This window comes from Alkalihalobacterium chitinilyticum (genome assembly GCF_029028005.1).
GTDB classification, from domain to species: domain Bacteria; phylum Bacillota; class Bacilli; order Bacillales; family Bacillaceae_F; genus Alkalihalobacterium; species Alkalihalobacterium chitinilyticum.
The window spans coordinates 1-57,671 of sequence record NZ_JAOTPO010000017.1; the positions used below are offsets into that span (position 1 = coordinate 1).

53 protein-coding genes (1 of these 53 running past the window's edge) are annotated in these 57,671 nt (G+C 36.8%); 38 read left to right on the forward strand and 15 right to left on the reverse strand.

Annotated elements, in window-relative coordinates; all coding sequences use genetic code 11:
- The first annotated feature begins 350 nt into the window (after positions 1–350).
- Positions 351–1,214: a CvfB family protein gene (locus N7Z68_RS19315; protein WP_275120107.1), complete on the forward strand. Its 864-nt coding sequence runs from the start codon at positions 351–353 to the stop codon at positions 1,212–1,214.
- Positions 1,215–1,338: 124 nt separating this feature from the next.
- On the opposite strand, the gene N7Z68_RS19320 is transcribed toward N7Z68_RS19315, so the two are convergent.
- Positions 1,339–2,565 carry an MFS transporter gene (locus N7Z68_RS19320; RefSeq protein WP_275120108.1) on the reverse strand — a complete coding sequence of 409 codons (1,227 nt, stop codon included), beginning with the start codon at positions 2,563–2,565 and terminating at the stop codon, positions 1,339–1,341.
- Between the two features lie 366 nt (positions 2,566–2,931).
- Here N7Z68_RS19320 and N7Z68_RS19325 point away from each other — a divergent pair, with 366 nt between their 5' ends.
- The 7 genes from N7Z68_RS19325 (at position 2,932) to N7Z68_RS19355 (ending at position 9,347) form a co-directional block, all read left to right on the forward strand.
- Entirely contained in the window at positions 2,932–3,516 is a 585-nt protein-coding gene (locus N7Z68_RS19325) for a LemA family protein (protein ID WP_275120109.1), read from the forward strand.
- Positions 3,517–3,525: 9 nt separating this feature from the next.
- Positions 3,526–4,479, forward strand: coding sequence for a M48 family metallopeptidase (locus N7Z68_RS19330; protein WP_275120110.1), 954 nt, complete (start codon positions 3,526–3,528; stop codon positions 4,477–4,479).
- 46 nt (positions 4,480–4,525) lie between these two features.
- Positions 4,526–5,197: a PspA/IM30 family protein gene (locus N7Z68_RS19335; RefSeq protein WP_275120111.1), complete on the forward strand. Its 672-nt coding sequence runs from the start codon at positions 4,526–4,528 to the stop codon at positions 5,195–5,197.
- A gap of 94 nt (positions 5,198–5,291) precedes the next feature.
- On the forward strand, positions 5,292–5,594 hold the full coding sequence (locus N7Z68_RS19340) for a hypothetical protein (protein ID WP_275120112.1): 303 nt from the start codon (positions 5,292–5,294) through the stop codon (positions 5,592–5,594).
- 112 nt (positions 5,595–5,706) lie between these two features.
- Complete coding sequence (locus N7Z68_RS19345) at positions 5,707–6,645, forward strand: hypothetical protein (RefSeq protein WP_275120113.1); 939 nt, start codon at positions 5,707–5,709, stop codon at positions 6,643–6,645.
- Positions 6,646–6,820: 175 nt separating this feature from the next.
- On the forward strand, positions 6,821–7,675 hold the full coding sequence (locus N7Z68_RS19350; protein WP_275120176.1) for a 5'-3' exonuclease: 855 nt from the start codon (positions 6,821–6,823) through the stop codon (positions 7,673–7,675).
- A 382-nt stretch (positions 7,676–8,057) separates the two neighbouring features.
- A complete protein-coding gene (locus N7Z68_RS19355) occupies positions 8,058–9,347 on the forward strand; it encodes a LysM peptidoglycan-binding domain-containing protein (RefSeq protein ID WP_275120114.1) in 1,290 nt (429 codons plus the stop codon).
- Positions 9,348–9,445: 98 nt separating this feature from the next.
- On the opposite strand, the gene N7Z68_RS19360 is transcribed toward N7Z68_RS19355, so the two are convergent.
- Together N7Z68_RS19360 and N7Z68_RS19365 are read right to left on the reverse strand one after the other, a co-directional pair.
- Positions 9,446–10,291, reverse strand: a complete 846-nt coding sequence (locus tag N7Z68_RS19360; RefSeq protein WP_275120115.1) for a DegV family protein — start codon at positions 10,289–10,291, stop codon at positions 9,446–9,448.
- Positions 10,292–10,483: 192 nt separating this feature from the next.
- Positions 10,484–11,005: a hypothetical protein gene (locus N7Z68_RS19365; RefSeq protein WP_275120116.1), complete on the reverse strand. Its 522-nt coding sequence runs from the start codon at positions 11,003–11,005 to the stop codon at positions 10,484–10,486.
- Positions 11,006–11,111: 106 nt separating this feature from the next.
- On the opposite strand from N7Z68_RS19365, the gene N7Z68_RS19370 reads away from it, so the two are divergent.
- From N7Z68_RS19370 to N7Z68_RS19385, 4 genes are all read left to right on the forward strand, one after another.
- A complete protein-coding gene (locus N7Z68_RS19370) occupies positions 11,112–11,960 on the forward strand; it encodes a patatin-like phospholipase family protein (RefSeq protein WP_275120117.1) in 849 nt (282 codons plus the stop codon).
- Between the two features lie 96 nt (positions 11,961–12,056).
- Positions 12,057–12,734 (forward strand): hypothetical protein, encoded by a 678-nt coding sequence (locus N7Z68_RS19375; RefSeq protein WP_275120118.1) that lies wholly within the window; start codon positions 12,057–12,059, stop codon positions 12,732–12,734.
- 100 nt (positions 12,735–12,834) lie between these two features.
- The gene (locus N7Z68_RS19380) at positions 12,835–13,212 is read left to right on the forward strand and encodes a hypothetical protein (protein ID WP_275120119.1); all 378 of its coding nucleotides are present in this window, start codon (positions 12,835–12,837) and stop codon (positions 13,210–13,212) included.
- A 124-nt stretch (positions 13,213–13,336) separates the two neighbouring features.
- Positions 13,337–13,984, forward strand: coding sequence for an HD domain-containing protein (locus tag N7Z68_RS19385; protein ID WP_275120120.1), 648 nt, complete (start codon positions 13,337–13,339; stop codon positions 13,982–13,984).
- On the opposite strand, the gene N7Z68_RS19390 is transcribed toward N7Z68_RS19385, so the two are convergent.
- The 7 genes from N7Z68_RS19390 to N7Z68_RS19420 all read right to left on the reverse strand — a co-directional run bounded on the left by N7Z68_RS19390 (position 13,981) and on the right by N7Z68_RS19420 (position 21,776).
- Entirely contained in the window at positions 13,981–14,982 is a 1,002-nt protein-coding gene (locus N7Z68_RS19390; protein ID WP_275120121.1) for an aromatic acid exporter family protein, read from the reverse strand. The genes N7Z68_RS19385 and N7Z68_RS19390 overlap by 4 nt on opposite strands.
- 46 nt (positions 14,983–15,028) lie before the next feature.
- On the reverse strand, positions 15,029–15,871 hold the full coding sequence (locus N7Z68_RS19395; protein WP_275120122.1) for a deoxyribonuclease IV: 843 nt from the start codon (positions 15,869–15,871) through the stop codon (positions 15,029–15,031).
- A 14-nt stretch (positions 15,872–15,885) separates the two neighbouring features.
- Positions 15,886–16,689 (reverse strand): DNA-formamidopyrimidine glycosylase, encoded by an 804-nt coding sequence (mutM, locus tag N7Z68_RS19400; protein ID WP_275120123.1) that lies wholly within the window; start codon positions 16,687–16,689, stop codon positions 15,886–15,888.
- 184 nt (positions 16,690–16,873) lie between these two features.
- Positions 16,874–17,836: an ABC transporter permease gene (locus tag N7Z68_RS19405; RefSeq protein WP_275120124.1), complete on the reverse strand. Its 963-nt coding sequence runs from the start codon at positions 17,834–17,836 to the stop codon at positions 16,874–16,876.
- The gene (locus N7Z68_RS19410; RefSeq protein WP_275120125.1) at positions 17,837–18,892 is read right to left on the reverse strand and encodes an ABC transporter permease; all 1,056 of its coding nucleotides are present in this window, start codon (positions 18,890–18,892) and stop codon (positions 17,837–17,839) included.
- A complete protein-coding gene (locus N7Z68_RS19415; RefSeq protein ID WP_275120126.1) occupies positions 18,889–20,418 on the reverse strand; it encodes an ABC transporter ATP-binding protein in 1,530 nt (509 codons plus the stop codon). The genes N7Z68_RS19410 and N7Z68_RS19415 overlap by 4 nt, the downstream gene beginning before the upstream one ends.
- A gap of 242 nt (positions 20,419–20,660) precedes the next feature.
- Positions 20,661–21,776, reverse strand: coding sequence for a BMP family lipoprotein (locus N7Z68_RS19420; RefSeq protein ID WP_275120127.1), 1,116 nt, complete (start codon positions 21,774–21,776; stop codon positions 20,661–20,663).
- Positions 21,777–22,236: 460 nt separating this feature from the next.
- On the opposite strand from N7Z68_RS19420, the gene N7Z68_RS19425 reads away from it, so the two are divergent.
- The 9 genes from N7Z68_RS19425 to N7Z68_RS19465 all read left to right on the forward strand — a co-directional run bounded on the left by N7Z68_RS19425 (position 22,237) and on the right by N7Z68_RS19465 (position 30,002).
- Positions 22,237–22,644, forward strand: a complete 408-nt coding sequence (locus N7Z68_RS19425) for a VWA-like domain-containing protein (RefSeq protein WP_275120128.1) — start codon at positions 22,237–22,239, stop codon at positions 22,642–22,644.
- 143 nt (positions 22,645–22,787) lie between these two features.
- Complete coding sequence (locus tag N7Z68_RS19430; RefSeq protein WP_275120129.1) at positions 22,788–23,027, forward strand: hypothetical protein; 240 nt, start codon at positions 22,788–22,790, stop codon at positions 23,025–23,027.
- Positions 23,024–24,136 carry a GerAB/ArcD/ProY family transporter gene (locus N7Z68_RS19435; protein ID WP_275120130.1) on the forward strand — a complete coding sequence of 371 codons (1,113 nt, stop codon included), beginning with the start codon at positions 23,024–23,026 and terminating at the stop codon, positions 24,134–24,136. Before N7Z68_RS19430 ends, N7Z68_RS19435 begins: the two co-directional genes overlap by 4 nt.
- Positions 24,133–25,707, forward strand: coding sequence for a spore germination protein (locus tag N7Z68_RS19440; RefSeq protein WP_275120131.1), 1,575 nt, complete (start codon positions 24,133–24,135; stop codon positions 25,705–25,707). Before N7Z68_RS19435 ends, N7Z68_RS19440 begins: the two co-directional genes overlap by 4 nt.
- 1 nt (position 25,708) lies before the next feature.
- A complete protein-coding gene (locus N7Z68_RS19445) occupies positions 25,709–26,911 on the forward strand; it encodes a Ger(x)C family spore germination protein (RefSeq protein WP_275120132.1) in 1,203 nt (400 codons plus the stop codon).
- A gap of 126 nt (positions 26,912–27,037) precedes the next feature.
- Positions 27,038–27,478, forward strand: a complete 441-nt coding sequence (locus tag N7Z68_RS19450; RefSeq protein WP_275120133.1) for a MarR family winged helix-turn-helix transcriptional regulator — start codon at positions 27,038–27,040, stop codon at positions 27,476–27,478.
- A 223-nt stretch (positions 27,479–27,701) separates the two neighbouring features.
- A complete protein-coding gene (gene wrbA / locus N7Z68_RS19455) occupies positions 27,702–28,313 on the forward strand; it encodes an NAD(P)H:quinone oxidoreductase (protein ID WP_275120134.1) in 612 nt (203 codons plus the stop codon).
- 156 nt (positions 28,314–28,469) lie between these two features.
- On the forward strand, positions 28,470–29,552 hold the full coding sequence (locus tag N7Z68_RS19460) for an acyltransferase family protein (RefSeq protein ID WP_275120135.1): 1,083 nt from the start codon (positions 28,470–28,472) through the stop codon (positions 29,550–29,552).
- 126 nt (positions 29,553–29,678) lie between these two features.
- Positions 29,679–30,002 (forward strand): DUF2680 domain-containing protein, encoded by a 324-nt coding sequence (locus tag N7Z68_RS19465; RefSeq protein ID WP_275120136.1) that lies wholly within the window; start codon positions 29,679–29,681, stop codon positions 30,000–30,002.
- A gap of 111 nt (positions 30,003–30,113) precedes the next feature.
- On the opposite strand, the gene N7Z68_RS19470 is transcribed toward N7Z68_RS19465, so the two are convergent.
- Entirely contained in the window at positions 30,114–30,920 is an 807-nt protein-coding gene (locus tag N7Z68_RS19470; RefSeq protein ID WP_275120137.1) for a LysM peptidoglycan-binding domain-containing protein, read from the reverse strand.
- A gap of 316 nt (positions 30,921–31,236) precedes the next feature.
- Here N7Z68_RS19470 and N7Z68_RS19475 point away from each other — a divergent pair, with 316 nt between their 5' ends.
- From N7Z68_RS19475 to N7Z68_RS19520, 10 genes are all read left to right on the forward strand, one after another.
- Complete coding sequence (locus tag N7Z68_RS19475; RefSeq protein ID WP_275120138.1) at positions 31,237–32,202, forward strand: glycoside hydrolase domain-containing protein; 966 nt, start codon at positions 31,237–31,239, stop codon at positions 32,200–32,202.
- Positions 32,203–32,512: 310 nt separating this feature from the next.
- Positions 32,513–34,318 carry a LuxR C-terminal-related transcriptional regulator gene (locus N7Z68_RS19480; protein ID WP_275120139.1) on the forward strand — a complete coding sequence of 602 codons (1,806 nt, stop codon included), beginning with the start codon at positions 32,513–32,515 and terminating at the stop codon, positions 34,316–34,318.
- 326 nt (positions 34,319–34,644) lie between these two features.
- Complete coding sequence (locus N7Z68_RS19485) at positions 34,645–35,076, forward strand: chemotaxis protein CheW (RefSeq protein ID WP_275120140.1); 432 nt, start codon at positions 34,645–34,647, stop codon at positions 35,074–35,076.
- Between the two features lie 11 nt (positions 35,077–35,087).
- Positions 35,088–37,736: a chemotaxis protein CheW gene (locus N7Z68_RS19490; RefSeq protein WP_275120141.1), complete on the forward strand. Its 2,649-nt coding sequence runs from the start codon at positions 35,088–35,090 to the stop codon at positions 37,734–37,736.
- Between the two features lie 24 nt (positions 37,737–37,760).
- Positions 37,761–40,805 (forward strand): methyl-accepting chemotaxis protein, encoded by a 3,045-nt coding sequence (locus tag N7Z68_RS19495; RefSeq protein ID WP_275120142.1) that lies wholly within the window; start codon positions 37,761–37,763, stop codon positions 40,803–40,805.
- A gap of 106 nt (positions 40,806–40,911) precedes the next feature.
- Complete coding sequence (locus N7Z68_RS19500) at positions 40,912–41,715, forward strand: CheR family methyltransferase (RefSeq protein ID WP_275120143.1); 804 nt, start codon at positions 40,912–40,914, stop codon at positions 41,713–41,715.
- Position 41,716: 1 nt separating this feature from the next.
- The gene (gene cheB / locus N7Z68_RS19505; protein ID WP_275120144.1) at positions 41,717–42,766 is read left to right on the forward strand and encodes a chemotaxis-specific protein-glutamate methyltransferase CheB; all 1,050 of its coding nucleotides are present in this window, start codon (positions 41,717–41,719) and stop codon (positions 42,764–42,766) included.
- Positions 42,767–42,776: 10 nt separating this feature from the next.
- Entirely contained in the window at positions 42,777–43,121 is a 345-nt protein-coding gene (locus N7Z68_RS19510; protein ID WP_275120145.1) for an STAS domain-containing protein, read from the forward strand.
- A 28-nt stretch (positions 43,122–43,149) separates the two neighbouring features.
- Positions 43,150–45,402: an EAL domain-containing protein gene (locus N7Z68_RS19515; RefSeq protein WP_275120146.1), complete on the forward strand. Its 2,253-nt coding sequence runs from the start codon at positions 43,150–43,152 to the stop codon at positions 45,400–45,402.
- A complete protein-coding gene (locus tag N7Z68_RS19520) occupies positions 45,392–45,802 on the forward strand; it encodes an ATP-binding protein (protein WP_275120147.1) in 411 nt (136 codons plus the stop codon). The genes N7Z68_RS19515 and N7Z68_RS19520 overlap by 11 nt, the downstream gene beginning before the upstream one ends.
- Before the next feature lie 104 nt (positions 45,803–45,906).
- On the opposite strand, the gene N7Z68_RS19525 is transcribed toward N7Z68_RS19520, so the two are convergent.
- Positions 45,907–46,374: a VOC family protein gene (locus N7Z68_RS19525; protein WP_275120148.1), complete on the reverse strand. Its 468-nt coding sequence runs from the start codon at positions 46,372–46,374 to the stop codon at positions 45,907–45,909.
- Positions 46,375–46,589: 215 nt separating this feature from the next.
- On the opposite strand from N7Z68_RS19525, the gene N7Z68_RS19530 reads away from it, so the two are divergent.
- The 4 genes from N7Z68_RS19530 to pgoN all read left to right on the forward strand — a co-directional run bounded on the left by N7Z68_RS19530 (position 46,590) and on the right by pgoN (position 51,680).
- Positions 46,590–46,982: a spore germination protein GerW family protein gene (locus N7Z68_RS19530; protein ID WP_275120149.1), complete on the forward strand. Its 393-nt coding sequence runs from the start codon at positions 46,590–46,592 to the stop codon at positions 46,980–46,982.
- A 241-nt stretch (positions 46,983–47,223) separates the two neighbouring features.
- The gene (locus N7Z68_RS19535) at positions 47,224–48,975 is read left to right on the forward strand and encodes an ABC transporter ATP-binding protein (protein ID WP_275120150.1); all 1,752 of its coding nucleotides are present in this window, start codon (positions 47,224–47,226) and stop codon (positions 48,973–48,975) included.
- Positions 48,956–50,782, forward strand: a complete 1,827-nt coding sequence (locus tag N7Z68_RS19540; RefSeq protein WP_275120151.1) for an ABC transporter ATP-binding protein — start codon at positions 48,956–48,958, stop codon at positions 50,780–50,782. Before N7Z68_RS19535 ends, N7Z68_RS19540 begins: the two co-directional genes overlap by 20 nt.
- Positions 50,783–50,849: 67 nt before the next feature.
- Complete coding sequence (pgoN, locus tag N7Z68_RS19545; protein ID WP_275120152.1) at positions 50,850–51,680, forward strand: glyoxal/methylglyoxal reductase; 831 nt, start codon at positions 50,850–50,852, stop codon at positions 51,678–51,680.
- A 29-nt stretch (positions 51,681–51,709) separates the two neighbouring features.
- Here pgoN and N7Z68_RS19550 read toward each other — a convergent pair whose 3' ends face one another.
- Positions 51,710–52,108 carry a hotdog fold thioesterase gene (locus tag N7Z68_RS19550; protein WP_275120153.1) on the reverse strand — a complete coding sequence of 133 codons (399 nt, stop codon included), beginning with the start codon at positions 52,106–52,108 and terminating at the stop codon, positions 51,710–51,712.
- Positions 52,109–52,321: 213 nt separating this feature from the next.
- Entirely contained in the window at positions 52,322–53,059 is a 738-nt protein-coding gene (locus N7Z68_RS19555; protein ID WP_275120154.1) for a metallophosphoesterase family protein, read from the reverse strand.
- A 170-nt stretch (positions 53,060–53,229) separates the two neighbouring features.
- Here N7Z68_RS19555 and N7Z68_RS19560 point away from each other — a divergent pair, with 170 nt between their 5' ends.
- Positions 53,230–55,332: a bifunctional diguanylate cyclase/phosphodiesterase gene (locus tag N7Z68_RS19560; RefSeq protein WP_275120155.1), complete on the forward strand. Its 2,103-nt coding sequence runs from the start codon at positions 53,230–53,232 to the stop codon at positions 55,330–55,332.
- Between the two features lie 65 nt (positions 55,333–55,397).
- On the opposite strand, the gene N7Z68_RS19565 is transcribed toward N7Z68_RS19560, so the two are convergent.
- Complete coding sequence (locus N7Z68_RS19565) at positions 55,398–56,264, reverse strand: dimethylarginine dimethylaminohydrolase family protein (protein WP_275120156.1); 867 nt, start codon at positions 56,262–56,264, stop codon at positions 55,398–55,400.
- Between the two features lie 258 nt (positions 56,265–56,522).
- On the opposite strand from N7Z68_RS19565, the gene N7Z68_RS19570 reads away from it, so the two are divergent.
- Together N7Z68_RS19570 and N7Z68_RS19575 are read left to right on the forward strand one after the other, a co-directional pair.
- A complete protein-coding gene (locus N7Z68_RS19570; protein ID WP_275120157.1) occupies positions 56,523–57,422 on the forward strand; it encodes an AEC family transporter in 900 nt (299 codons plus the stop codon).
- Positions 57,423–57,459: 37 nt separating this feature from the next.
- On the forward strand, positions 57,460–57,671 hold the start of the coding sequence (locus N7Z68_RS19575) for a uroporphyrinogen-III synthase (protein WP_275120158.1). It continues 607 nt past the right edge of the window; the window shows 212 of its 819 coding nt (coding positions 1–212); it begins with the start codon at positions 57,460–57,462; its stop codon lies beyond the right edge, outside the window.

The following is a 57,671-nucleotide window of genomic DNA, read 5'->3' on the forward strand; positions in this document are numbered from 1 at the left end:
TTTCATAAGCCAGTAAAACTTCATTTTTAAATTCTTTAGAATACTTACTATTAGGCATAGAAAAACTCCCCCAAGGTAAACAGATTTTTATTTTTTAATCTGTCTACCTATAGGGGAGCATATCACAAACCGAAAATTGTGTAAAACACAGCTTTTTTCTTAATTGTAAAGCACATCCTTACGCTAATTAGTACCTAACCTTCATTTTAGTAGCAATCTTACGTGAAATAAAGTGAAAACATCAACAATAGTATGCAAGCCCAATACTTTTGGTATAATAGGTAAGGCATTGGTCAAATATACCATTGGTTATTTTTCATGTGGATAAATAGAATAAGGGGTTTTTAAGAATGAATAAATTACAAGCAGGTTCAATTGCGGAATTACGTGTAGAGAGACAAGCTGAATTTGGTTATTTTTTAACGGATGGCGAACAAGACTTTCTATTACATACAAATGAAATGACAGGTGAAGTCAAAGAAGGCGACACCATTGAAGTTTTTTTATATAACGACAAAGAAGGTCGTCTCGCTGCTACGATGACGATTCCAAAAGTGAAGCTGGGAGAATACGACTGGGTTGAAGTTGTTGATATTAATCCACGCTTAGGGGTCTTTGTTAATATCGGTATTCAAAAAGATATTCTCGTTTCACTTGATGATTTACCCGCTTTTAAGTCGGTCTGGCCAAAAGTTGGAGATCAATTATTCGTTACACTCAAAATAGATTATAAAGGTCGATTACTTGGCCAGCTTGTAACTGAAGAAGTTGTTGAAGAAATAGAGAAAGAAGCTACGTTTGAGATGGATAAGCAGCAAATTTCAGGAAGAATTTATCGCGCATTAAAAGTAGGCTCTTTTATGTTGTCAGATGAAGGCTATCGTTGTTTTATTCACGAAAGTCAAAGACGACAAGAACCACGTCTTGGTGAACACGTGACGGGGCGCGTGATTGATGTAAAAGAAGATGGAAGTCTTAACGTTTCACTTCTTCCATTAAAACAAGAGAGTTTAGATGAAGATGCAGAGATGATTTATGCTTATCTAGAGCGAAACGGGGGCAAAATGCCGTACACGGATAAAAGTGAACCAGGTGATATTCGCTTAGATTTTGGAATGAGTAAAGCTGCATTTAAACGAGCGCTTGGGAGATTAATGAAAGAAAAGAAAGTCGAACAAAAAGGGGACTGGACGTTTATCATTAAAAGCGAGTAGGAATTAAATTTCAACTCTTAATGTCTAAGTCCTTTTCACAAAAACCATCAATTAGAACGCCTAGAAAAACCCTTCAAACTCGCATGTAAGTACGAGTTTAAAGGGTTTTTTTGAATTGAAAGCTCTATTCATGCATCTCTTCGATTTTACGATCGGACGGTAAGAAAAACGTCAAAACGCCGATCAACGGAAGGGCAACAGTGAATAGCATTGTGTTGGTTAAGCCGACAGCATCGGCAAGCCATCCGAGAGCGACAGAGCCAATTGCTCCCATACCGAAGGCAAGACCGACAATTAATCCAGAAACTGTACCGATTTTTCCTGGTACTAATACTTGTGCGTATACGACAGTTACCGAAAAACTTGATAAAATAATAAATCCAATAATACCTAATAAAAAGTAAGTGGCAGTTGGTCCTGCATACGGAAGGATCAATGCTAATGGAGCAGAAGCCAGCATCGACAGCATGATCATCGTTCTTTTTCCAAAGCGATCGGCAAGCGGTCCCCCAGCAAATGTTCCGATTGCACCAGCTAAAAGGAAGACAAATATGTAGCCCTGGGATTGAGCAATCGTTAAACCGAATTTTTCAATAATATAAAAAGCATAGAAGTTGGTGATCCCAGCATGGAACCACGATCTGGCAAAAACTAAAAAGATTAATAGACTTATAGCAAAAACGACCATCTTCTTATGTTTAGGACTCATCTTAGTTGAAACAGCTTTCTTTTTCGGCATTTTAGCTATCGCAATAATCTGGCTAGAATACCACCTCGCAATGTAAACGAGCAGTCCAATCGCCAATGCAGCGATAATTGTAAACCAAATCGCACCAAATTGGCCTAGAGGAACTAAGATTAGTGCAGTAATAAGCGGCGCCATCGCTTGACCTGCATTTCCTCCCACTTGATAAATAGACTGCGCAAATCCGCGACGCTTTCCAGCTGCCATATAAGCTACGCGTGATCCTTCAGGATGAAAAGTTGCTGATCCTAAACCGATAAAAATGACTGAAAGAACGACAAACCAAAACGACGGAGCAAAAGCGAGTCCGAGTACTCCAAAAAATGTAAAGCAAAGTCCAATCGGTAAAGCATACGGTGACGGCTTTTTATCTGTATATAATCCTACAACAGGTTGAATGAGTGATGAAGTTATATTCAATGCGAATGCAATGATACCGAGCTGAGTAAAGGTTAACCCCATAGACCGTTCGAGTATTGGAAACATAGCCGGTACGAGTGCTTGTATCGCATCATTCAGCAAATGAACAAATCCGATAATAAGTAAAATATTGTACATTGTTTTTTCTTGAGGCTGAGCTGTTTGTTGTTGAGCTTTTGCTTGCATAGAAGTACTCCTTTCGTAATACGAAATTATCATATCATTAAAAAGGTATAACGGCTAAGAAATTTTTTACTATGAAGCAGTACTCTAATGATGAACGAGTTACCATCTAGTTACTGTGGGGACGATATAAATTGTGAATAAAATACTAAATTATAAAAATATTGGAAAATGCAGTTGGATAGATTAAAATTAAAAAGGGAAAATTTAATTTTGTGGACCTCTAAAAAACTTTGTTATCAAATTCGTTGAGTTTAAATTTTTTTGAAACCAAATAACATCCCGTTCGTAAATAAAGTATCAGCCCCACTCAACGTTCACCTTTTTCAAAAGATCGACAACAAAATAAAAAATAAAGGAAGGTAGTTTATGACAACACTCATTGTAGTTCTTTTATTAATCGCAATACTCATTCCGGTTAGTGTCATCATTTATTTATGGTTGTCCTACAACAAACTCGTTCGTCATGAACAGTATGTAAAAACCGCTTGGTCCAATATTGACAATCAACTTGATGCTAAATACCGAATATTAACGAATGTGGTTCAAATGTTTGAACTCGGTTCAGACCGGGAGAAAGATTTTGTGGAATCCGCTTTACTGGCACGAAAAGGGTTAACAAGTAAAAGTGTTAAAGAAAAAGCAGTCGCTAACGAAAACGTCAATTCCTTATTACCACAAATGTCTATGCTAATGGAGGCATACCCAAATTCAAATGTTGCTCACTCCTTGAAAGATGCTATGGCTTCTATCAAACAAGCAGAAGAAAAAATTACGTATGCACGCACGGGCTACAACGGAGGCGTTGAGAACTATAACATTCTCATTCGTTCATTCCCGACGAACTTAATAGCTAGTAAGTTTGGTCATACACCTAAAGAGTCTTTTTCAATTACGGAAGAAGAAAGAAAGGTATACAATCATTTATCAGTGAATGACGTTCGGTCTAAATAGGTGATGGAAATGACAAAAACTCGTGAAAAAGATTTACGGTATTTAATGTCCGGAGAAGAGATTCGGAAGAATAAGTTTAATTCAATCCTTCTACTCATCGTTTTTTTCTCCCTTATTGTCGGTGCAGGTGCACTTTATGGGTATCTTGAAGGAGATGTCATTACGTTTACGTTCATTACAATGGCTATTACCGGGGCTTACTTATTATTCAATTTCGTAACATTCAAGTTCATGATCAAAAAAAGCATTAACGGCAGATTAGTGACGAAGGATACTCAGGATGAAAAGTTACGGACTCTTTACTATATTGTTGAGAGATTATCGGTAGGATGCAACATCAAAATGCCGGAAATCTACGTAATTCCTACAAACATCCCTAATGCCTTTGCCACTGGATTTAACCATAATAATGCAATTGTAGGTGTAACAGAAGGCCTGTTACATATGCTAGATGAGGAAGAGCTTGAAGGGGTTATGGCCCATGAATTCGCCCATATTATGAATTACGATATTAGGTTAAAGGCTGTAACTATCGCACTAACATCGTCTTTTGTTCTTTTAGCTGAAATTATTTACCGAAACATGCGGGTGAAAGGAAGATCAAGGAACAATAATAATGACAGTAAAAATACAGCCCTGTTATTTGTAGTAGTACTCATCATTCTAGTATTTTCTCGAGTCATATCTGCATTACTTTCTTCAGCAATCTCAAGACAACGCGAATACATGGCAGATACGAAAGCCGTTAGAATTACATCCAATAATCGAGGATTAATTAATGCATTAGCGAAAATTGGCGGTTACCGACCGCGCTACAGTAAATCAGAATATGAAGCACAGCTTGGAGGAAATAATCTTAAGTCATCCTACATTTATAACCATTTTTCCAAGAAATCTGCATCGCTTTTTTCGACTCATCCTCCCATTGAGGACAGAATTCAAAAATTAGAAAGAACTATCTAGGCGAGGCACTATACAAAAAAATATATTTAAAAGGAGTTTTGTTTATATGTCTATTTTCGGAAGATTAGTTACGTTAATAAAAGGAAACGCTCATGCTGCCATTGATTCGATGGAAAATGTGGAAAATGTCTTAAATCAAAAGATCAGAGATTTAGAAGGTGCCTATACAGAGGCTCGAGATGGAGTAGCAGGAGCTATGGCAGAACAAAAACGGTTAGAAGGTTTAGCCAATCAAGCAGAAAAAGAAGCTGAAAAATGGTTAAATCGAGTGAACAACGCATTAGACTCAGGTGACGAAGCAGCTGCAGAAGAAATGGCGGTCCAGTATGAAAAGCACCTAGGTGAAAAAGAGAATTTCCACGCCCTAGCCGAAGAGCAGGCCGATACAGTATCGGTTTTACGAGATCAGTTGGAATCGCTTCAGGAGTCGATTGCTGAAGTTAAATCACAAAAAGCATCGATTGTTGCTAAACATAAAATGGCAGATGCTAATGAAAGTATCAATAAAGTATTTGAAAAAGTAAACAAAAATAGTTCACTTAATACTTTAAATCGCTATGAAGAACGTGCAAATGAGCGGTTAAATAAATCAAAAGCTGTTAAGCAGTTAAACTCAACGACTTCTGTAGAAGATCAGTTTAAGAAGTATGATAAACCAAATGGCTCTTCCGCGTTAGAACGTATTAAACAACAACTAGAAAATAACACTCAACAATAAGGTAATTAATTACGAAAAGGATGAAACGTACTTTGCTGTGATTGTCTAGTAAGGTACGTTCATTTTTATCCTTAGAGAGAAGGTGGTGCTTCACATGTTAAATGAAAATAAAGAAGATATGGCTCATCATTTTATCCAATTGCACTTGAAAAGCTTTCCTATTACGAATGAAACGATTGAAAAAATAATCGATGGAACTGCTATTCGCATTATAACGAATAGGACACCGTTAAGACGAGAAGCGGATGTTCAGGTGAAATTAGACGATACATATGAAACACTGCGGTTCTTAAGTCCGAATTTACACATCACTCCCGCATTTAAAAAGGCTCAATTAGCTAATTTTGTTTATCATAATAAAACTGAATTAGAAGAAATATTTAATAATATTATTTGATCGTACGGTTGCGGTAACTAATATTTTTTATATGTAAACTAGTAATCTAAAAAAGCGATGACGTTGAAACATTTTTACAGAGGTAACGTATGAATAAGTTGAGGTGATGATGATGTTCACAGAACTAAATGAGAGGCTGTTTGAAGCTAAAGAAAAGAAGCGGAAAAAAGTTAAATACGAAGAACATATTGCTCGAAGCGACGCTTACTTAGAAGAAGAAAAAGATAAAGCTAATCACTTGTATCTACAATTGAAAAAGGAAAAGAAAGACGTTTCCCGGCTAGAAAAGATTTCATTAACGAATATCTTTTTTACGATTATGGGTAAAAAATTAGAGAGGCTTGATAAAGAACAACAAGAAGTCATTGCAGCAGAATTAAAATATAAAGAAGCAGCAGAGACGATTATAGACTTGGAAAATGAATTAAAAGAGTTACGTACGATGCTGCAAACGGTTGTGAACGCTGAGGTTGAATATAAAAGTCTTTTAGATGAAAAAGAACGGTTAATCCACGATAAACATTCCGCTTTAAGTAGAGAGTTATATGATCTTTCAGAACAAGAAACGAGTATACGATCGTATGTAAAAGAATATGAAGAAGCTATTCAAGCAGGTCTTGCTTCTCTATCAGCACTACAACGAGCCATTCATTCACTTGATAAAGCAAAAGGTTGGTCGACGTGGGATATGTTCGGTGGCGGGATGCTGACAACAGCTATTAAACATAGTCACTTAGATGATGCGAGAAAACAGATCCATTATGCACAAAATCAACTTCGCCTGTTTCAAGAAGAACTACTCGATATTGAAAATCATTTTGAAATCAAAATGGAGATTGGCAATTTTCTTACCTTTGCAGATTACTTTTTTGATGGCATTATTGTCGATTGGGTCGTTCACGGAAAGATCAATGATTCGTTAAGTCAAGCAGAAGAAACAACTGCTAAGGTGAGGGAAATATTATCTGTGTTAGATGAACATAAAAATCAATTGATTGATGATTATGATGAGATCGTTAGAAAAAGGAAAGAAAGATTAGAAAGTGCTTGATTGTTTATAGTGAGGATCCGCATATGATCTTGACTATTAATCTATTTCCTGAAGAGGGAGTGGCAATAAATGGTCACTTCCTCTTTTTACTATTCAATTCAGTAATAGTTTGTTAGGATAGATAGGTACGTCTTAAAAATCAGGAGTGAGTTTCTTGGAAAATAATAATAAATTAATGCTAGTTGATGGCATGGCTCTATTATTTAGAGGCTACTACGCAACAGCATATAGAGGTTATATAATGAAAACGAGCGCAGGCGTTCCTACGAATGCGATCTATGGGTTTGTAAAATATATGTGGGATGCTATTCAAACATTTGAGCCGAGTCACGTCATTTGTTGCTGGGATATGGGCAGCAAAACGTTTCGTACCGAGCTTTACGATCAATATAAAGCCAATCGAGGAGCGCCGCCTGAAGAGTTAGTTCCTCAATTTGATCTCGTTAAAGAAGTCGTTTCGAGCTTCGATATTCCAAATATAGGGATCGAACAATTCGAGGCAGATGACTGTATTGGTTCATTAGCTAAAAGATATAGTGCTGAGATGCACGTACAAATTTTAACGGGAGATCACGATAGCTTACAACTTGTTACCGACCGGGTTCACTCAATTATTATGAAAAAAGGGATGTCAAACTACGAAGTATATACACCTGAGAAATTACTCGAAGAAAAAGGGTTAACTCCTGCTCAAATGATTGATTTAAAAGGATTAATGGGAGATACAAGCGACAATTTCCCTGGGGTTAAAGGAATTGGCGAGAAAACCGCGATTAAGTTATTAAAAGAGTATGCAACGATTGAAGCTATCATTGAAAACCTCGAGAAATTACCAAAGGGAATGAGAACAAAGATTGAAAGTGAATTGGACATGCTCCACCTTTCACGCCAACTAGCGGAAATTCGCTGCGATGTTCCGATTGAGTGTGTCGTTGAAGATGCTTTATTAACCATTGACGCAGGAAAAGTAAGAAAACAATTTGAAACGCTTGAGTTTAATAAGCTATTAAAAGAAATGGGGATTCATTAAGTAACTGAAGATAGCAGGGAGAACAAGCCTAGCTTACTTTCAGTTTTGCATCCGTAATGGATCGTTATAACAAACACACCTTTCTTCATGGAAAGGTGTGTTTGTTTTTCTATGAGGTGCCTTTATTAGGAATAAGTCTAAGTTGAAAGTTATTTAGAAAGAATTTTTTCCATAAAACGGTATATTTCTGCTCTAAAATGAAACATAGATAAGGATATTACCAGTATAAGGGACTTTTTAATTCTAAAGAGCAACATAGATCATTTTGATACATAAGTGCTCCCAAAAAAGCTTCCTTTGAAAACTTCTAATGGCCATGCATTTAATTCACTAAAGTGAATACAGTGATAGGGTAAATATTGGGCATTAGGGAGGAAAAGCTGTGCAAATACATGTGGTTTCACCAGGGCAAACGCTGTTTGGAATTGCTCAAGCATACAATACAACGGCAAATGCGATTGCTCAAGCCAATCAACTGCCAAATCCTGATCAGCTCGTCACGGGGCAAGCGTTAATTATTCCAATTGTCGGCAGATTCCATTTTATTCAACCTGGAGAAAGTTTATGGCAGATTAGTCAACGTTATCAAATTCCAGTGGAAACGATTCTTGAAGTAAACCAAATTCAGGACCCGCAAAACTTACCTGTTGGCTTTAGGCTATACATTCCAACTCAGTTTCTGGAAAAGCCAACCGTTGATGTAGGGGCGTATGTGGATTTGCAAATTACGGGGGAGGAATCTCCTGAAGTTGTTGATGCGGTAGGTGAGTACTTAACGTTTGTTCAAATTTTTAGTTATGAGTTAAACGCAGACGGGACACTAACGCCAATCGATGATCAAGCAATTATCAATGTTTCATATGAAAATGGCATAGTTCCCTTAATGGTGATAACAAATATTCAAGACGGTGCTTTTGATACAGAGCTTGTAACGACTGTGTTGCAAAGCGAAGAATTACAAAACCGGTTATTGGATGAAGCAATAGCAATAATGGATCAAAAGGGTTATCTAGGACTAGACTTTGATTTGGAATATCTCGGTGCTGAAAACCGTGAGCCATACAATGAACTGATGCGTAAGGCAAAAGTGCGTTTAGATGAAAGAGGTTATTTTCTATCGAGTGCACTCGCACCACAAGTAGAGCCAGGCATGGTTGGTGTTCTGTATGAAGGGCATGACTATGCAGCCCATGGGGAATATGCCGATTTCGTATTCTTAATGACGTACGAGTGGGGCTGGACAGGTGGACCACCGATGGCTGTTGCACCGATTGATCAAGTTAGAAGAGTCATTGAATATGCAGCGTCAGAAATGCCGAATGATAAAATTATGATGGGTATCCCACTGTATGGTTATGACTGGACGTTACCTTTTGTCGCAGGAGAAACGAGAGCTCGGGCAATTGATCATCAGGAAGCGATTCGACTAGCGGCCACGTATAACGCGGACATCGAATACGACCCAGTCGCACAGTCTCCATTTTTTAATTATGTTGATGAAGAGGGCCTAGAGCATGAAGTGTGGTTTGAAGATGCGAGAAGCATGCAAGCTAAGTTTGATCTAGTCAAAGAGCTTGAATTACGAGGTTTTTATTATTGGGTATTAGGGTGGGATTTCCCGCAAAACTGGTTACTTATTGATGAGAATTTTAATGTAAGAAAACGTGTATAAAGAGCAGAGGCCGCCTAAATGCGATTGTACTTTAAGATGAAAAAGTGCATTCCATTTAAGTCAGCCTCTTTATTTTTTGGGAATGTAAACTCCTATGTTTATTTATTCTGCCAAATAATTGCTACTGTTCCTTCACCAGCATGAGCGGCAATCGTCGAACTAATCTCACCGATAACGACGTTCATATGTGGATATTTACTCTTTATGTCTTTTTCTAGTGAAATTGCTTTTTCCAACACATTTCCGTGCATGATCTGGACTTCACTTATGGAATGTTTTTCGTACGCATTTTGTATAAGCTCTAACAAACGACGAACGGCTTTTTTCTCTGAACGAACTTTCTCAAACACTTCGAACTCGCCGTTTTGATTAATACGGATGATCGGTTTGATCTGTAAAAGATTTCCTATTAAGAATTGGGTTCCTGACATTCTTCCACCTTTATAAAACTGTTCAAGACTTCCTAAAAGAATGTAGTTTTCACCTTTATCTGCTTCTTCACGAAGTTTTTGTGCAATTGTATTTGCTTCTAATCCTTCTTCTGATAATTTCATTCCTGTTTGAATTAATGAAGTAATGGCATAAGACATTGATTTGGAATCAACAACTTCAACAGGAAATTCAGCCATTTCACTTGCTGAACGGCTGCTTTCAAGTGTTCCGCTTAATTTGCTTGATATGTGCACAGCAATCGCTTGTTCGTAATCTTCTTTCAGTTTTTCATATAGCTCAACAAATTTACCAACGGCTGGTTGTGAGGTTTTCGGAACTTCTTTAGATTGCTTAATTTTTTCGTATAGTTGTTCTGTAGTTAAGCTAATCCCATCTTCATAGACCGTTTCACCAAAAATAATGGCAAGAGGCATGACATAAACATCAGGATGGTTTTTTAATTCTTCCGTTATATAAGCCGTACTATCGGTCACAAAAGCTATCTTTTTCATATGTATCAACCCTTTTCGTTATCAAAAGTTTAGTATTTGTAATTAGTAATTTCTAACATTCATCAGTAACTTGTCAGTAGAAGCCAACATGGTTTGTAGATGTTTATAGCATTTGTTTTTTCTTGTATTACATTCACGTTTTTAAGTAGTTTTAAACGAAATAGGGCAAAGTTGAAAGTGGAATTTTTCAAGTTAATTAAAGTAGTCTTCTAAAAACTGAAGCGATTGTAGGGTGTAGCTAAGCAGTTGTTCAAAGTCTTCAATTTGATCTTCATTTATCTTTCGGCCGAAGCGGATCGAAATTTTATCCGTTAAAATTTGTTCATTACCGTATGAAAATGAAATACTTTGTGAAATGATCGGTCGATTTTGCCAAATTTGCATTAGTTTTTTTTCGATCTTATCACAATCGTTTGTTACGTTCTGAATCGTAGTGAATAAAAAAATGTCAAAGAAACACCCTGCTACTTTTTCATCTTGTTCTATTTTTTCAGTCGCAAAGTCCTGAAGCGTTGAACGTAATCGGACTTCAGCAATAGGGCAATCATTGTTATCAGTTGTTGTTTTAAATTGCATTGAAAATTCTCTCGACATATTTGCTAAATCGATGGTGTCAGATCGATTGATCACATGGATTTCTTTTGCAAAGTCAAGATCATATATGGCGCCTTCTAAAACAACCTTCAAGTTTTCATAAATGGTCGGGTCGAACAAGTGGACCACTCCTTAGTAAATCGATTACTATTAGTGTAGCACTATCTATTCATAGGTGAAATTAGTAAGAATAGTAAGAATTAATACATACAATAGAGGTAATGTTATGAAAACAACTGGTTTAGTTTTAGAGGGCGGTGGGATGAGAGGGTTGTACACAGCTGGTGTTCTTGAGTTCTTTTTAGAGCAAAAGCTATTATTCCCATATGTTATAGGAGTGTCAGCAGGAGCTTGTATGGGCGCCTCTTATTTGTCTAGGCAAAAGGGGCGCAATAAAGAAGTGAATGTAGGTCTTGCTGGCGATCACCGATTTATTTCTTTTCGTAATTTGCTGTTTAAACGCCAATTGTTTGGGATGGACTTTCTGTTTGATGAAATTCCCAATAAGATCGTTCCTTTCGATCATCAGACGTTTCGAACGGGGAGCGAGCAATTTGTAATCGGGACGACGGACTGCGAGACAGGTAAACCCATTTATTATAATAAACATAATAATGGTGAAGATATCTTAACCATTATTCGAGCTTCTAGTTCTTTGCCTTTTGTTGCGCCAGCTGTATCATATGGTGGGAAAACATTGTTAGATGGAGGAATCATTGACCCTATTCCTATTCGGAAAGCCCAAAGCGATGGCTTTAAGAAAAATGTAGTTATTATGACGAAGGCTGAGGACTTTAGAAGACAGCCAACCAAAGCGGCAATGTTTGCAAAATTTATCTACCGGAAGCATCCTAAAATAGCAGAATTACTGGAAAAGCGACATCTCGTATATAATGATACATTAGCTTTACTTGAGGAGCAGGAAAACGCAGGTGAGGTCTTCGTAATTAAGCCTAGCATAGAAGTTCCTGTCAGTCGTATTGAACGTAATCAAGCGCGTCTCTTAGCCTTATATGAATTAGGTTATGAAGATGCTAAAAAACAATATTCAAAACTCCTTTCATGGTTAAGTTAAAAGACGAAAAAACGGATTGGGATAAAGTACCATGAACAAAAAAATGGCATGAAAGAAATAATAAGAAAGATAATTCACGAAGGGAAGTGTTTCTTCATGTCATTAGAGTGGTTTGATCGAGTTTGTGGAGAGTTACAGGACTATATGGAGTCCATTTGCGAAGAATATGATGAGATGGGGCATATTACTGTAGATCGAGCTGCTAAACATCCTAGAATTGAATGTTTTGTTGAGATGGAAGATAATGAACGAGAGTTTTTCTGCACGCTGTTTTTTGACCCGCATAACGAAGAATTTTACATGGAAGCGTTTGATTTAGAAACAGAGCAGACATCGAGAACGTTACTTCCTGATATTGAAGATATCATTGAAGCGGTTCACGAATCATTCCATGATTTCTTAGATGAATTTGAACTTGTCGATGAAATAGAAGTGGAAGAGGAAGATGAGGAAGATACGATTCTTCTCGAAGATGATGCAGATTTAATGGATGACTTAGAAGATGAAGATTATGAGGAAATCATAGTCGATGTCGAGTGGACAACTCCTGAAGTAATGGCTTATACGTATCTGGATGAAGTTGAAGTATCTTATCAATTCGGTGTAATCCATGATACAGGAGACGGAATTCTTCGCCGTGTCAACCGAATTAAAACAGAAGATAATGAATTGTTAGAGGATGAGAGTAACTTTATCTTTAGTAAAGAAGAAGCTGGAACGATTATTGAACTCATTGAAAATAACATGGAAACCATGGACGGGTTTGATATGTAAAGTTGTACATAGCACCTTCTCTAGTGACAATAGTCTAGAGGAGGTGTCTTTTAGTTACATGTAAAATAAATCATCTTTTAGGATATCGGGAGATGCTGTAATGGATAAAAAAATAATTGATCTAGTAAGTCCTGAATTAAAAGAACGAATTGATAATGAACTATCGGCTTTAACATTTACAAAAAATTTCCGTTCTGCTACCGCTGAAGAATGGTTTATTTTTCTAAAAGAATTTAAAGACCCTAAGACCGGAGGGGCTGCAGGGAAAGTGATCATTCACTACGATCTACAGGGAAATCGTGATATCTTTATTAATACAACGATCATTTTTGATGATCCTTCATTATATAAGGGGGATCTAGAACCTCTCGTATATGCAATTTGCGACGAATTAGTAAATCGGCTTGTCGGCTATGCCAATACATTATTAGCTGTCCATGCTGGGGAAAATTCGTATGAAGCTGAATATGTAAGGTAGGATGACAAAAAAACTTGAAAACAAATAACGAGAAGAAAAAGTCCTTTGGAGAGTCCAGTTAATATAACCAATATTGATGTATTGTGTTGGGAAAAATGGTAGATTAAACAGTGGGTGATGACAAATGACAAATGTTGAAAAAATAAAACAAACAGAAACATATGTACATAATGAATTAAGTGGTGAAGCAAGTGGACATGATTGGTGGCATATTTACCGTGTTACAAAGCTTGCTAAGACTATTGCGAGTGTTGAGGGAGCAGATGTATTTATTTGTGAAATGGCTGCCCTGCTTCATGATATAGCCGATGAAAAACTGAATGAGAGTGAAGAAGCAGGCTTGAAGAAAGTAGAATCGTGGTTACAAAGGATCGAAGTGGAAGACGCATCGATGAAACATATCATGGAAATTATTGCTTCGATGTCATTTAAAGGTGGTGGACAACCGCCGATGAAAACACTAGAAGGCCAGGTTGTTCAAGATGCGGACCGCCTCGATGCGCTAGGTTCAATTGGGATTGCGAGGACGTTTGCTTTCGGGGGAGCAAAAGGGAATATCATGTATGATCCTTCCATTAAGCCGAGAGAAAGTATGAGTAAAGAAGATTATCAAAAGCGAGATAATACCGCTATTAATCATTTCTATGAGAAGTTGTTAAAATTAAAGGATTTAATGAATACACCATACGGCAAACAGTTGGCAGAAGGCCGTCATCAGTACATGGAACAATTTCTTGATCAATTTTATAGAGAGTGGGAAGGTGAGCGTTAATTTTGACGCTCACGCCTCTCAATATACTCGATGAGTAAGTGATAGATAGCTAATAATTCGTAAGCGACTGTCGTACTCTTTGTTAAAATTTCTTTTTCATCTTGGTGATCGTAAATTAGAGAGTAAAGCATAGATCTTACTTTTTCTTCTGCTGTATGATCAATTTCCTTTTTCTCATAGGCATCTTTAATGTGTGTCCATGCGGTCTGCAGAACCGCTTTATCTTCTTTAGGAATGAATTGTTGCTCTGAAGCAGACAAGATATCCCCTATATGAAAAGAGACTTTATGTAGTAAATCAATTTGTCGTTCTAAATCATAAAGTTGCTTCGTGTTTGTCACATCTTTCTTACGATATCGGAAGTCTTCCCGTTGAAAACGGATCGTTTCGGTAGCACGTTCAATACCTTTACTTAAATGTTCAAATCGAAGTTTTAATACCTGACGACTTCGATTGCCCATTAATTGATATTCGAGAATATCTTCAACCAGTTCAATCGTTTCACTAAAGAGGGCATGACAGTCTGCATGTATTTCTTTCATAAAATTAGGCGGCCAAATAATAAGATTAACAAGTGTAGAAACGACAATACCTATTGTAGTCGTAGCAATTCGAATTAAGAATGCTAAGAAAAAGCTTTCCGAAGTCATTGGAATCATAGCTATGGCTGTTAAAGTTGCAACTAAAATAGCATCATCCCAGCGCAAACGATGACAAATATAAATAGTAAAAAAAGCAGACAAAGCAAAGGTAATCGGTACTTGCCCAAATAAAAAATCAAATGTCATTGCAATTCCGGCACCAATGGCAGCGGCTGGCAGTCGAATTTTTCCTTTTTGAATGGAAGCATGAACGGTCGGTTCAACGGTAACAATGGCTGCGATCACAGCAAATACTACAGGCCAGTTAAGCCATTGACATATTAATGCAGTAATAAATACTGCAAGCCCTGTTTTTAATAACCGTTTTCCAAGAAGAGATTGAATCCAATTATTCATAGCCCTACTCCAAAAGTATGTCTTTGCTATATTGTAAAAGGTTTTTTTACTTTTTAGTAGTAGCAATCCATTCTTTTATAATCTGAATTTCTTTTTCGTGTATGTCTGGCTCATCATTAGGTGTTTCAAGAATGATTGGAATGTCTTTGATAATATCCATATCTAAGAGAGTGAGCCATTGTTTTTTAGTGATATGTCCGCTTGTAATATTTGCATGGCGGTCTTTTCTTGCTCCGTATGAATACTTGGAGTTGTTAAAATGTATGGCTTTTAAATGAGTAAAGTATTCAAGTTCTTCACCTTTTGCTTTTAGTTCTGACCAGTTCTCCCCATTCCAAATTCCACTCGCGTAGGCATGGCATGTATCAAAACAAAAACCGATTTTTTCAGGGTAGTCAGACAGCTTACGAATTTGGATCATTTCTTCAAATGTAATCCCCATATCCATGCCAGCACCAGCATTATTTTCAATAAGAAGAAGGGTATCACCTTCCCAATCCAACAAAACACGATCTAACATTTCAATCATTTTTTGATAGCCTTCTAGTAGTTCAAGTTTCTTTGTCGTTCCAAAATGAACAACGATACCGATGGAACCGCAAGCTTCAGCTATTTCCAAATCATTTATAATAGATGCTACAATTTGCGCTTCATCTTTCGGATCTTCAGGAATGAGTTTTGTAGGATAGGGGGTGTGAGCAATCGTTTTGATGTTATGTTCTTTACAAAACGCACCACATTGCTTGGCATCTTCCACATCAAAATCTTTAACCTTCAAACTCCGTGGGTTTTTCGGAAAGTATTGAAAAGCTGAAGCGCCCATTCGATGAGCTGTTTTTGCCGCTTCATAATACCCATTTCGAATACTTATATGACTCCCAACATACATGTGCATCACCTGCTTTACTGTTGACAATTTGGACAGAAAAACGTTTTTCTTGAAGAAATATGCTCTAACTTTATTGTTCCATTACATCTTGGACAAGGTTGGCCTTCTCGGTCATAGACGAGTGTTTGGTACTTACCTGTTAATTGATCATCCTTTGTGAATGGTGAATCCATATAGCCCCCTTGTTGAATACCTGAATGAAATATAGTACCCATTGCATCAAACAGAGCTCTTACTTGTTGATCTGTTAGTTCGTTAAATTTTTTAGTAGGTTTTAACTGGGCTTGAAAGCATATTTCGTCTGAGTAACAATTACCGATGCCAGCAATAAATGATTGATTGACCAATGTTGTTTTGAGCATTCCTTTTCTTTTTTGCACTAATTCTAAAAATGTCTCATAAGTGAAATTAGGTTCTAATGGTTCTGGACCAAGTTCTTTAAATTCGTCTTGTAATTGCTGACCATTTAAAAGATGTAGAAACCCTAGTCGAAGTCCAATAAAAAATAGTTGTTCAGTACCAAATGAAAGAGTGACTTGTTTGGTTCGGTCTGGTTGGTCTTGTTCATTACCATAATACATCCAACCGCCTAACATTAAATGAAGGAGTAAGTTCATTCCCGAATCCAGTTCAAATATTAAATGCTTAGCACGACGTGAAACCTTTATAACTCTTTTATTCATAACACATTGTTTAAAGAGTTCAACGTTTGTATTAATCGTTTTTTCCCGAGTCACAATAACATTTGAAATTGTTTTTCCTTGAATTTTTTGATTAAGTAAATTTTTATAGTTTTCCATTTCCGGTAATTCAGGCATAAGAAAGCTCCTTTTAATGAATTACCGTTAGTATGGGAAACAGTGCCTCGTTTTATTATGGGGGAGTTTCTTTCATGATACCCTCCTCATTAAATAGATTGTTTATTATCATGCCACTATCTTATCTTTATATTTGGAAATGAAAAAAGCATTCGCAGGAATAACTCCTCGAATGCCCATTTTTTTATCTAGAACCTTTTTCATATGGTTTACCAATAGCTTTTGGCGCATCAGCCCTTCCGACAAGCCCTGCAAGAGCTAATATCGTTAATACATATGGTGCAATCAGTAAGAATACTTGCGGTATATCTTGCAATACTGGGATTTGTTGTCCGACTATACTTAACGATTGAGCGAGTCCGAAAAATAAAGCAGCACCTAAAGCTCCAAGTGGATGCCATTTTCCGAAGATTAACGCTGCTAATGCCATAAACCCTTGTCCAGCAATCGTTCCAGCTGCAAAGTTCCCTGAGATCGTTAAGGCATAAACTGCTCCGCCCATAGCTGCAAATGCGCCACTTAGCATTACACCAATATAACGCATTTTTATCACGTTAATTCCCATCGTATCAGCAGCCATCGGATGTTCACCAACGGAACGTAAGCGAAGACCAAATGGTGTATAGAAGACTACGTACCAGACAGCAAAAGCGACACCGATCGCAATATAAGAAGTCACGTATGCATTCGAGAAAAACAACCTTCCAATGATCGGTATTTCACTTAATACAGGTACATTAATCCGATAAATTAAATTTTGAACAAAGTCGGTTTGTCCTTTTTGATAAATATTTTTAACTAAGAACACGGCTAAACCAAGTGCTAGAAAGTTTAGTGCAACACCACTTACGATTTGGTCAGCTTTTAAGGTTATTGAGGCAACGGCATGAAATAACGAGAAAATCATCCCAGCCAAAATGGCAAAGATAAAGGCAAGCCAAGGTGATGCAGCTCCAAGGCCCATACTTTCTAGTGTAAGTGTTGCAACTATCCCGACAAAGGCACCAATAACCATTAAACCTTCAAGTCCAATGTTAACGACACCAGACCTTTCACTAAATAACCCGCCGATTGCTGTGAAAATAAGAGGGGCAGCTGAAAATATAGCAGCCGGGATGATTAAACCTAAGATTTGTAGAAAGTCCATTTAAATGCCCTCCTTTTTCAATCGGCTAATAATCCAACGAACTAAGTAACTCGATGCTACGAAAAAGATGATTAATGCAATGACAATATCAACTAATTCAGTTGGTATCCCTGCTTGAGATTGCATATTTAGTGCTCCAATTTTCAGTCCGCCAAATAAACCAGCAGCTAATACAACACCGATTGCAGTGTTTGCACCGAGAAGGGCAACGGCGATACCATCAAATCCAACGCCAGTAAACCCTGCCATTACGGTCATATATTGGTAAGTACCTAAACCTTCCATAGCGCCACCAACACCAGCGAAAGCACCTGAAATTACCATTGATAAAACGATATTTGTTTTTACATCCATTCCCGCATATTCGGAGGCATGTTGGTTAAATCCAACCGAACGCAGTTCAAAGCCTTTTGCTGTTTTCCATAGTACAAACCAGAGTACAAAACATGCTGCAATTGCGACGAGAAAACCATAGTGTAATCTCGAAAAGTCAGTAATGGACTGTAAAAATGGTGAAGCAAGGGATGCAGAAGGACTAATCGTTCCTGTGCGCTCACCGGGCTGTAATAAGAAAGTTCTAATGATATAATTGACTACATATAAGGCGATATAATTCATCATGATCGTTACAATGACTTCATGAACATGAAAGCGGGCTTTTAAAAGTCCAGGAACTAACCCCCAAATTGCACCTGCAAGAGCACCTGCTCCAATAGCGAGTGGAAGGTGAATGATTGCTGGTAAGTCGAAAGCAAGTCCTACATATACGGAAGCTAACCAGCCGACGATCAATTGTCCTTCGACACCGATATTAAAGAGACCTGTACGAAAAGCAAAGGCAACAGCTAAACCAGCTAAGATAAGTGGTGTCATCGTACGAAGCGTCTCACCGATAAAGTACATGTCTCCAAAAATCCCCCTGACTAACGCAGAGTAGCCAGTTATTGGATTATTACCACTAAGTAACATAATGATTGCACCGATAATAATACCGAACAAGACAGCAATGAGAGGGAAGAGAATATGAGATAACTTTGAATCTAGTGCTTTCTTCACGATGGATCACCTGCCTTTTTTGAGGAACCCCCAGCCATCAAAAGACCGAGTTCATTTTCATTCGTTTCGTTAGCATTAACGATGGCTACAATTTTTCCTTCATAGATAACGGCAATCCGGTCACTAACATTTAAGACTTCATCAAGTTCTAAGGAAACGAGTAACACAGCTTTTCCTTTATCTCTTTCTTTAATTAAACGCCGATGAATAGTCTCAATGGCTCCGACATCTAATCCGCGAGTCGGTTGGGCCGCAATGAGTAAGTCAGGAGAGCGATCGACCTCGCGAGCAATAATCGCTTTTTGTTGATTACCGCCAGATAAAGCACGAGCGAGTGTATGTTCACTCGGTGTTCTAACATCATAATCTGTAATTAATTCATTTGCTTTTTTATAGATCTCTTTGAAGTTAAGAACACCAGACTTTGAATAAGGGTGTTGATAATACGTTTGAAGAACGATATTTTCACCAATTGTAAAATCAAGAACTAGTCCGTGCTTGTGGCGGTCTTGTGGGATATGTCCAACACCCGACTCTGTTACTTTACGAGGGGGTAAATTCGTAATATCTTGACCATTCAAAGTTATTTTTCCGCTGGTCGGTTTTTTCAAGCCTGTAATCGCTTCAATTAATTCAGATTGGCCATTGCCATCGACTCCAGCAATTCCTAGAATTTCGCCAGCTTTCACCTCTAAATTTAAATCATTTACTGCACTGACATCTCGTACATCTTTAACGACTAATTGTTCTATGTTAAGTACGGTTTGTTTTGGTTCGGCAGGGTCTTTCTCAACTGAAAAGTTAACTTCACGACCGACCATCATCGCTGCTAAGCTGTCAGGTGTAGACTCAGAAACGTTTACGGTGCCTATACCTTTTCCACGACGAATAACTGTACACCGATCACACACTTCCATAATTTCTTTAAGCTTATGAGTAATTAAAATGATTGATTTGCCCTCTGATACTAACTTTTTCATAATTTGAATTAACTCCTTAATTTCTTGCGGAGTAAGTGCTGCTGTTGGCTCATCAAAAATTAAAATTTCTGCTCCTCGGTATAAGGTCTTTAAAATTTCTACACGTTGCTGCATTCCAACCGAGATATTTTCGATTTTGGCATGTGGGTCCACAGATAAACCGTATTGCTTGGAGATCGCTTCGACGTCTTTAGCTGCTTTCTTAATATTTATTTTTCCTCTTGATGTTGGCTCTTTTCCTAAAATTATATTTTCTGTTACAGTAAATTTCTCGACCAGCATAAAGTGTTGGTGAACCATGCCTATCCCAAGACGATTAGCGACGTTAGGATCAGTAATTTTCACAGGTTGGCCTTTTACAAGGATTTCACCTTGTTCAGGTTGGTATAGTCCAAACAAAACATTCATCAGTGTTGATTTACCAGCACCATTTTCACCTAGTAAAGCATGGATTTCTCCTTGTTTTAACTGAAGCGTTACATTATCATTTGCGACGATACCAGGAAACTCTTTACGAATGTTCTTCATTTCAATAACATAACTCAAATGTCACACCTCCGACAGAAATGTTTCCTATGACGAATAATTGCTTGCTATCAGGCCTTATCTTTATTTCGTAGGTAGTATAAATGAGACCATCAAAACAAAAGCCCAATAGAAAAAGAAATAAATTATGTAAATAAATAGGCGATCTCAGGAGTAGTCAAGCCCTTTAACCCCAGAGAGTGCACGCTGTTCGGGATGCAAGTTGCAAGACAAAATTGAGACCGCCTACCATTTAATGATGATTATAGATTTTTAAGGAATTCTTCGAACGCTTCATCTGTTTGAGGTACTTCAATTTCTCCAGATTGGATTTTTTGGATGTACTCTTCAACAGCAGCTTGTGCTTCTTCAGAAACATTATCAGTAGTAGGAGCGATACCAACCGCTTCTTCTTCTAATCCAAATTCTAATACTTCACCACCAGGGAATTGGCCATTCATTGTTTGTTCATTTACAAGATATAAAGCAGTATCTACACGCTTAATCATTGAAGTTAATGTTACGTTTTCAGGAAGTCCTTCTTCGTGTTGGTCACGGTCTACACCGATTGCCCAAACATTTTCATTGTTACGCTTACGGTTTTTAGCTTCAGTAAATAATCCATTACCAGTACCACCAGCTGCATGATAAATGATGTCAGCACCTTGGCTGTACATAGCGTTAGCAATTTGTTGCCCTTTTGATGCGTCATTAAAATCTTCAGCGTATTGAACAATAATTTCAGCATCAGGATTTACTGACTTCACACCAGCTTTAAATCCATTCTCAAACTTTTTAATAAGTGCTCCGTCAACCCCGCCAAGGAAACCTACTTTATTAGAGTCTGTGTGCATACCTGCAATGACTCCAACTAAAAATGAACCTTGATGCTCTTTAAATGTAATGTTAGCTACATTAGGAATTAGTTGATCATCATCGTCTGTGACAACCATATCAACAATTGCTAGTTGTGCTTCAGGACGCTGTGTTGCAATAGCTTTAATGTCACTCGCCATTAAGAAACCGATCCCCCATACAAGGTCATAGTTTTCACGAATTAGTGAGTTTAGGTTAGGACCATAATCTGCAGCAGCAGTTGACTGTAAGTATTTATAATCTGTTCCTTCAGTTAGACCAAAGTCATTACCGAATTGTGTCATTCCTTCCCAAGCCGACTGGTTAAAAGACTTATCGTCAATTCCACCAGTATCAGTTACCATCGCAACTGTAAAATCTTCAGCTACATCTTCTGTAGGTGCAGCGGCTTGTCCATCTGTTTCTGGAGCAGTTTCTGCCTCGTCACCACCTGTCCCACAAGCACCTAATAGTGTTCCGCCTGCGAGGATGATGGATAACAGTAATGATTTACTTTTTCTCATTGTTAAACCCCCTAAAATATATAGATGATGCAGTCGAAAAGAGAGGTCTATAAAACAGCGTTTTAAGTATGTAAATGCTTTCAAGTGAATACAAAAAAACATATCCATATAATGACATCAGTCTTCAGTCCTCAGTCTTCGACACTTTTCGACTAAATATAACATTAAATAAATTAAATAACAATCAAAAAAAATATAAATTTTTGATGTTTTTCGAACGTTAAATTTAAGTTTCTATCCTTAGGTTGTACAACTTTTTGGAAAGTATGAAGAAACTTTATGTAATCTCCTGCAGTAAATGTCTAAAGTTGATGAAAGGAGTTACAAGGAGTGATTACAGAAAATGAAAAAGGCAATTATTGAGTAAACTTAAAATATACACGCATTGATAAAATATTTCTCGAGTAAGTATAGTAAAATAAAAGGTGTTGAGCTTTACTTGAGAGAAGGAGATGAAGCGATGAGGTGGCAAAAGGACTTATTAATTATTCTTTCTAAACGTGAGGACAAAAAAATAGCGCTAGCAGTTGATACGTCTACTACAGATTATCCGACTGAAACCATTTCAAATATTGTTAAACTTTTTCATGAGTTAAAACCGGAAACACAGCTCGTTTTAGCAGATTATAAAATTCGTGAAATTACGACTGCTGAAAAAAATGATATTCAGTATTTCACCCATGGTAAATCGTCTTACACGGAAGTACTGGAATGGGCTAATGAAAATGAAATTGAAACATTATTTTACATAACCGATGTCACTGGTTATGTTACGGAGGATATGGAAATCAACTATGAGCTTTTTTGGATTATTCCTGGAGGCTTTTCACCGAAAGTGCCTTTTGGAAAGAAATTATTAATTAAATAAGCTAAGAGTTAGAAGCAACTTATGCGCAATAGAACGAATGAGCCCTCAGTAAATGGGGGCTTTTTTAATTTGATTAAGGTACATAAAAGAACTATACAAAGAAAATACTAGAAAAATAATGGTTTTGAATAGGTGAATGTATGGTGACGTTAGCTTTTTTTCTCGTTTTATTCGGAATGGTTTTATTAATGACGGTCTTTAACTTCCTAGTATACGACCATTTTTCTCTAATAGAAAGCTTTCTATTATTAGTATGGTTTGAGATGGGGTCGCGGAGAATGATTGTCGTTGCTGCAGCTGTTGTTGGCTTAATGGTAGCAATCTATCAAGACATTCAAAGGAAGAAAAATAAAAATCAACAGAAACAAGAGAGGCTGCAATGAAAGAAAGAATTTCACTTTGGCAATTATTTCTCGTTTTAATCATCTTTTTAGTAGGTAGTGCTGTTGTTGTTGGTGCTGGTGAGGAGGCTAAGCAAAATTATTGGTTAGCTGAACTCCTTGCAATGTCACTTGGAGTTATTATTGTAGTTGGCTATTTTTTTCTCTTGAGACGGAGCGCCGGAAAAAATTTTTTTGAACTTATTGAAACGGGATTTGGTAAATGGGTTGGAAAAGCTATTATATTCTTCTATATCATATACTTTATTTACATTGCAGGAAGGGTATTAAGAGATTTTGGAGAGTTGATTTTAACAACAATTCTCCCACTAACACCTGTTGAGGTTATTCCATTAGTCATGAGCTTGCTCCTAGCGTATGCTCTCTATCTTGGTATTGAAGTATTTGCAAGAATGACTGAAGTCCTAGGTCCGTTTATTCTCCTTGCATTATTTTTAGTAGGTGTTTTCTTGTTTATTGGTGGCGATCTTGAATTTCAATTTCTTCTGCCTGTGTTAGAAGATGGATTTGGACCTGTTATGGACGCTGTATTTCCGACAATGGTTACGTTTCCTTATGGCGAACTTATTGTATGTACAATATTAATGACACAAACAAATCACTTTCATTATGTTCCTAAGGTTGGTGTAGCCGCTGTTATTATAAGTGGCTTATTAATTACCTATTCCAATGTTATTCAAATTGTAACATTAGGGGTAGATATTAAAGTTCGTTCGAATTTTCCTCTATTAGTTGCAGCTCGAGAAATCGAAGTGTTCGATTTTTTTGAACGAGTGGATATTCTAGTCGTTTTTATCTTAATGTTTGGAATTATGGTTAAGGCAGGTATTTTTTTGTATGGGGGAGTAAAAGGCCTAGAACATTTGTTTAAACTTCCTTATCGTGCTTTTTTGTTTCCAACTTCAATGCTGTTAGCTTTCTTCTCGGTGATCATTGCTGACAACATTGTGGAGCATTATGAAGAAGGGTTAGCCCTTGTACCCTATTTTCTTCATTTGCCTTTTCAATTCGGAATTCCTATCGTACTTTGTCTCATTCTACTCATTAAACAGCGGATGAGTCAGTCAAGTGCAGGAGGTCTAGACGTATGAGTATATATAGAAAACTAGTAAAAAGTCGGATAAAAACAAGGTCAAAAAGCCAGCTTCAAACTTCCGATGAACTATTAGAAAGAGGGCACTCGCAAAAAGCCATTTCGAAATATTTAAAGCTAAATAAAAACCAAGTTCAAAGTGTATTCGAAGGAAATTTTGATTTTCTAATCGAAGAGATGAAAGTCGGTCAACAAGTCGCCGCTATCGTCTATTTAAGAACTATGGTCGATTTAAATATGGTTGCCAAACAAATTACGGAAACGTTAGCTGAAATAGAAGATGAAATGGTGCTGGAGACAAGAGGACAGTTAAATCAACTTTATAATAAATATTTTTCAAGTCATGAGTGTTATTTGATTGAGCATGAACATGAGGTCGTATGGTATGTACTTTTGGGGTATGCAGTGATCTTTTTAGAAGGGCTTCCTTGCGCTTTAGCTATTAATGTAGTGACTACACAGGAACGTGATATATCAATTTCGGAAACACAGACGATTGTTCGCGGACCGCAACATAGTTTTACAGAAGCAATTAATACTAACGTAAGCTTAATACGGCGGGCCGTTAAAAACCCTTCGCTTAAATTTGAAAGTTATACAGTCGGGACTGAAACGAAGACCACGGTTTTTTTAGGATATATTAAAAATATCGCTAACGCTGACCTTGTTAATGAAGCGCGCCGGAGAGTTTCAGAAGCTAACATTAATGCTATATACGATTCTGGGAATTTGGAAGAAATGATTAGTGATACAATCCTTACCCCATTCCCATTAACGTACCATACGGATCGCCCTGATACGATCTCATCTCATTTATTGGATGGAAAGTTTATTCTACTAGTAGATGGTAGTCCTTATGTAATTAGTGCACCTGTTGTATTTTTCGATTTTTTCCAAGTGAGTGAAGATTACTATCAAAAGTACATGATGACAACTTTTATTCGGTTGATACGATACATTTCTTTTTTCTTAGCTCTGTGTTTACCTGCGATCTATATAGCCCTTACAACCTTCCATCATGGACTCATTCCAACAGATCTATTAATAAGTATTCAAGCTCAGCGTGAAGGAGTTCCATTTCCAGCTGTATTAGAGTTATTAATGATGGAAATAACGTTTGAAATTTTAAGAGAAGCAGGAGTTCGAATGCCAAGAGTTGTCGGACAAACGGTTTCCATTGTTGGTGCACTCGTTATTGGACAAGCTGCTGTGGAAGCTGGTGTAGTATCTAACTTTTTAGTCATTATCGTCGCATTAACAGCGATGGCAGGCTTCGTATCTCCGATTTACAGTTTTGCAAATTCTATTCGTTTATTAAGGTTTGGACTTATTTTTATCACGGCAGCATTAGGTATGTTCGGAACGCTAGTCGGTCTCTTAGCAATACTGCTGCATTTAATTAGTTTACGTTCTTTCGGTGTGCCTTACTTCGCTCCGTTAGGCCCATTTATTATTGAGGATCAAAAAGATGTTTTTGTACGATTTCCATTCCAGAAGACAAATATCCGTCCGACATACTTGAAGACTAGTAGTAAAAATAAGTCTTCTAGTAAAGAAAGCGGGGGTTAGAATGAAGCGTTCCCTAAATTATTTGGTGCTTTTATGTTTCTCCTTTTTACTTATAGGAACGGGATGTTGGGACCGTTATGAGTTAAATGATGTTTCAGTAGTAAGTGGCATGGCTCTGCATAAAGGAACCGAAGGAAAGCTACGCATATCGATTGAAGCCATTAATGCTAAGCAAATCTATGAAGGGGAAAGTGATGGAGGAACACCAGCGATCGTTTATGGAATAGAAGGAAACACAGTAGCAGAGTTAGTAGACAAAATGAATGTAGGTTATACGAGAAAACTGATCTTTTCCCATATTCAAACGGTGGTCATTGACGAAGAATTGGCAAAAGAAGGTGTAGGTGAATTCTTTCAATACTTAGAACGAAATGGTGAATTTCGTAATGACTTTAAAATTATTATTGCCCATGGAGTAAGGGCTGAAGATATCATTAGTACAACATATCCTATTCAAAAAGTGCCTTCTCTAAAATTAACAATACAAATAGATACGATGGAAGAGGAGTGGGGTGGTGAACCAAAAGTTCGTTTGACGGACTTTATTCGCGCAATTACTACGAGTGGCAGGCATCCAGTAACAGCAGCAATGACAATCGACGGTGACCCTAATAAAGGACAGAATATTGGTCACATTAGAAATGTGCGACCTGAACCAATAGTCATTGTAGACGGAATTGCTGTATTTCATAATGACAAGTTAGTAGGCTTTTTAAATACTGAAGATACGAGAAATTTTCTGTGGACACAAGATGAAATTAAACTTACGACATTAAGTGTCCCGTGTAGCGAAAATAAATTTATGGGTATAAGAATAAAAAATTCATCAACAAAAATTAAAACTTCTTATAAAGAAAATAAGCCCATAATTACGGTCGATATCTTACTGGAAGCAGTTTTGCAATCGTCGCAGTGTACAGATAATTTAACGTCCATTGAAACGTATGAGAAGTATCAAGATTTCATTGATCATTATATCAGTGAGCAGGTTAAGGGTACTGTACAAAAGGTTCAACAAACCTATGGCATAGATATATTTGGCTTTGGGAATACATTTCACCGGCAGCACCCTAAAAAATTTAAAGAGTTTAAAGGTCGTTGGGATGACGAATTTGTTAAGGCGGATATCGATGTCGCAACGAGTGTTTATATTCGACGAGCGGGAATTCGAACCGAAGGATTTCTAGATAAGATGAATAATTAATTTTAACAAGATGGACAAGCCGAGGTGGAGTTTTTTAATCCACCTCAAAAATAATGTTGACATACTAGAAAAAATAATTATATAATTTATCTTGAATTCGAGATAAAAAGTAAGGATTTGATTTATATGACAAATGATAAAAAACAAAACGAAGAGCTGGCTTTAAAATCATTTATCGTATTATCCCGTGCACATCGAGCGGTTTCAGATCGTGTAGAGGAAGATATTCGTCGGTATGGTTTAAATCCTACTGAATTTGCGGTATTAGAGTTACTTTTTCATAAAGGCGACCAGGCCATACAACAAATTGGTAAGAAAGTTTTATTAGCAAGCGGGAGCATCACGTATGTGGTTGATAAACTAGAAAAGAAAAACCTAATCATTCGCAGAGCATGCCCAAAAGACCGCCGCGTGACGTATGCAGCCATTACTGAAGAAGGAAATGAATTAATGCGTAAAATCTTTCCGAGTCATCAGGAAGCGATAGAAAAAATCTTTTCCAGCTTAGATCAAGGTGAAAGAGAAACATTAATTGAATTATTAAAGAAATTAGGGATCAACGCTTAAAGCGCTCTAATTTTCGAACGATATCTTGAATTCGAGAATAATTGAATAAAGATAGTTTAGTATCGATAAGAATGTGGGTATAGCTTTATTAATGGCTAAGACACATTTAGTGAATGTGAAATTAAGATTTATTTGTTGGCTTAAATATCTCGAAGTCATATTATTTGAATTCGAGATTTAAGATAAAATTACAATATAATCCAAAGGAGAGTGTCATACGATTATGTCAAATTTAAATTTAGCAATTATTTATTACAGTTCTACAGGTACTAACTACACGTTAGCAAAATGGGCGGAGGAAGCAGCGCAAGAAAATGGTGCAAATGTCAAAGTTTTAAAAGTACCTGAGTTAGCGCCCCAACAAGCGATTGATTCCAACCCAGCATGGAAAGCTCATGTGGAGGCAACAACAGACGTTCCTGAAGTTTCACTTGAAGACTTAGAGTGGGCCGATGCTATTATTTTCAGTGTACCAACTCGCTTTGGTAACATGCCCGCGCAAATGAAACAATTTCTAGATACCACTGGAGGATTATGGTTCCAAGGGAAATTAATTAATAAAGTAGTAAGTGCAATGAGTTCAGCACAAAACGCTCACGGTGGTCAAGAAGCAACAATTTTATCTCTATATACTTCGATGTTCCACTGGGGAGCAATTGTGGCTGCACCAGGATACACAGATCCTGTGTTATTTACAACAGGCGGAAACCCATATGGAGCAAGTGTTACAGTAGATCAAGACGGAAACATGCAAGAAGATGTTCAGCCTGCTGTACAACACCAAGTAAAACGTACATTAGACATTGCAAGATTAGTTAAACAAGGTAATCAATAAAAAATATATGAGCAGGAGTTGATCACTTAAGTCAGCTCCTGCTTTTTTAGTATGTTGGGGGAAACATCCAAAAAAGGGTGCTTTTTTGAATTGAGAAAAAGAATCAGATCAAGGAAAATAAGTAGAAGTGTGTTCATTCTAAAGGGGCGTGATGACGTGGGTACAAAGGAAATGAATGAAGTATATTGGCTGCGTATCATAGCTTGTTTGAGTGTTGTCCTAACTCATGCTGTAAGCAGGGTAATAACAGACTTCTCTTTGTCGGGGGATCTACGGGTGGTATATCGCACCCTTCAAATGTTGTTGTTGTACGGGACGCCAATGTTTGTATTGATCTCAACTATTGTGATGACGCATGCTTACAAAGAAAAAATTCCGAACGGTTTCCTTATAAAGAGGATCAAGTATATATTAGTCCCTTATTTAGTAATGGCGACGTTTTATGCGGGCCATAAATATATTCGATTTGACTGGACATTTAAAGATTTTGCTATTGAACTTGGGTTTAATTTTATAGGACAGTGGCACGGGTATTTTGTCTTAATTATCTTTCAGTTTTATTTACTGCATTTATTATTTATAAAGTATTTGAAGCGATTTAAAGCTATGCATGTCTTAATCGTAAGCTTTATCATTAGCGCAGGGTATTGGATAGGCTTTTATTTCTTTTTTATCGATTTCGTGCAGCATTCGAGTTATCTGACTCTATTCTTTTCAAGAATTTTGATTTTTGGTTGGTTATTTTATTATGTTGTTGCCTACTATTGTGGGAGAAATTATGAAATGTTTATTGATAAGTTGCATAGATATTGGATGGTCGTAGTGTTAGGTACTATAGTTTCAGTGGGGCTTGTACAGTTTATATATCATTCAGGAATGTTAATGCGAGTGACATCAGCTCGTTTTGATATTATTCCTTACACCGTCATGTTATTCTTTCTCTTCTTTCTGCTGTTTTCGAAACTGAATCGAATTCCAACGTGGATCGTTTCTATAAGTGGATATTCGTATGGGATTTATTTGCTACATCCTTTTGTTCAAACGATGGTTAGAAGCTGGTTCCCATTATTAGAAATAACACCATTCGGTTATATGATTGTTCAATTTATTGCGGGGGTTATTGTTCCGATTATTTTCATCTATCTTTTATCTAAATTTCATTTGGGTGCCTTTATTGTGGGGAAAACAACGACTCGCAAGAAAGTCTTTAGAGAAACAGCAATGTCTAAAGCGGCATAAGGAACGAATTAAAGGTTTGTAAGTATAGGTTTTATTAGAGAAGTTTAAAAAGGGTATATTCGTGTAGAGTATAAAATTACAAGGTTGAAGTACACTATAGGTGATTTTCTTGAAAGGGATGGTTATGTGAAGAAATTATCAATTGGTGTACTTTCAGCTTTATTTTTGTCGTTGACGGCATTCGGACCGTTGCCTGCACAAGCAGAATTTAACGATAACGAAGCTGAAGTCCAAGAAGTAGAGTTAACAGAAGAGCAAAAACAAGAATTGGCTGTTTTACATAAGGAAGCTTTTGAAAAGAAGAAAGAAATTATTGAGAAGTATGTTGAGTTTGGCGTGTTTAGTGCAGAAAAAGGGAATAAAATTATTGAAAAATTTGAAAGTCATTATGAAAAGCTTGAAGACGATGGTTATATTCCGAAATGGGACCATAAGAGAAAACATCATTAAAGCAGGCGTTATTGCTAGGTTAGTTCAATTAATTAGCCGGAAGATAAGTTGTAGTTTTTAAGAAGGTGTATAGTGAATGAAAAGAGGATGACCAACGTTGTCATCCTCTTTTCATATTTGAAATTTGATCGTTTGCAATTGATTTAGTAAAGAAGGTGTAATATCTTCAGCTTCTTCTTTATCGAGGAGGTGAAGTGTGAATTTGACGAGTTGACCATTGATTTTTTTAACAACTATACTCTGTTGAACTTTTGGGTTAGAGCTTGTGAAATAAAATTCGGATCCTTTGTAAAATGGGTGGACATTTTTTAGGTCTTTAACTTCTTTAACATTCCCTGTCGTATTCAAGTATTCCTGGGCATTCTTTTTTAAACCTGACAGGTTGGCTTTGGTATCAACGAGTTCGACTCTTACAAAAAATCCAGGGTCTCGTTTGGAGAAGAGTTGATATTTACCAGGTTCTTCTTTTACAAACTGATATCCGTTTTGAACCGTTAGTTTAACTTCTTTGTTCATCGCAGGGATAGAGTTGTCTGTGACAGGTTTTCCTTTAATGACTAGTTTTTGTCCTGGGAAAATGGTATTCGTTGTCAAACCGTTTAACTTCTTTAAATCGTTTACTTTCATCTGATGTTTTTTAGCAATACTGTATAAAGTGTCGCCTCTTTTCACGACATAAGAAGTGGCAGCGTCCTTCACTTGAAGCTTTTGCCCAGGAAAAATGATGTTGTTTTTTAAATTGTTGGCTTGTTTTAATTCATTAACTGTCGTCTTATTTTCTTGAGCGATTCGAAATAGTGTATCTCCTCTTTTCACTTCATAAATTGCTGCATCTGCACTGTGAACAAATCCCATCATAGCTGTAACTCCAAGTGATAAAGCCATCATTTTTATTGCATTTTTTTTCAAATTAAACATTTTGAATGCACCTCGTATTTTTATTTTTTACTAACGTAGATTACTGCATCATCCATTTATAAAACTGGTTTAAGGAACTAGTTGAATTGAAGCACTTCCAATCAGCAGGGGCCCTCCACTGAGTGAAATGAACTTATTGTGAATGTGTTTCCAAACGATTAGACGGAGGATTCCGAAAGAAAGTTACAAAATAAACAAGCCTAAAAATAAAATTATTTGAAACTGAAAAAACGCTGATGACAAGGTACGCGCCTACACGTCATTCCTACGAACGCAATAGTATATATGGACTTTGCAAATGTAGGGAGGCGAAATAGTGCGTCAGTATGTTGTTCTAGCAACCGTTTTTATTTTAGCTTTTGCTTCCTTTTTCTTTTTTGTAATAAATGACGGTTACGAACGAACTCTTATTTGCGAAAACGGCCAAAAAGAAGATCGAAAAGAAAATGGTGCAAAGGATGAGGACCAAGAAATTGGGAATGGAAATAACGGGGAAAGCAATGGAGAGGAACAAAACGGTGAGACCGGAGAGAATGGAGAAGGTAATGGAGAAGAGACAAATGGAGAGAACGACGAAGGAAACGGTGAAAACGGTACGATTAATGGAAACGAAGAAGATGAAGGCGAGATTGTCTGGGGTGTTGATTCGGCTAGTTTAACGACTGAAGAATTATATGCCTGTGTGACATCGAACTTTGGGGAACCTGAGATTTGGGGACGATATTTAGAAGATAAGGACGGAGTTTCTTTTGGCTTAACGGAAGATGAAGTAAGTTTTCTTCATCAACAAGGTGTGTCTATTCTAGTAATCTATAATCATTTTACGGATGGTACGACATACGACAAAGGGGTAGCGGAGGCCGAAGTTGCGATTGAGTATGCCGAACGCATTGGCGTTCCAGAAGGAGTAGCGATCTTTGCGAACGTCGAACCAGAATATCCGATCGACTCAGCTTTTATACAAGGCTGGTACGACACACTACAACCATCGATTTATAATGCCGCTATTTACGGATTATTTGATGCAGAAAGTGATGTGTGGACAGCGTTCGAAGGAGCCATTAACGAAAACGCTGAAATCGCGGATAATATGATTGTCTGGGCAAACCAACCTCAAATTGGGATAACAACAGAAGAAAATGCACCGGAAGAGTACGAACCAGGTCCGCCAAACGACTGGTTGAATTGGGCATGGCAATATGGAATCGATGCTGAAACTTGTAATATTGATACGAATCTGTTTAACTCCTTGATTTTTGATTATGTGTGGCAGCCGGAATAAGAGAAAATATAATGATAGAAAGGAGTGAGGTTACGATACAGCCTCGTTCCTTTTTATTTAGTAACTAAAATAACTTATTGTATACCGCTCATAAACCACTCTGTACTATTGTCTTGTATTATGTTCCGGCTGAATTAGTACTATAGGGATGTGATCTTTACTAAATGGAAATGGAGTTACAATGTTATATTTTCAAGTAGCTACTATTAAATCCAATAAATTAATATTGTAACTTTTTTAATAGTTTATTATAATTTAATACTGATTTCATTAGAATAGAAGTGATTACTTTTGGGGGGAGAAAACGAAATTGAATAGCAATCCAAACCTTGTAAAGGAACTTCAAGGGATGAATAGCCAACATTTAAAACTGTCAATTGCAATCACAGATAAACAAGGCGAATTAATGTTATCCCCAACCCATATTGGAAATATTTCAACAGAAATTTTAAATGATAGAGATGTAACCTTCTGTGAAATAATTCAGAGGTTTAATAAAAATAAACAAACGATTGTGTTTGATGCATTTAATGAAAAGTATCTGGGGATGAAGTTTTTTCTCGTTCCAATAACTCGTAATCGGGAACCCTCTCACTTCATCTGGGCCGGACCATTTGTGGAAAGTGAAAGTACAAAAGATTTAATAGAGAATAGGTATAGAAAATCGGGATTGTCCGAGCAAAAAATTCAGGGTTTTCTTAACAATCTTTGTATTATTGATGGTAAAAGTGTGAAAAAATACATTGATCAGCTACAAAAATTAGCAATATTCGTTGGAGATTTTTTTCACACAAAATTTAATAAAGAAATTGAGGGGAAGTTACATCAATTAAATAGTGTGATTGACCAGCTGTCTGAAAACGAAGGTAGTGTAATCCCTGTACTACTTAGTAAAATACTTCAAACATATAACAGTGACTCAAATCAATCCAAAGAAACAGAAATTGTATACATTGGATATGCAGAAAAAAAACAGAATTCTATTTATGAAATTCAACATATACTAGGAGATTCAGCAACAAATTTAATAGGTAATCAGTTTTATGTTGGTGAAGGGTTTCTTGGACAATCCATAGCATTAAGGAAAAGTATGCAGTGGCATAAAATTAAAAATGATCCAAGACTCTCCTTCTTTGGTGAACGAGGATTGGATATTGATCATTTATTTAGCTTTCCAATTATGTATAAAGAAGAAGTGTATGGGGTAATTTTTGGTTCTTGTAAAGAAATGTTCACTTGGAGTGACCATTATATTCATCATGCTAGTCTAATTGCGAATAAAGTAGGCAAAAGATTATATATTAAAGAATTAAAAAGGAAAAAAAATAATACAAAAATTAAACTCGATATTCATAAACAGGTTTTACAAATATTAATGCAAAAAAGGTCCAAAAAAGCAACATTATATATAATTATAGATATGTTACGAGATTATACACAATCGATAGATTTAAGTTTAATATATACGAACAATCATCACGAGACTGAAATTATTTCACGAGGTATTTTTTCCAATCAAGCCCATCTTTTGGAACTCTTTACGAAGTATATAAAAACTGACCTTTCGTTAGTACGTCTAAACTTATTTAACATTGTTAGTGCAGGAAAAAACAGTATTGTAGAGATCCCCATTGTCAAGAAAGGAAACGTATATGCTTTATTAGTAGCTCATGTAGTGAGTGAGAAGCTCGACAAGATGGATTTACTACACTTTTGTAGTGATATCATAAGTGAACTCCTATCTCATCCAAAGTTTTTTAATGAAGAAGGCCAGTCCTCTAGCGATACAGGAGATTATTCCTATATCAAGACTACTTCTAGTACTGCATTACTAGATCCTAAATTATCAGTTGAACAAGGGGTAATAAAAGGAGAAAATCTCACAAAAGTTTCTAACATCAAAACAGTAATAGAGGATTTATCCCTAACAAAAAGAGAGAAAGAAGTATTGTATTTAGTATTAGAAGGTCTTAATAACCAAGAAGTAGCGGAAACTTTAGTCATCAGTATTCATACAGTAAAAAATCACTTAACAAACATCTTTCAAAAATTAAACGTTCAGGATCGCTCACAAGCTTTCGCTTTAATATACCGCCTCAAATATAAACAACAGTAATAGACTTAAAATATAATCTAAAAAATCAAATAAGAAAAAAGCTAGCTCTTAAGTACTAGTTTTTCGATCACTACTAATTATGTCCTATTAGAGTGAATGAGAAACAAACTTAATCATGAGCTAGCTTTTTTCTATGGGTTAAAGCTATAAAACCTAATCTAATGTGATATTGATCACTGAAAGTATAGGAGGGTTTAGTATAAAAATAGGAAAGATGGTTAGTAGCTTTGCTTTATAAAAAAAGGGAAAATTAAATTTGTGCAAAGGACTAATTTACTAGTAATAATTACTTATAAAAATTGGAAGGAATAGAAAGAGGTGGGATTGTGAGTGTAACAGCCACTAGAAACCAATACGTAGTATTTACGATTAACCAGCAGTTATTTTCACTTCCGATTAACGAAGTTGTTGAAATTCTTAGACCACAGACGGTCACTCAAATACCAGGAATTAAATCTCATATTCAAGGAGTGATCAATTTAAGAGGAAAGATTATTCCGGTAGTCAAAATGCATGGCCAATTGAATTCTGATGCAAAGCCAAATAAAAAAAATAGAATTGTTATCGTCCAAGGTGATAGTGAAAACATAGGAGTAACGGTTGATGAAGTTAAAATGGTTACCTATGTTGAACAAGAAAATATCGAACCACCGCCAGGGACGAAGGTCGATGAAGATTTTTTTCACGGTTTTGTTAAATTGGATGGTCAGGTGATCGGAATTTTAAACTTAGAAAAGGTATTATATCCAACTGAGTAGGAGGTGAAAATGTGGAAGGAATTAATATTTCGGAGTATATCGGGGTTTTTCTTGATGAAGTGGATGAGCAATTGTTAATTTTGGATCAGCAAATTATCGAGCTAGAAAATGATCCAGCGAATAGAGAAATTATTAATAATATTTTTAGAGCTGCACATACGTTAAAAGGCTCTTCTGCAGCGATGGGCTTTGAAGTGATGAAAGAATTAACTCATCATCTTGAAGGAGTCTTCGATTTAATTCGCAGACAGCAACTGCAATCGTCTAAAGAAATTTTTGATGTCATGTTTCAATCTATTGATGTGATCAAGCAGATAAAAAGCTCAATTATTGAAGGTCGAGGGGAAGATATAGATATTTCACCTTTATTAAAAAGTATAGAAGCAACAAAAGCAAAAAAAGTTACTCCTGAAATTAAAGACAGTAATGAATTTGATGAAATGGAAGCAGTATTGGTAGTTGAAGAACCTTTAGTCATTCATTTTGATCAATATCAGAAACATGTTCTACATGCAGCACTAAATGATCAATACCTTATTTTTAATATTCACATTCAGCTGCAGAAGAAGTCGTTAATGAAATCAGTACGAACCATCCTACTACATAATAACTTAAAAGAAGTTGGGGAAATTGCAGTTACTTTCCCACAACGTGAGGAGATTGAAGCAGAAACGTTCAATGGAAATTTTATCTTCACCCTCATAACGATGGAAGAAGAAGGTTCCATTCAGAGAGTGATCGAGCAGGTTTCTGAAATTGAAAGTGTAAAAATCTGCCCAGTCACAATCGATCAATTAGTAGTCGAAAATGAAATGATGACTGAAGGAGAGCTAGCAGCAATTGAAAATACAACTTCTTCACAACCTTTGGAAATACTTGAAGTGCAGCAAGGTGAGGAAATAGTTAAGGCTGAAGAGACATTAAAACAAAAATTAAAAATTAACCCAACGGTTCGTGTTGATGTTGATAAATTGGAACATCTAATGAACTTAGTTGGGGAACTGGTCATTGATCAAACGAGATTAGTAGAAGTGAGAAACCGCTTTAGTCGAGTGACGGTGGAACATCAGGAAGAAGTAGAAATTTTAACAGAAGTAACGAATCATCTTAATCGGGTCATCGGAGAATTACAAGAAGGAATGATGAAAACGAGGATGTTACCAATTGAACAACTCTTTAATCGTTTCCCTCGTCTAGTAAGAGACACAGCAAGCATTGTTCAAAAAGAAGTAGACTTCTTGATGGAAGGAAAAGAGACAGAATTAGATCGAACGTTAATTGAGGAAATTAGTGACCCGCTCATTCACTTACTTCGAAATTCTGTAGATCATGGCATCGAGACACCTGACGAACGTGAACGTGTTGGGAAACCAAGAAAAGGAAAGGTATTAGTTAAAGCATTTCATCAAGAAAATCATATCGTCATAACGATTACAGACGATGGGCGTGGAATAGATGCCCAAAAGATTAAAGAAACTGCGATTATAAATGGCACGCTTACTGAAGATGAAGCAAGTAAGATGACAGAACGAGATTTAATTTTTCTTATTTTTAAATCAGGTTTGTCAACGGTAAAACAAGTCTCGGATATATCTGGTCGAGGGGTTGGCATGGATATTGTCCGTTCGCATATTGAAAAACTAAATGGAATTATAGATATAGAAACAGAAGTTGGTAAAGGTACGACCTTTACCATAAAGCTACCTCTAACCCTAGCAATTATTCGTTCTTTACTCATTGAACTAGGAAAGCGAATTTTCGCTATTCCACTTGTAAACGTCTTAGAAATTATTCGTCTTAATCCAGAAGAAGTGCAAACAGTGAAAGATAAAGAAGTTGCAATCGTCCGTGGAAGTGTGTTGCCGCTCGTACGAATGGATCAAAAATTAGGCATAAGGCAAGAAAAAACAGATAATCAGTTAAACGAAACAAAACGTATTTTTGTGATCGTTGTTGGAATCGCAGATAAACGGATTGGAATAATTGCTGATCGAACGTTAGGTAACCAAGAAATTGTAATTAAATCTTTAGGTCAATACATTGGCAATCCACCACATATAGCTGGGGCTACGATTATGGGGAATGGTAATGTTGCCCTTATTTTAGATATTGCATCGGTTGTTAATGAAGAAGGGGCTCAAGATAATTTAGCAGATCAGAAGCAAAACAGTAGTGAAGAAAATGAGGAAGATCAACTTGTAACTTTTAAACTAGCTAATGAGGAGTATGGAATTAATATCTCATACGTCAAAGATATTATTTCGATACCGAAAATTACAAAAGTGGTCACATCTGCTCCGAGTGTCCTAGGAATGATTAATTTACGTGGTAAAGTCATTCCTGTGATTGATTTAAGAGATTACTTTAATTTACCAACGAATTCTTTCAATAAGAAAACAAGGGTGATTGTTGTCAAGATTTCAGAAGCGGAAGTGGGTTATTTAGTAGATGAAGTCACTCAAGTTCTAAAAGTGAATAGAAACTGTTTGGAATTATGTGATGAAAACAATACGTATGTAAACACCGAGATTATAGAGGGAATTTGTCATTTAGGTGAGCGATTAATTACTGTTCTGGATTTTGAGCAATTGATTTATAGTCAAGAAATTCACCAACTTACAAATGAAAAGCTAGAGGAAATTGCAGCACAAATAAACTAGCAGTTATTTAGGAGGAATTCATATATGTTTGGAAAAGCTAAATTAGTAGACAAATTGAAAGATGCATCAACTGCAACAAGGACGGTAGAAGAAAAGGTAGAGAGCTTAACAGAAACGACACGACAAGTTGTTACAGGAGTAAAAGAGCAGTCAGCGACGATTGAGTCAACAACTTCGATGATGAACAATTTAAACCGTTCAGTAGAGGGTGTCGTGAAAAATGCGGAAAGTCTTCATTCAACAGTTGCAGATACGTTAACAAATTTAAGCACGACGACAAAAGATATTAAAGATGCGGTAAACAATAGTTCAAGTACCACCGCATCTGTAGAAGAAATATCTGCTGCGATCGAAGAAATGGGCACGCAAATTAAAAGTGTGGCTCAAAATGCAGATAGTATGACTTCTTCAGCGAAAGACACATCAGAGTCTATTCAAGAAGTCGCTGCCTCAATTGAGCAAGTCGCTGGTAATTCTCAGAGTACTGCAAGTTCGGTCGAACAAATTTCTGCCTCGATTGAACAAATGAGTAAATCTATTACAGGTGTTGCTAGTAATGCCGAAAGTTTAACGAAGTCGGCGAAGGAAACGACAGATGCAATTCAAGAAATGGCGGCTTCAATTGAACAGGTAGCTGGAAATGCGCAGAGTACGACTGGTTCTGTTGAAGAAGTGGCCGCTGCGATTGAAGAAATGAGTAGTTCGGTAAAAACGGTTGCCCAAAATGCGGAAGTATTGACGAAGTCTTCTCATGAAAATGCCTCAGCGATCCAAGAAATGGCGGCCTCAATTGAGCAAGTAGCAGGAAATGCTCAAAGTACTACGGGTTCTATTGAAGAAATTTCAGCTGCGATTGAGGAAATGGGGAGTCAAGTAAAAGGTGTGGCTCAAAATGCCGAAAGTTTAACGTCATCTTCTAAAGAAGTTAATTCTGCGATTCAAGAAATGGCGGCATCGATTGAGCAAGTAGCTGGAAATGCAAGTAGTACAGCAGCTTCTGTTGAAGAAGTGTCAGCAGCGATGGAAGAGATGGGGAGTCAAGTAACAGGGATTGCTGGAAATGCCGATAGTTTACACCGTTCATCAGAGGAAGTTGCTGCGGCGATCCAAGAAATGGCAGCATCAGTTGAACAGGTAGCAGGTAATGCTGCAAGTACAGCAAGTTCTGTAGAACAAGTTTCAGCTTCAATCGAACAAACGAGTAATTCCGTAAAATCAGTAGCCAAAAATGCGGAAAGCTTAACCGTATTTGCAGTCGATACGTCCGCATCAATTCAAGAGATGGCGGCCTCAATTGAACAAGTGGCGCAAAATGCTGAAAACGTCAATCAACTAAGTGTAAAAGTATTTAGTGATGCTAATGATGGAAAGAATGCGGTCCAACAATCCATTCTTGGGATGAAAGAAATCGGTGAAGTGGTACAGCAAGCTTCCGGCGTTATGCAAAATCTAGGAAAAAGTTCAGATGAAATTGGGAGTATTATTGAAGTTATTGATGACATTGCCGAGCAAACCAATTTATTAGCACTAAATGCAGCCATTGAAGCAGCTCGTGCAGGTGAACATGGGAAGGGGTTTTCCGTAGTTGCAGATGAAGTTCGTAAGCTTGCCGAAAGAACAGCAACAGCTACAAAGGAGATTGCAGGTTTAATTAAAGGGATTCAAGCTGAAACGACAGATGCGATTAAAGCAATTGAAGTTGGTGAACAAAAAGTAGAGCAAGGGAACAAACTCTCTGATCAAGCGAATTCAGCAATAGAAAAAATTGTCGACGGTATTGAGAATATTACAACGGAAATGAGTCAAATTACAACGGCAACTGGGGAGCAAGCTAAGCAAGCACAATCGATTGTAAATTCGGTCGAAAATGTGACAACACAAGCACGTTTAGTAACTCAAGCGACCAATGAACAAGCTATTGGTGTAGAAGAAATTGTAAAAGGTGTTGTAAATGCAAGAGAGCAAGTTCGCCAAATCACTGCTGCGACAACAGAACAAACAAAGCAAGCTCAAGGGATCGTAAAAGCGGTTGAAAGTATGACAGAGCAAGTAGGTCAAGTAACGGTCTCTATAAGAGAGCAAGTCGCTGGGGTTGATGAGATCAATCGTAGTGTTCGTAGTGCAAGAGAACAAGTGTCCCAAATTAACTCAGCGACGAATGAACAAGCAAAGCAAGGTCGAGATATTGTAACATCTGTTGCAAATATGGAAGGACAAATTGAACTTGTTACCCAATCTGTAAAAGAACAAGCAGTAGGTGTTGAAGAGATTATAAAAGGAATTGTTAGTGCAAGAGAACAAGTCCGCCAAATAGATACTGCAACAGATGAGCAAACGAAACAAGCGGCTAACATCGTAAAATCTGTTGATGAAATGACGCATCAAATTTTATTAGTGACTCAATCCGTCAAAGAGCAAGCGTCTGGTGTTGAAGATATTGTTCAATCAACAGCAAGCGCAAAAGAACAAGTTCGTCAAATTTCAGTAGCTACAACCGAGCAAACGAAGCAAGCTCGAGAAATTGTGAAATCGGTACAAAATGTAACAGACCAAGCAGAGCTTGTGACGACTGCCGCAAAAGAACAGGCTGTTGGAATTGAAGAAATCATCTCCGGAATTGTTAATGCAAGAGAGCAAATTAATCAAATTAGTCTAGCGACTACAGAACAAGCTAAACAAGCAGACACAATTGTAAAATCTATCACAAACATTACAAAGCAATCAGAACAAGTTACGGTTGCGACGAAAGAGCAAGCGTTAGGTATAGAAGAGATTATTGCTGGTATTAGTAATTCCCGAGATCAATTACGTCAAATTGCTCAAGTTCTAGTAACGATTAATACGAGTACTGAAGGCGTAGTGACATTAATGTCTAATGTATCCCAACAATCTGAAAATGTCACAGATGCAACAAAAGTCCAGCTGAGTGAATTATCGAATGTAACGAATACGATAGTGAATATGAAACAAATGGTGCAACGTAATGGGGATGTGTTAGATGGTCTGCACGCTGCCACACAGGACATACAGCAAAAAACGAAAAACTTATCTTACCAATTACAAGCTTAAACTATTTGAAGAGATTTTAACGAGAACTTCATTTAAACGTACATTCCATGGGAAGGAGTTATTCTCATGGAATGAGTTTTACTTTTACTGAGAGAGGTTTTGTAAGATGAATCAATTTTCTATCAAGCATTTTAGTCAATTAGTGTATCAAAAATGTGGACTGAATTACTTGAACAATTTAGTAACGTTAGAAAATAAAATTATGAAACGTGTCCATGAGCTACAACTAAATTCTTTATGGGAGTATTGTAAATACCTTGAAGAACAACCAGTTGAATGGGATCAGGCAGTTGAAATATTAACTATCAATGAAACCTATTTTTATCGAGAAGAAAATCAATTGGTTGAATTTAAAAATGTTGTTTTACCACTTATTAAGCAAAAGGGTGGGAAAGTTAGAATTTGGAGTGCGGCCTGTTCAACAGGGGAAGAACCCTATACATTAGCAATGATGATCAAAGAAACGGGTTTGTTTCCACCAGAGGAATTCGAAATCGTTGCGACAGATATTAATAAGCGTGTATTAGAAGTAGCTGAAAATGGGTTTTATAGCAAAACGTCACTGTCATTTCGAAGGATACCTGATGAGTTGTTGAATAAATATTTTGTAGAAGGTCCCACTGGTTATACGGTCACAAATGAAATAAAAGAACAGGTGCAGTTTAAATACTTAAACTTACTAGATGAGACCTCTATGAAGCAAATGCTCCATTTTGATGTAATATTTTGCCGGAACGTTCTTATCTACTTTGATCAAGAAACAATAAAAAAAGTAACGACGCATTTTTTTCACTCCCTAAAAAAAGACGGATATTTGTTTTTAGGCCATTCAGAAAACATTTCTACCTTTAATATAGGATATAAAACGGTAAACACTCCGAGCACCTTTTACTATAAAAAGGAGTTATAATATGAAAAAGTATGGAGTACTCGTTGTAGATGACTCAGCTTTTATGCGAAGAGCAATTGGACAAGTCATTGAACAACATGAGGAGTTATACGTCGTTGGCATAGCTAGAAATGGAAAAGATGCCATTGAAAAAGTAAAAAGATTACAACCAGCCGTTGTCACTTTAGATATTGAAATGCCAGAAATGGACGGACTGGAAGCATTAGAAATTATTATGAATGAATGTCCAGTTCCTGTCGTCATGCTCACAAATGCCTCAGCTGATACTGCTTCTCCGTCTATAACATCAATAGAACTAGGAGCAGTTGATTTTATTGTTAAAGAAAAATTATTTAATCAAGCCTCCCTTGAAACGATAAATAGCTTTTGGGAAAGAATTGAAGTGGCGATCCGTGCAAATGTCAAACCTAAAAAACCTCGGTCGACAGCTGAAGCTTTGCCGGTTGCATTAAAAGCCCATAGTAAATTAACATTTTCAAAACATGTAGAGCTCTTAGTTATCGGTTGTTCAACTGGAGGACCAGCGGCTCTTCAAGAAATCCTCCCTTATTTTGAAAACGGATTACCTTTTCCAGTTGTTGTTGTTCAGCATATGCCAAAAGGATTTACGAAACCACTTGCGGATCGTTTTAACTCTATATGCCATCTGCCGGTAAAGGAAGCAGAGGATCAAGAGGTGTTGATGCCAGGCAATATTTATATTGCCCCGGCAGGCTTACAAACTACGATTAAAAAGGATGGTCATGGGGCAATTTTCGACTTAACTGAAGATGCCGCCATTGATACCTTGTATCATCCATCTGTTGATGTCACGTTATTATCTGCTACTAGTATTTATAAAGAAAAGCTCTTAACTGTGATTTTAACGGGAATGGGACAAGACGGGTTATTAGGGTGTAAACAAGTAAAAGAAAATAAGGGGAAAATCATTGTAGAAGCGGAATCAACTTGTGTTGTTTACGGGATGCCACGGGTTGTATATGAGGCAGGACTTGCGGATAAACAAGCACCGATTACAAATATCGTTTCGGCTATAAAATCACTAATATAAGGAGCAGGTTATGGGGAATTTTAATCGCATGATTATCAATCGTGTAGAAATTTTAAAATGTGATGGCGAAATCACCTTAAAAAATGGAGACACTTTTAAAACGTATATTTATGAGTTAATTGAAGCTAATACGAACCAATTGTTACTAGATTTAAGCGACGTACCTTATTTAAATAGTGCAGCTATAGGATATATAGCTGATGCAGTGTTAAAAGCAAGGAGTAAAAACAAGGAGTTAATTGTAGCTGGTCTTCAACCTAATATACAAGAAATCTTTGAAATCACAAAATTGGGTACATTTGTAAAATTATTTAATGATGTCGGTGAAGCTTTGTTAAGTTTTAAAGAAGTATAACTCTTTTTTTATGAGGGAGGTAAACTAGGTGAAAATAAAAGTACTAGTCGTAGATGACTCTCTCTTTATGTGTGATTATATAACAACAATGTTATCGACTGACTCGCAAATTGAGGTAGTGGGTCATGCGAGAAGTGGTTTAGAAGCTATAGAAAAAATAGAAGCGCTCACCCCAGATATAATTACTCTTGACCTGGATATGCCCAATATGAACGGACTAGAAACCCTAAAGTATTTGAGGAGAAAAAAATGGGTTCCAGCAGCTATTATAGTAAGTGGACTTACGCAGCAAAGTACACATGATGTTCTAGAGGCTTTGCAACTGGGTGCAGATCATTTCTTATTTAAACCTGCAAAAGGTTGGGATAAGTTTAAGTTGGAGTTAGTTGAACAAGTCAAATTATATGGTAGCCAAAAAACAAGACAACTTTATTCGGAGAGTAGAAATATACGGGTGCTACAATATGAAGTGATGATTAAGGTAATTGCACAACGCCTACCCCTCCATGATATTCTTTCCATCATGTCGTGGTTTATTGAAGACCATTGTAATGGTTTATATTGCTCTATTTATTCATTTCAACAAAGTAATAAATCATTAAAGTTAGGAGGGGCCACAAGTATTACCGACCCGTTATTTGAACTTGATGAAATTGCACTCGGAATAGATCGGATTAAAGATGAACATTTAGACTTTTTAAATAGCGTACTTCCTGTACATGTTCTTGAACTAATGGGTCCATTTAGTAAAATCTATCCTGTTGCAAAATTGAATGATTTAAATTATTTTATAATAATTCCTGTACTTTCTGTTCAGAATGACTTATTAGGCGGGTTAATTTTATTTTCCAAAACGGATACCTTGCAACAACATTTAGGAAGTTTAAATTCATACAAGCAATTAGTGAGTATTGCTATCGAGCATAATAATAATATAAGCAAAGTATATTCGAGTCAGAATCAAATCCAAAAACTAGTTAATTTTGATAGTTTAACTGGGTTACCCAATCGGTTCTATTTTCAGCAGAAAATTGAGCAGAGTATGTTAGAAGGCGACCATAAGTTTGGGATATTACACCTTGATATTGATCGCTTTAAGTTAATTAATGATGCATTTGGTCTGCAACAAGGTGATGCTTTGCTGATGAAAGTAGGGGCTCGTATTCGTGAACTACTTCAAGAGGGAGATCTTATTTGTCGAATGGGTGGAGATGAATTTGTCATTCTCCTTGCTCAAGCGGATGAAAAAAAGTGCAGAAAGGTTGCATATGACATTTTAAATGCATTTAAAAAACCTTTTTCTTTTTCAGGCAATGACCTATATGTAACTTCAAGTATCGGTGGGGCCCTTTATCCTTATCATGGGACGAATTCTAGATCGTTGCTAAAGAATGCTAGTTTAGCCATGAAAAAAGTGAAAGAAGTAGGAAAAAATAACTTTGTATTATATTCACCTTCTCAGGAACATTCTCCCAGGGAAATTTTAATTTTACAAAATGATTTGCATCTAGCAATTGAAAGGGATCAATTGCTAGTTTATTTTCAGCCGAGATACAAGTTGAATACTGGAAAAATCATCGGTGCAGAAGCTTTGATAAGATGGAACCATCCGAAACTTGGGCTAGTACCACCTATGAACTTTATACCACTTGCAGAGGAAACGGGATTAATAATTGATTTGGATCACTGGGTATTAGAGCAAGCCTGCAAGAAGTTAAGCGAATGGAAGCATAAAGGATGGGACTTCATTAATATTTCAACTAATATTTCGGTCCAACATTTTCAAAGAACCAATTTAGTTGAACAAGTAAACCATATAATAAAAAAACACAATATTAACGGAAAAAATTTAGAGCTGGAAATAACGGAAAGTATGTTAATGAAAAATGTAGATTATGTTATCAATGAATTAGAGCGTTTAAAATCATTAGATATTAAAATATCGATAGATGACTTTGGGACAGGCTATTCTTCGTTAAGTTACCTGCAACAATTTCCGATAAACGCTTTAAAAATCGACAAATCTTTTGTCATTAAAATTCAAAATAATACTAATAAAGAAATTGCACATGCCATTATACAATTAGCCAAAAGTTTAAATCTGCATGTGATTGCTGAAGGTGTAGAAACAAAAGAGCATCTAGAATTTTTAGTTGCAAGTGGTTGTTCTGAAGGGCAAGGGTATTACTTTAGTAAGCCTTTACCAATTGCCGACTTTGAACAGTTACTATTTAAACAACAAAGGGAAGAGGGTAGGGGTTGTGAATATATTGAAGCATAAGGATCAATTCTTCTTGTTTTCCCTTGAGGTAAAGAGTGACATCTTAAATGCAATGGACTTTGTAAAACGGCTTGCTTTAGGGCTGGGATTTAATAGAAAGGAAGCATTGCATCTTCAATTAGTAGTAGAAGAATTATGTACAAATGCGTTTGACCACACAGACCGATGTTCTATGAAAGTTCTAAAGATTGAGAAAGTAGAAGATCAAAAGGGCATTACGTTAACTTTATACACCGAAGGCGAGCTTTATTCCCTAAATCCACCTAAGGAAACCGACAATAAAGGTCCAAGAGGAAGAGGGCTAAAACTCATTTTATCCTTAGTTGACTTTGCAGAAGTAAAAGCCGAAGGAAGTTTTATTAAAACACAGTTAATGAAAAAGAGAAGCCAAAAGCACTAATATGTCTTACCAAACTATCTTCTATCTTCAGCAATCAAAATAAAAATGATACTAGAAAGGAGCGAAGTTCAGTAAGTGAAACCTCGCTCCTTTCTAGTTAGTAATTAGAATGCATCCTTTTTTATTACCTTATTCCACGAGCTGAGGTGGACAACCCCAGCAGCTTGATTAGGTTCATCTTCTAGTACTGAAATATATTCTAACGTATTCCCGTCTGGATCTAAGAAGTAATAACAAGCAGCCGGCATCCAACCATGTACAACTGGTTCCGTCGTATCGAGTCCAAAAGATGGAATTAAGGAGATCTCCCTCTTTTTGAGAAAATCAGGAATTTGAAGTAATTCTTCAAAGGAAACATGGAAAGCGAAATGGGATTTACGGAACTCTTCTTCATTAACCTCCCACGCCCCAAGCATAAATTCTTTTACGGACGGATCTCCAATCCAGAAGAAAGCTGCTCTTCTATCATTCAATACATAAGCTAACTCTAGATCTAATTTTTTATAAAAAGCAATCGATCTTTCTAAATTAGTCGATTGTACATGTGTTTCGTATAAGCGTGCATTTTTCATTTTTAATTCCTCCTCAAATTTTTTGGTATGATTATAGATTACATAAAGTTGAAAACGATTTAATCAAGAGGAAGATTGAACTACAACTACAACTTTAGGAGGAGAAGAGGTTTATAAAAACATGAATAAAAGTTCATAAAAACCATTTTAATAGTAAAGGAAACATAAGCTATTACAGCGAATTCCCTACTATTAACTATTAGGAGGAACCCCTTATGAACGAAAGAAAAGAAGAAAAAGCTTCAAGATATCAAAATCCTGTTCGTGGCATGTTTGCAAAGATGGGTGAAGCGGTCCAAACGAAAAAAGTATATGGCGAACCTATTGAGTTAGAAGATAAAAAAGTCGTTCCAGTTTCTAAAGTAACTTATTTATTCGGCGGTGGGGGAGGAACGGCTGAGGAAACAAAAGAGGGCTCTAGCCTAGGCGAAGGTGAAGGTGGAGGCGGAACGATGTTAGTTCGCCCTGTAGGGGTATATGAGATTACTAAAAAGAAAACTCGCTTTATACCAACTGTAGATTTATCTGCTTTACTTCTATTAGTGGGTGCTGTAACTTTTCTATTTTCTATATTAATGCGTAAAAATAAACGGACAAAGGAAAAATAAGGTATTGGCAGTCACATTGGTCGAAACGCATCGGTTTCTGGTAAGGAAAACGGCATGCGTTTTTTTATGTATAAGAATAAAATTATTAAATTAACGGCTTTCTCTAGTCCTTATCGTTATAAGTAGCCTGGAGTCAAATAAATTCTATAATTTGGGTATTTCGTGTAGTATTAATGTATACATAAGATAAAAATACATATACATCGATTGCGCTTACAGAAGGTAGTCTGGGGGATTTATTATGGCTGTTATATTTTCATATTTAAAACGATATCGCTTATTTATGGTGATCGCGATTGCTTTAACCTTAGTTGAACTAACAGTTGAACTACTGCAGCCGTTATTTATGGCGAAAATTATTAATGATGGTATTTTACAAGAAGATCTTTCGGTCGTGATTTATTGGGGAAGTATTATGATTGGTCTGTCCCTCGTTGCCTTTGCGGCAGGTATTATTAATTCTTTTTATGCAGCACACAGCAGTCAAGGGTTTGGTCATGACATCCGAAACGGGTTGTTTGAAAAAATTCAATCGTTTTCGTTTACGAACTTAAGTCACTTTCAAACATCTTCGTTAATTACGAGGATGACAAACGACGTAAATGTTCTTCAACTTACCTTGTTTACCGGCCTGCGTATTATGTTGCGTGCTCCGTTATTAGTCATTGGAGGACTAATCATGGCGCTCGTTGTAAACGTAAGACTTGCTCTATTGTTAGCGGTAGCTGTTCCCTTAAGTCTGTTATTTTTAATCTGGATATTTAAAAAGGGACGTCCATTATTTAATATTGTCCAACAAAAATTGGACGGTGTGAACCGGGTCATGCGTGAAAATTTACTAGGAATTAAATTAATCCGAGCTCTACTTAGAAAAGACACAGAAGTTGATCGTTTTACAAAATCGAATCAAGAATTAATGGGATCGACGGTTTCTGCGTTACGCCTGATGGAAATTACAATGCCGATTATTTTGTTGCTGATGAATGTAAGTATTCTAGGCGTGCTTTGGTTTGGCAGTTTTCAAGTAAATGCAGGCGGGGCTAATGTAGGTGAAGTCGTTGCGGTAATCAATTATGCAACACGAATTAGCGGGGCTTTTTCTGTATTTTCGATGATTATTATCTTTTTCTCACGAGCTAGAGCTTCATCCGAGCGAATTGTTGAAGTACTCAATACAGAAGTAGACTTGGTAGATAAAGAAAACTCTAAGGAACCGAATAAACGAATTGAAAAATTGGAGGGTAACATTACATTTAGAAAGGTGTCATTTCGGTATCCAGCAACCGACAGGGACATTTTAAAGGCAGTATCGTTTGAAGCGGAAAGAGGGAGCACCGTAGCTGTTTTAGGCTCAACAGGGTCCGGTAAATCATCGATGTTCCATTTGATCCCTCGGCTATATGATGTGACAGACGGTGAGATCGAGATCGATGATAAAGACATTCGAACGATAAAGCTAGACCATCTTCGTAAACAAATAGGGTATGTTCCTCAAGAAACGCTATTGTTTACAGGCACGATTAAAGACAATATAGCTTGGGGAAAAGAAGATGCAACAGACGCAGAGATTATCGAAGCAGCTAAGAAAGCCCAAATCCATGAAACTATTTCTAAGTTTACGAATGGTTATAACACAGTACTCGGCCAAAAAGGTGTTAATTTATCAGGTGGACAAAAGCAACGGCTTGCGATTGCCAGAGCACTTGTTCGAAAGCCGAAAATCCTTTTACTTGATGATAGTACGAGTGCATTGGATTTAAAAACAGAAGCAAAAATACTTGCAAGCTTACGGGAACTCCAATGTACAACACTAATCATCACACAAAAAATAAGTACGGCTGTCGAAGCGGATAAGATCTTAATATTAGATGATGGGGAAATGATCGCAGAAGGAACACATCAAGATTTAATAACCAATGATTCACTGTATCAAAAAATATATCGATCTCAGTTTGGAGAGGAGGCGATGTACGTTGCTAAAGGAAGTGAGTAAACCTTTCCAACATAAAAAAATAGCTATTGATCCCAAGGATAATAGTACGGGGGCAAAACAAAAAAAGAAAGCGAAAGATTGGGCAGGAACGTTAAAACGAATTTGGCGTTACTTGGTGCAAAATAAAAGCCCATTAATTCTAGTATTGGTTTTAGTTATTGTCAGTTCTGTATTTGCCTTGCTTGGACCATTTATCGTCGGTATGGCGATTGATGAGTTTATTGTGACTCGTAATTTAGACGGTTTAGTCTATGTAATTCTAGGATTGAGCGCTATATATGTCATCCATTCGGCCGCTGTTTGGGGACAGAATTTTGTAATGATCCGAGTTGCTCAAAAGACCGTTTTTCAAATGCGTTCTGACTTGTTTAAGAGGCTTCACCAGTTACCGATTGCGTTTTTTCAGAAAAGGCAGCATGGGGAGTTAATGAGCCGGGTAACAAATGATATTGAAAATGTAAGTTCAACGTTAAACAGTTCAGTTATTCAAGTCATTTCGAGTGTTCTGACGCTTGTCGGTATTTTAATCGTGATGTTATGGCTGAGTCCACTTTTAACCTTAGTTACCCTTACCATTATTCCTTTAATGGTACTAGGAATGAAGTGGATTACGAAAAGAACAGGAAAGCTGTTTAAGGAGCAGCAACGTAATCTTGGTGAAGTAAATGGTTTTATTGAAGAAACGTTATCTGGTCAGTCCATCATTAAAACGTTCTCGCAGGAACCAAAAGTGTTAGCTGAATTTCATGAGAAAAATAAACGTCTTCGTGAAGCGGGATTCTGGGCCCAAACCATTTCTGGATTTATACCCAAACTTATGAATGTCCTGAACAACTTAAGCTTTGCGGTGATTGCACTTGTTGGCGGGATTTTCGTTTTGAACGGGATGGTATCTATCGGTATTATTGTCATTTTTGCTGAGTATGCGAGGCAGTTTACTCGACCGCTAAATGATCTAGCGAACCAGTTTAATACGATCCTCTCAGCAATTGCAGGTGCTGAGCGTGTGTTTGAAGTCATCGATGAAAAAGAAGAAAGTGCAGATGAAACGAACGCCATAGCTCTTAAGGAAGTGAAAGGGGAAGTTGAGTTTAAGCAAGTATCGTTCTCTTATGAAAGTGACGAAAATACTTTAAGAAATGTTAGTTTTACTGTAACCCCAGGTCAAACAGTTGCTTTAGTTGGTCCAACGGGTGCAGGGAAAACAACGGTCATCAACCTCTTAACCCGCTTTTATGATGCCGATGGTGGCCAGATCTTAATTGATGGATACGAAATGAAAAAGATACAACGAGAAAGTCTCCGCAGGCACATGGGATTTGTTTTTCAAGACTCATTTTTGTTTGAGGGCACTATCAGGGAAAATATTCGTTATGGCAGGTTAACTGCAAGTGACAGGGAAGTGGAGGAAGCGGCCAAACTTGCTAATGCACACTCTTTTATTATGAAGCTGCCGGATCAATATGATACCGTTTTAAAACAGGACGGCAGTGGTATTAGTCAAGGTCAAAAACAATTATTATCGATTGCGAGGGCGATCGCAGCTGATCCGAAAATATTAGTGCTAGATGAAGCTACTAGTAACATTGACACGATAACAGAAGTGAAAATTCAAGAAGCGCTGCAACGTTTAATGAAAGGGCGTACGAGTTTTGTCATTGCTCATCGTTTAAATACGATACAAAAAGCGGATCAAATTATTGTTTTACAAGAAGGTGAACTGATAGAGAAAGGAACCCATGAATCTTTATTAAAAGAAAGAGGCTTCTACTATGAATTAAACAGTAGTCAAATTAGCAAAATTTGAGAAATTCCTTCATAATAGAAGTAGCAGTTCATAGTTATCATAATGGAACAAATGGGAGGAACCGAATATGGCAAAACACATTAAAGACACAACAACGTTACATAATGGAGTAAAAATGCCTTGGTTAGGCTTAGGTGTTTGGAAAGTAGAAGATGGCTCACAAGTGACTGAGTCTGTTCAAGCTGCTGTTCAAGCAGGCTATCGCAGTATTGATACGGCGGCAATTTATAAAAATGAAGAAGGCGTTGGTCAAGGAATAAAAGAGTGTGGAGTACCACGCGAAGAGTTATTTATTACAACGAAAGTCTGGAACGCCAATCAAGGATATGAAACGACATTACAAGCCTTTGAAGAAAGCATGGAAAAGTTAGGCCTAGATTATTTAGATCTATATTTAGTACACTGGCCAGTGGCTGGAAAGTATAAAGACACGTGGCGTGCTTTGGAGAAATTATATGCAGATAAAAAAGTACGTGCGATCGGTGTAAGTAATTTTCACGTTCATCATTTAGAAGATTTACTAGAAACGGCCAATATTGTGCCGATGGTCAATCAAGTCGAGTTCCACCCGCAACTCGCACAACATGATTTACGCACATTTTGCAAGGAGCACCATATTCAATTAGAAGCTTGGTCCCCATTAGCACAAGGTAATTTACTCGACCACCCTACGTTAGTGGAGATCGGGCAAAAGTATGGGAAGTCACCTGCACAGGTGATTTTACGTTGGGATTTACAGTGTGGTGTAGTGACCATTCCGAAGTCAGTCAACGCAGATCGAATTGCAGCAAACGGAGATATCTTTGATTTCGAACTGACAAGCGAGGATATGGCTCAAATTAATGCATTAAATAAGGATGAGCGTGTCGGTCCAGATCCTGATAATTTTGATTTTTAATCAAACACAACGAATGCCAAAAGCTGTAATTACTCAGCTTTTGGCATTTTTTTTATGGCAACTGTACAACGAGAAACACAAATTAGTTTTTCTTGCTCATCAACAATTTTAATATCCCAAACCATCGTTGTACGTCCTTTGTGAAGAGGTGTTCCAATTGCTGTTACGATTCCGTCTGTTTTCGAACGAATATGATTAGCATTAATTTCTAAGCCAACAGCAACTTCATTTTCTTGGTCGACGAGGTTCCAGGTTCCCATACTTGCTACTGTTTCCGCAAGTACAACTGACGCGCCCCCGTGCAGTAATCCAAACGGTTGATGTGTTGCAGAGTGAACAGGCATTGTCGCAACGACACGATCTTCAGAAGTTTCAACTACTTCAATTCCTAAAGCTCCTAGTATTGTTTCTTCTAACGGTTTAATCACTTTAAAGACTTCCCTTCTACCTTTAATTTATATTCTAGTAAAATACTGTATTCGCGATTGTTCGATGAATTCCTTTAAAATTCTGAAAATATTGTTTGCAGGTATTGTATGAGGTTCAAATCAATTTTTGTTTTTTGGTTAAAAGACAAAGAAAAGAGACTAACTTGAATTTACGAGTCAGCCTCTTTCAACTAAAGAAGAAGGAAATTAAAATCATTTAGAAAAAGGACTTGTTCCTTGTTGGACAACCTTTTTCATAACCTCAAGGTTCGGGTATTGTAAACGTTCATATTGGGATATTACTTTTTCAGTATCATAAGGGACTCGTTGGATTGAAATATTAAACTGATCCTTCTTTTCTTCTAAAATCGCGTAAGAGGCTAAAGGTTGTCCATCAAACGGCAAACCTACACTACCTAAGTTTGCAATACACTTTCCATTAAAGTAACGAACATAAGGTAAGTGAATATGAGCATAGATGAATAGGTTTGCATCACTTGACGTCATCATTTTTTCCGTTAAGACCGTTGCGTCAGTATCAGGTAAAACGACATCAAATAAACTTGTCGGCGTAGCATGAAAAGCATAAATAGCTGTACCGTTTGGTAAGGTGATCTCTAAGTCGGTAGGAAGTTGATCAAGATAAGATAGGTCCTCTTCATTAAGTTGTGCTTTGCACCAGTCTCTTTCAATGTTCATCATTTCAAGCATTTGATCTGGAACCTCACCTTGTTGTACACCTCGAACCATCCATTCATCAGCATTTCCTTTAATGACTTTTGCTTGTAATGCTTGTACAAGTTGTAACGCTCGTTTTGGTTCTGGACCCCGATAACATAGATCCCCCAATACAAATATGTCATCAACGTTTTGTGACTGGATATCTTCTAGAACAGCTTCTAGAGCTATGGCGTTACCATGTATATCCGACAGAAACGCATATTTTTTCAAAATATCTCACCCCGCATTTAGATTGTTATTCAAAGTATAGCAATCGCTTTCTCATTTAGCAAAAATGACTTTCCTACTATTTATTTAGTGTGAAATCCATGTGTTCTATGGAAGAATTTTGTTGAAACGTGTATTATGTATATATAATTGTGGTACATAAGGGGGATGTTGTGGACAAGCAGAAACAAGATCATATGAAACTTACAACTTTTTTGCGGACCGAGGATGGTCCATATAAAAAACTTTTTTACACTTATCCTGAAGCTTTGTTCTTAGTTGATACAAAAGGAAACATTATTGAAATTAATCAACGTGTGTCTACATTAACAGAATATGACTCAATAGCGATCATAGGAAAAAACTTTAAAGAGTTTATTCTGAGTGAAGATGTTTCCAAAGTCATGGATTTTTTTCAGCTCGTTTTACAAGGAAAAGGGAATGAGATCACGTTTAGAATTCAGCAAAAAAGTTTAAATATAAAATACGTCGAAGTAACGGCTACTCCTATTAAAGCCGAAGGAGAAGTTATAGGCGTGTATGGCGTCGTAAAAGATATTACAAATACAATTGAACTTGAGCATAAAGTGGTGAAAAGTGAAGAGAGATTTCAACATTTAATCCAATACTCAAGTGATGTCATCGGAATTATTGATCCCAATGGGGTGGTGTTATATGAAAGCCCGGCATGTGAACAAATGCTAGGTTTTGAGGCGAAAGATCTGATCGGTACAAATGCGTTCGCACTCATACATCCAGACGATTTAGAACTAGCAAAAGATACATTCGCCCAAATACTAACTAAGCCAGCTAAAGCCTCAAAGGTTGAATTAAGGATTCAAAGAGCAGATGGCAGTTGGGCTGATACCGAATTAGTTGCATCGAACTACGTTGATAACCCTTACATTAGAGGGGTTGTTGTCAATTACCGTGATCTAACAGAACATAAAAAGAGTCAACGTGAAGTCGAATATTTAGCCTATCATGATCAATTGACTGGTATGTATAACCGGGAATATTTTAAAAAACGATTAATGGAACAAGTGGATACAGCAAGAAAAACAGATGCGGAATTCCCTGTTTTTTTATTTGATTTAGATGGATTTAAATTTATAAATGACACATTAGGTCATCATATTGGTGACCAGCTGCTTTGCGAAGTTGCTGAAAGGTTAGTAACGAACATTCAGGGGGTTGAAGTATTAGCTCGTATAGGCGGGGATGAATTCGGGTTACTTCAAACTACTATGGACGGTGAATTAGATGTTACTAAACTAGCGAAGCAAGTGATACAAACTTTTAAGGAACCGTTTTATATTCATGATTATGAGTTATACATTACGTGCAGTATTGGAGTCAGTACGTACCCTGATGGGGGAACGAACATTCATAAACTAATGAAAAATGCGGATGCTGCCATGTACCAAGCGAAGGATCAAGGGAAAAACCAGTATGAAATCTACACACCTTCTATTACAAATCATACGTATCGGATTTTTACTTTAAAAAATCATTTACGAAAAGCAATCGAGTTTGATGAATTTTTGTTGCACTTTCAACCAAGAATTAATAGTCAAACCGAAGAAATTGTTGGTGTTGAGGCTCTGCTTAGATGGTACCATCCTACTTTTGGTCATGTCCCTCCAAATGAATTCATTCCGGTTGCTGAAGAGGACGGGCAAATCATTACAATTGGTGAATGGGTTTTAGATCGTGCGTGTGAACAAAACAAACAGTGGCAAGTCCTTGGTTTGCCGCCAATAAAAATGTCCGTTAACTTTTCCGTGTTACAGTTCCTAAAGAGAGACTTAGTAGAAATAGTACGGGCTACATTAGATAAACATAAACTTGAGCCTATATGGTTAGAAATTGAAATTACCGAAAGCGCAGTATTAGAAAATAACCCGTATATATTGGATACGATCATGAAGTTGCAGGGAATGGGTATTACTATTGCGTTAGATGATTTTGGAACTGGTTATTCTTCACTCAGTTACTTGCGAAAATATAAAATCGATACGTTAAAAATTGATCGATCATTTGTAATGGGTATCCCCCAAGAAGCCGAAAGTTTTGAGATTACAAAAACGATTATCTCATTAGCACAAGCGCTTAAGATGAATATTGTTGCCGAAGGGGTAGAAACCGCCGAACAATTAAAAGCTTTGAGTGAAGTGGACTGTAACGAGATTCAAGGTTATTTTTACAGTAAGCCACTGCCAGCTTTACAGATGGAAGAGATGTTAAGAGGTAAGACCATTAAAAGGATAAATTAATTTAATCAAAAAGGGCATAGAGTAGTTCTCTATGCCTTATTGTAACCGTTTTTGGACATCCCCAATTAACTAGTCGGTTGTTCACGTAAAAGCGGAAGAGTACAGCACCTGAAAGAACCGCCTGATTTAATAATTTCGGTAATATCGACTTCAATTACCTCAAATCCTCGCTCACGAAGTTGTTGGTTGACATTTTTATTAACAGGCAAGCTAATAATTCGCTTATTTCCAATCGACAACACATTCGTGCCTAATGTAAACTGTTCTTCTTCGGAAACTTCGATTAAATCATACCGTTGACTAAGAATGTCTATTTCTTTTTGGTCAAAAGCAGCTGGGAAATATAATGCCTCTTTAGGTGAGATCACATTAAAAACACAATCAAGATGTAAATATTTTTCTGTAAAGGGAACGGTGACAACCTCAAATTGAGGAAGTATACTTTGTAAATGGTCAATCGCGTACTGATTCGTACGATTACTTAACCCAACATAAATCGTCGACTGATCAATAATGACATCTCCACCTTCAATTTCATCACCAATGAGATTAAAATACGAAATCTTCTCGTTTTTTAACCACTCTTTTAAAACATCTTCTTCTCCTTTTCTAACATCATGTGCCATTTCAGCTACAAAAATCGTTTGTCCTAATGTAAAACCAATATCCCGTGTAAATACTTGTTCAGGAAACTTTTCTAAAGGTGAAAGTAGAACAACATCAATCCCATGACTTAATAATGTTTCAACAAATTGTTTATGCTGTTGAATGGAGCGCTCGATGTGAATTCCTTCATCTTTAAAATGCTTTTGCGTATCATTAATAACTTCACGAATTTTCATATTCTGAGGTTCACATAATATCACTTTTTTTAATACGTCGTATTCACTCATAGCAAACGATTTATATTTTTGTTTTGTTGTCGCTGACATGTTCATCCTCCCAGTAATATCATTTCAGTTTAGTATTTCCACTAAATAAACGGATATGTGAAAGCTAAGTAAATGTAATGGTACTTAAACTTCAGAATCGTTTCGTCATAGGATTTTTTTAAGAAAAGGAAGGGGGGATCTGGAAATGAACCTTTGATAGTAGTTCTTTATTTCGCTTCCCTTAATAATCGTGTATGATTGTCTAAACAAGTAAATACTAAAAAAATAGGAGTGCAGTAGTATGTCTAGTGAGAGTGAATGACAATTTTTGTTAATGTAGTATTACCTGCCATCTTAATATTTCTTTCTGGTTTTGTTGTTCAGCGATGGAAAAAGATGGACTTGAAATCGATTTCGACGTTAGCTGTATATATTTTAACCCCAGCATTAGTATTTCGAACGTTCTATGATGTTCAGTTAGATCAACAGTATGTGTTTATTACCGTCTTTTCTCTTATTCTTTTATTTGTCCTCATTATCATTAATAAGGTTTATGCGAAATTCCGGAAATATCCGCGTGATGTAGAAAGTGGTTTAATTTTATCGACAGCCTTTATGAATGCAGGTAATTATGGGGCGCCGATCATTTTATTTGCATACGGTGAAACGGGATTTGCTTATGCTGTTTCATTTATGGTCCTGCAGTCCGTTATTATGAACTTTTTCGGGGTATACTATGCAGCGAGCGGACAATTAGGATTTAGAGCCGCGATCAAAACGATAAGTGCTATGCCATTAACATATGCAATGATTATTGCGATCTTATTTAACCTGTTTAACATTCCACTATCAGCAAACTTATATTCAGCTGTTGATCTTGTCGGTCAAGCGACAATTCCAGTTGTCATGTTAATACTCGGTATGCAATTAGCCGAATTAAAAGTCGATAAAGTTATTAATAAAGAAAGGCTTATTTACGGCACGACGGTAAGAATGTTTGTTTCACCTCTTATTGCTTTTATATTTGTTATGTTGTTTCCTGTAGACCCGCTCTTAGCAAAAGTACTAATTGTATTGACGGCGATGCCAACAGCGGTTACAACCACGATGTACGCTTTACAATTTAACACGACACCAAAGCTAGTCTCGAGTATTGCATTAGTTACTACTTTGGTCAGTGTTGTGACAATCTCGATTCTTTTAACGATTTTAGGGTAAACTAGATTCATAGGATAGAAGTGAAAGGAGTAAACAAATGGGAAATGCTTTAGCCGGGAAAAAAGTAGTTTTAGCTGCTTCGCGCAAAACAGAAGAGATGGCAACTTTAATTGAAAAACAAGGAGGGACGGCGATTGTTCGTCCTTTGCAAGGAACTGTTTTTTTGGCGGAAGAACAAGTGGAGCCAGAACTTAAACAATTAATTGATGATGGTACCGACTGGATGATTTTTACAACGGGTATTGGGAC

Coding starts and splice junctions, on each gene's coding strand:
- N7Z68_RS19425 (WP_275120128.1), top strand. CDS start 22,237: ATGAGGTGGCAAAAGGACTTATTAATTATTCTTTCTAAACGTGAGGAC.
- N7Z68_RS19325 (WP_275120109.1), top strand. CDS start 2,932: ATGACAACACTCATTGTAGTTCTTTTATTAATCGCAATACTCATTCCG.
- N7Z68_RS19375 (WP_275120118.1), top strand. CDS start 12,057: ATGTCATTAGAGTGGTTTGATCGAGTTTGTGGAGAGTTACAGGACTAT.
- N7Z68_RS19440 (WP_275120131.1), top strand. CDS start 24,133: ATGAGTATATATAGAAAACTAGTAAAAAGTCGGATAAAAACAAGGTCA.
- N7Z68_RS19500 (WP_275120143.1), top strand. CDS start 40,912: ATGAATCAATTTTCTATCAAGCATTTTAGTCAATTAGTGTATCAAAAA.
- N7Z68_RS19565 (WP_275120156.1), bottom strand. CDS start 56,264: ATGTCAGCGACAACAAAACAAAAATATAAATCGTTTGCTATGAGTGAA.
- N7Z68_RS19380 (WP_275120119.1), top strand. CDS start 12,835: ATGGATAAAAAAATAATTGATCTAGTAAGTCCTGAATTAAAAGAACGA.
- N7Z68_RS19335 (WP_275120111.1), top strand. CDS start 4,526: ATGTCTATTTTCGGAAGATTAGTTACGTTAATAAAAGGAAACGCTCAT.
- N7Z68_RS19535 (WP_275120150.1), top strand. CDS start 47,224: ATGGCTGTTATATTTTCATATTTAAAACGATATCGCTTATTTATGGTG.
- N7Z68_RS19345 (WP_275120113.1), top strand. CDS start 5,707: ATGTTCACAGAACTAAATGAGAGGCTGTTTGAAGCTAAAGAAAAGAAG.
- N7Z68_RS19340 (WP_275120112.1), top strand. CDS start 5,292: ATGTTAAATGAAAATAAAGAAGATATGGCTCATCATTTTATCCAATTG.
- N7Z68_RS19450 (WP_275120133.1), top strand. CDS start 27,038: ATGACAAATGATAAAAAACAAAACGAAGAGCTGGCTTTAAAATCATTT.
- mutM (WP_275120123.1), bottom strand. CDS start 16,689: ATGCCTGAATTACCGGAAATGGAAAACTATAAAAATTTACTTAATCAA.
- N7Z68_RS19420 (WP_275120127.1), bottom strand. CDS start 21,776: ATGAGAAAAAGTAAATCATTACTGTTATCCATCATCCTCGCAGGCGGA.
- N7Z68_RS19330 (WP_275120110.1), top strand. CDS start 3,526: ATGACAAAAACTCGTGAAAAAGATTTACGGTATTTAATGTCCGGAGAA.
- N7Z68_RS19510 (WP_275120145.1), top strand. CDS start 42,777: ATGGGGAATTTTAATCGCATGATTATCAATCGTGTAGAAATTTTAAAA.
- cheB (WP_275120144.1), top strand. CDS start 41,717: ATGAAAAAGTATGGAGTACTCGTTGTAGATGACTCAGCTTTTATGCGA.
- N7Z68_RS19470 (WP_275120137.1), bottom strand. CDS start 30,920: ATGTTTAATTTGAAAAAAAATGCAATAAAAATGATGGCTTTATCACTT.
- N7Z68_RS19370 (WP_275120117.1), top strand. CDS start 11,112: ATGAAAACAACTGGTTTAGTTTTAGAGGGCGGTGGGATGAGAGGGTTG.
- N7Z68_RS19495 (WP_275120142.1), top strand. CDS start 37,761: ATGTTTGGAAAAGCTAAATTAGTAGACAAATTGAAAGATGCATCAACT.
- wrbA (WP_275120134.1), top strand. CDS start 27,702: ATGTCAAATTTAAATTTAGCAATTATTTATTACAGTTCTACAGGTACT.
- N7Z68_RS19390 (WP_275120121.1), bottom strand. CDS start 14,982: ATGAATAATTGGATTCAATCTCTTCTTGGAAAACGGTTATTAAAAACA.
- N7Z68_RS19360 (WP_275120115.1), bottom strand. CDS start 10,291: ATGAAAAAGATAGCTTTTGTGACCGATAGTACGGCTTATATAACGGAA.
- N7Z68_RS19350 (WP_275120176.1), top strand. CDS start 6,821: ATGCTAGTTGATGGCATGGCTCTATTATTTAGAGGCTACTACGCAACA.
- N7Z68_RS19445 (WP_275120132.1), top strand. CDS start 25,709: ATGAAGCGTTCCCTAAATTATTTGGTGCTTTTATGTTTCTCCTTTTTA.
- N7Z68_RS19315 (WP_275120107.1), top strand. CDS start 351: ATGAATAAATTACAAGCAGGTTCAATTGCGGAATTACGTGTAGAGAGA.
- N7Z68_RS19525 (WP_275120148.1), bottom strand. CDS start 46,374: ATGAAAAATGCACGCTTATACGAAACACATGTACAATCGACTAATTTA.
- N7Z68_RS19530 (WP_275120149.1), top strand. CDS start 46,590: ATGAACGAAAGAAAAGAAGAAAAAGCTTCAAGATATCAAAATCCTGTT.
- N7Z68_RS19320 (WP_275120108.1), bottom strand. CDS start 2,565: ATGCAAGCAAAAGCTCAACAACAAACAGCTCAGCCTCAAGAAAAAACA.
- N7Z68_RS19395 (WP_275120122.1), bottom strand. CDS start 15,871: ATGTATGTTGGGAGTCATATAAGTATTCGAAATGGGTATTATGAAGCG.
- N7Z68_RS19405 (WP_275120124.1), bottom strand. CDS start 17,836: ATGGACTTTCTACAAATCTTAGGTTTAATCATCCCGGCTGCTATATTT.
- N7Z68_RS19570 (WP_275120157.1), top strand. CDS start 56,523: ATGACAATTTTTGTTAATGTAGTATTACCTGCCATCTTAATATTTCTT.
- N7Z68_RS19435 (WP_275120130.1), top strand. CDS start 23,024: ATGAAAGAAAGAATTTCACTTTGGCAATTATTTCTCGTTTTAATCATC.
- pgoN (WP_275120152.1), top strand. CDS start 50,850: ATGGCAAAACACATTAAAGACACAACAACGTTACATAATGGAGTAAAA.
- N7Z68_RS19385 (WP_275120120.1), top strand. CDS start 13,337: ATGACAAATGTTGAAAAAATAAAACAAACAGAAACATATGTACATAAT.